The sequence below is a fragment of the Pseudomonas inefficax genome, from assembly GCF_900277125.1.
Lineage (GTDB): Bacteria > Pseudomonadota > Gammaproteobacteria > Pseudomonadales > Pseudomonadaceae > Aquipseudomonas > Aquipseudomonas inefficax.
The window spans coordinates 56,827-112,875 of the sequence record NZ_OPYN01000221.1 but is presented as its reverse complement, the minus strand read 5'-3'; the positions used below and the strand labels follow the sequence as shown (position 1 = coordinate 112,875).

General features: G+C 62.8%; 51 protein-coding genes, 1 other RNA gene and 1 pseudogene (2 of these 53 cut by a window edge). 29 read left to right on the top strand and 24 right to left on the bottom strand.

Translation table 11 applies throughout. The annotated features are described in order from the left end of the window. The 3 genes from JV551A3_RS27655 to JV551A3_RS27645 form a co-directional block, all read left to right on the top strand. Positions 1-677, top strand: partial view of an acyl-CoA dehydrogenase family protein gene (locus JV551A3_RS27655; protein ID WP_133975623.1) — the end only. 976 nt of this gene lie to the left of the window's left edge; only the last 677 of its 1,653 coding nucleotides appear in the window; its start codon lies beyond the left edge, outside the window; the stop codon is at positions 675-677. 215 nt (positions 678-892) lie between these two features. Beyond that, on the top strand, positions 893-2,356 hold the full coding sequence (amn, locus tag JV551A3_RS27650; protein WP_112253604.1) for an AMP nucleosidase: 1,464 nt from the start codon (positions 893-895) through the stop codon (positions 2,354-2,356). 6 nt (positions 2,357-2,362) lie between these two features. Next, on the top strand, positions 2,363-3,001 hold the full coding sequence (locus tag JV551A3_RS27645; RefSeq protein ID WP_133975621.1) for a pseudouridine synthase: 639 nt from the start codon (positions 2,363-2,365) through the stop codon (positions 2,999-3,001). 134 nt (positions 3,002-3,135) lie between these two features. Here JV551A3_RS27645 and JV551A3_RS27640 read toward each other — a convergent pair whose 3' ends face one another. Next, positions 3,136-3,339: a DUF2788 domain-containing protein gene (locus JV551A3_RS27640; RefSeq protein ID WP_013974331.1), complete on the bottom strand. Its 204-nt coding sequence runs from the start codon at positions 3,337-3,339 to the stop codon at positions 3,136-3,138. A gap of 54 nt (positions 3,340-3,393) precedes the next feature. Beyond that, a complete protein-coding gene (locus tag JV551A3_RS27635; protein ID WP_003249795.1) occupies positions 3,394-3,870 on the bottom strand; it encodes an Lrp/AsnC family transcriptional regulator in 477 nt (158 codons plus the stop codon). Positions 3,871-4,264: 394 nt separating this feature from the next. Here JV551A3_RS27635 and JV551A3_RS27630 point away from each other — a divergent pair, with 394 nt between their 5' ends. Next, positions 4,265-5,050 carry a DUF6515 family protein gene (locus JV551A3_RS27630; RefSeq protein ID WP_133975619.1) on the top strand — a complete coding sequence of 262 codons (786 nt, stop codon included), beginning with the start codon at positions 4,265-4,267 and terminating at the stop codon, positions 5,048-5,050. Positions 5,051-5,213: 163 nt separating this feature from the next. On the opposite strand, the gene JV551A3_RS27625 is transcribed toward JV551A3_RS27630, so the two are convergent. Beyond that, entirely contained in the window at positions 5,214-6,086 is an 873-nt protein-coding gene (locus JV551A3_RS27625; protein WP_133975617.1) for a cation diffusion facilitator family transporter, read from the bottom strand. A gap of 22 nt (positions 6,087-6,108) precedes the next feature. Continuing rightward, entirely contained in the window at positions 6,109-6,528 is a 420-nt protein-coding gene (locus tag JV551A3_RS27620; RefSeq protein WP_133975615.1) for a polyribonucleotide nucleotidyltransferase, read from the bottom strand. Between the two features lie 117 nt (positions 6,529-6,645). On the opposite strand from JV551A3_RS27620, the gene hrpB reads away from it, so the two are divergent. Further along, a complete protein-coding gene (gene hrpB / locus JV551A3_RS27615; protein WP_133975613.1) occupies positions 6,646-9,174 on the top strand; it encodes an ATP-dependent helicase HrpB in 2,529 nt (842 codons plus the stop codon). Positions 9,175-9,210: 36 nt separating this feature from the next. Here the strand turns inward: hrpB and JV551A3_RS27610 are convergent, their stop codons facing one another. Continuing rightward, entirely contained in the window at positions 9,211-9,867 is a 657-nt protein-coding gene (locus JV551A3_RS27610) for a YciC family protein (protein WP_133975611.1), read from the bottom strand. Positions 9,868-10,033: 166 nt separating this feature from the next. On the opposite strand from JV551A3_RS27610, the gene JV551A3_RS27605 reads away from it, so the two are divergent. From JV551A3_RS27605 to JV551A3_RS27595, 3 genes are all read left to right on the top strand, one after another. Beyond that, positions 10,034-10,792: a DUF2076 domain-containing protein gene (locus JV551A3_RS27605; RefSeq protein WP_133975609.1), complete on the top strand. Its 759-nt coding sequence runs from the start codon at positions 10,034-10,036 to the stop codon at positions 10,790-10,792. A gap of 164 nt (positions 10,793-10,956) precedes the next feature. After that, entirely contained in the window at positions 10,957-11,436 is a 480-nt protein-coding gene (locus tag JV551A3_RS27600; protein ID WP_004576858.1) for a LabA-like NYN domain-containing protein, read from the top strand. Positions 11,437-11,444: 8 nt separating this feature from the next. Continuing rightward, positions 11,445-12,050, top strand: coding sequence for a 3'-5' exonuclease (locus JV551A3_RS27595; RefSeq protein WP_133975607.1), 606 nt, complete (start codon positions 11,445-11,447; stop codon positions 12,048-12,050). On the opposite strand, the gene JV551A3_RS27590 is transcribed toward JV551A3_RS27595, so the two are convergent. Further along, positions 12,047-12,496 carry an Lrp/AsnC family transcriptional regulator gene (locus JV551A3_RS27590; protein ID WP_133975605.1) on the bottom strand — a complete coding sequence of 150 codons (450 nt, stop codon included), beginning with the start codon at positions 12,494-12,496 and terminating at the stop codon, positions 12,047-12,049. The two genes, JV551A3_RS27595 and JV551A3_RS27590, sit on opposite strands and share 4 nt — an antisense overlap. Before the next feature lie 154 nt (positions 12,497-12,650). Here JV551A3_RS27590 and yedA point away from each other — a divergent pair, with 154 nt between their 5' ends. Together yedA and JV551A3_RS27580 are read left to right on the top strand one after the other, a co-directional pair. Then, entirely contained in the window at positions 12,651-13,571 is a 921-nt protein-coding gene (gene yedA / locus JV551A3_RS27585) for a drug/metabolite exporter YedA (protein ID WP_133975603.1), read from the top strand. 55 nt (positions 13,572-13,626) lie between these two features. Next, positions 13,627-14,958: a DEAD/DEAH box helicase gene (locus tag JV551A3_RS27580; protein WP_133975601.1), complete on the top strand. Its 1,332-nt coding sequence runs from the start codon at positions 13,627-13,629 to the stop codon at positions 14,956-14,958. 117 nt (positions 14,959-15,075) lie between these two features. Here the strand turns inward: JV551A3_RS27580 and JV551A3_RS27575 are convergent, their stop codons facing one another. The 3 genes from JV551A3_RS27575 to pmrG all read right to left on the bottom strand — a co-directional run bounded on the left by JV551A3_RS27575 (position 15,076) and on the right by pmrG (position 18,249). Beyond that, complete coding sequence (locus tag JV551A3_RS27575) at positions 15,076-16,317, bottom strand: TIGR03862 family flavoprotein (protein WP_133975598.1); 1,242 nt, start codon at positions 16,315-16,317, stop codon at positions 15,076-15,078. Positions 16,318-16,464: 147 nt separating this feature from the next. Next, entirely contained in the window at positions 16,465-17,379 is a 915-nt protein-coding gene (locus JV551A3_RS27570) for a histone deacetylase family protein (protein WP_061303542.1), read from the bottom strand. A gap of 183 nt (positions 17,380-17,562) precedes the next feature. Then, entirely contained in the window at positions 17,563-18,249 is a 687-nt protein-coding gene (gene pmrG / locus JV551A3_RS27565; RefSeq protein ID WP_133975596.1) for a lipopolysaccharide core heptose(II)-phosphate phosphatase PmrG, read from the bottom strand. A 178-nt stretch (positions 18,250-18,427) separates the two neighbouring features. Between pmrG and JV551A3_RS27560 the strand changes: the two genes are divergently transcribed. The 4 genes from JV551A3_RS27560 (at position 18,428) to JV551A3_RS27545 (ending at position 21,725) form a co-directional block, all read left to right on the top strand. Then, entirely contained in the window at positions 18,428-18,997 is a 570-nt protein-coding gene (locus tag JV551A3_RS27560) for a GNAT family N-acetyltransferase (protein ID WP_133975594.1), read from the top strand. Between the two features lie 96 nt (positions 18,998-19,093). Continuing rightward, positions 19,094-19,963 carry an acyl-CoA thioesterase II gene (gene tesB, locus JV551A3_RS27555; RefSeq protein ID WP_133975592.1) on the top strand — a complete coding sequence of 290 codons (870 nt, stop codon included), beginning with the start codon at positions 19,094-19,096 and terminating at the stop codon, positions 19,961-19,963. Further along, positions 19,960-20,550, top strand: coding sequence for an HAD family hydrolase (locus JV551A3_RS27550; protein ID WP_133975590.1), 591 nt, complete (start codon positions 19,960-19,962; stop codon positions 20,548-20,550). The genes tesB and JV551A3_RS27550 overlap by 4 nt, the downstream gene beginning before the upstream one ends. A 164-nt stretch (positions 20,551-20,714) precedes the next feature. Then, positions 20,715-21,725: a zinc-dependent alcohol dehydrogenase family protein gene (locus tag JV551A3_RS27545; protein ID WP_133975589.1), complete on the top strand. Its 1,011-nt coding sequence runs from the start codon at positions 20,715-20,717 to the stop codon at positions 21,723-21,725. Positions 21,726-21,875: 150 nt separating this feature from the next. On the opposite strand, the gene JV551A3_RS27540 is transcribed toward JV551A3_RS27545, so the two are convergent. Further along, positions 21,876-22,583 (bottom strand): FadR/GntR family transcriptional regulator, encoded by a 708-nt coding sequence (locus tag JV551A3_RS27540; protein WP_133975586.1) that lies wholly within the window; start codon positions 22,581-22,583, stop codon positions 21,876-21,878. A gap of 261 nt (positions 22,584-22,844) precedes the next feature. Between JV551A3_RS27540 and JV551A3_RS27535 the strand changes: the two genes are divergently transcribed. The 4 genes from JV551A3_RS27535 (at position 22,845) to JV551A3_RS27520 (ending at position 28,562) form a co-directional block, all read left to right on the top strand. Continuing rightward, complete coding sequence (locus JV551A3_RS27535) at positions 22,845-24,197, top strand: MFS transporter (protein ID WP_133975584.1); 1,353 nt, start codon at positions 22,845-22,847, stop codon at positions 24,195-24,197. A gap of 19 nt (positions 24,198-24,216) precedes the next feature. Then, complete coding sequence (gene gudD / locus JV551A3_RS27530) at positions 24,217-25,563, top strand: glucarate dehydratase (protein ID WP_133975582.1); 1,347 nt, start codon at positions 24,217-24,219, stop codon at positions 25,561-25,563. Between the two features lie 420 nt (positions 25,564-25,983). Then, positions 25,984-27,375 (top strand): GABA permease, encoded by a 1,392-nt coding sequence (gene gabP / locus JV551A3_RS27525; RefSeq protein WP_112253584.1) that lies wholly within the window; start codon positions 25,984-25,986, stop codon positions 27,373-27,375. 143 nt (positions 27,376-27,518) lie between these two features. Continuing rightward, on the top strand, positions 27,519-28,562 hold the full coding sequence (locus JV551A3_RS27520) for a PDDEXK nuclease domain-containing protein (protein WP_133975580.1): 1,044 nt from the start codon (positions 27,519-27,521) through the stop codon (positions 28,560-28,562). Positions 28,563-28,569: 7 nt separating this feature from the next. Here JV551A3_RS27520 and JV551A3_RS27515 read toward each other — a convergent pair whose 3' ends face one another. Then, complete coding sequence (locus JV551A3_RS27515; RefSeq protein WP_133975578.1) at positions 28,570-29,439, bottom strand: LysR family transcriptional regulator; 870 nt, start codon at positions 29,437-29,439, stop codon at positions 28,570-28,572. Between the two features lie 440 nt (positions 29,440-29,879). Between JV551A3_RS27515 and JV551A3_RS27510 the strand changes: the two genes are divergently transcribed. Next, on the top strand, positions 29,880-31,418 hold the full coding sequence (locus JV551A3_RS27510; RefSeq protein WP_133975576.1) for an MFS transporter: 1,539 nt from the start codon (positions 29,880-29,882) through the stop codon (positions 31,416-31,418). 67 nt (positions 31,419-31,485) lie between these two features. On the opposite strand, the pseudogene JV551A3_RS27505 reads toward JV551A3_RS27510, so the two are convergent. Next, positions 31,486-31,611 (bottom strand): annotated as a pseudogene (locus JV551A3_RS27505) (WYL domain-containing protein); the annotation flags it as partial. A gap of 326 nt (positions 31,612-31,937) precedes the next feature. Here JV551A3_RS27505 and JV551A3_RS27500 point away from each other — a divergent pair. Next, on the top strand, positions 31,938-32,498 hold the full coding sequence (locus tag JV551A3_RS27500) for a hypothetical protein (RefSeq protein ID WP_133975574.1): 561 nt from the start codon (positions 31,938-31,940) through the stop codon (positions 32,496-32,498). Positions 32,499-32,634: 136 nt separating this feature from the next. Here the strand turns inward: JV551A3_RS27500 and JV551A3_RS27495 are convergent, their stop codons facing one another. From JV551A3_RS27495 to JV551A3_RS27450, 9 genes are all read right to left on the bottom strand, one after another. Beyond that, positions 32,635-32,841, bottom strand: a complete 207-nt coding sequence (locus tag JV551A3_RS27495; RefSeq protein ID WP_133975572.1) for a co-regulatory protein PtrA N-terminal domain-containing protein — start codon at positions 32,839-32,841, stop codon at positions 32,635-32,637. Positions 32,842-33,103: 262 nt separating this feature from the next. Next, the gene (locus JV551A3_RS27490; protein ID WP_133975570.1) at positions 33,104-33,382 is read right to left on the bottom strand and encodes a DUF2790 domain-containing protein; all 279 of its coding nucleotides are present in this window, start codon (positions 33,380-33,382) and stop codon (positions 33,104-33,106) included. Between the two features lie 585 nt (positions 33,383-33,967). Then, entirely contained in the window at positions 33,968-34,231 is a 264-nt protein-coding gene (locus JV551A3_RS27480; RefSeq protein WP_112253576.1) for a DUF3077 domain-containing protein, read from the bottom strand. Positions 34,232-34,254: 23 nt separating this feature from the next. Continuing rightward, positions 34,255-34,497 carry a hypothetical protein gene (locus tag JV551A3_RS27475; RefSeq protein ID WP_133975566.1) on the bottom strand — a complete coding sequence of 81 codons (243 nt, stop codon included), beginning with the start codon at positions 34,495-34,497 and terminating at the stop codon, positions 34,255-34,257. Between the two features lie 363 nt (positions 34,498-34,860). Continuing rightward, positions 34,861-35,252: a transfer-messenger RNA gene (gene ssrA, locus JV551A3_RS27470) on the bottom strand. Positions 35,253-35,351: 99 nt separating this feature from the next. Continuing rightward, positions 35,352-35,648: a hypothetical protein gene (locus JV551A3_RS27465; RefSeq protein WP_112249986.1), complete on the bottom strand. Its 297-nt coding sequence runs from the start codon at positions 35,646-35,648 to the stop codon at positions 35,352-35,354. 214 nt (positions 35,649-35,862) lie between these two features. Beyond that, on the bottom strand, positions 35,863-38,673 hold the full coding sequence (locus JV551A3_RS27460; RefSeq protein ID WP_133975564.1) for an FAD-binding and (Fe-S)-binding domain-containing protein: 2,811 nt from the start codon (positions 38,671-38,673) through the stop codon (positions 35,863-35,865). A 75-nt stretch (positions 38,674-38,748) separates the two neighbouring features. After that, positions 38,749-39,894 carry an FMN-dependent L-lactate dehydrogenase LldD gene (gene lldD, locus JV551A3_RS27455; RefSeq protein ID WP_133975562.1) on the bottom strand — a complete coding sequence of 382 codons (1,146 nt, stop codon included), beginning with the start codon at positions 39,892-39,894 and terminating at the stop codon, positions 38,749-38,751. A 63-nt stretch (positions 39,895-39,957) separates the two neighbouring features. Then, positions 39,958-41,628: a lactate permease LctP family transporter gene (locus tag JV551A3_RS27450; RefSeq protein WP_015271872.1), complete on the bottom strand. Its 1,671-nt coding sequence runs from the start codon at positions 41,626-41,628 to the stop codon at positions 39,958-39,960. Positions 41,629-41,884: 256 nt separating this feature from the next. On the opposite strand from JV551A3_RS27450, the gene JV551A3_RS27445 reads away from it, so the two are divergent. Next, entirely contained in the window at positions 41,885-42,652 is a 768-nt protein-coding gene (locus JV551A3_RS27445; RefSeq protein ID WP_013974301.1) for an FCD domain-containing protein, read from the top strand. 135 nt (positions 42,653-42,787) lie between these two features. On the opposite strand, the gene smpB is transcribed toward JV551A3_RS27445, so the two are convergent. Beyond that, positions 42,788-43,270, bottom strand: a complete 483-nt coding sequence (gene smpB, locus JV551A3_RS27440; protein WP_013974300.1) for an SsrA-binding protein SmpB — start codon at positions 43,268-43,270, stop codon at positions 42,788-42,790. 163 nt (positions 43,271-43,433) lie between these two features. Here smpB and JV551A3_RS27435 point away from each other — a divergent pair, with 163 nt between their 5' ends. Continuing rightward, complete coding sequence (locus tag JV551A3_RS27435; RefSeq protein ID WP_112249991.1) at positions 43,434-43,868, top strand: type II toxin-antitoxin system RatA family toxin; 435 nt, start codon at positions 43,434-43,436, stop codon at positions 43,866-43,868. Between the two features lie 61 nt (positions 43,869-43,929). On the opposite strand, the gene JV551A3_RS27430 is transcribed toward JV551A3_RS27435, so the two are convergent. After that, positions 43,930-44,463, bottom strand: a complete 534-nt coding sequence (locus JV551A3_RS27430; protein WP_112249993.1) for an outer membrane protein assembly factor BamE — start codon at positions 44,461-44,463, stop codon at positions 43,930-43,932. A gap of 97 nt (positions 44,464-44,560) precedes the next feature. Here JV551A3_RS27430 and fur point away from each other — a divergent pair, with 97 nt between their 5' ends. Continuing rightward, positions 44,561-44,965 (top strand): ferric iron uptake transcriptional regulator, encoded by a 405-nt coding sequence (fur, locus tag JV551A3_RS27425; protein ID WP_015271870.1) that lies wholly within the window; start codon positions 44,561-44,563, stop codon positions 44,963-44,965. A 171-nt stretch (positions 44,966-45,136) separates the two neighbouring features. Here the strand turns inward: fur and recN are convergent, their stop codons facing one another. After that, a complete protein-coding gene (gene recN / locus JV551A3_RS27420; protein WP_112249995.1) occupies positions 45,137-46,810 on the bottom strand; it encodes a DNA repair protein RecN in 1,674 nt (557 codons plus the stop codon). Between the two features lie 189 nt (positions 46,811-46,999). Here recN and grpE point away from each other — a divergent pair, with 189 nt between their 5' ends. From grpE to carB, 6 genes are all read left to right on the top strand, one after another. Continuing rightward, positions 47,000-47,557, top strand: a complete 558-nt coding sequence (grpE, locus tag JV551A3_RS27415; protein ID WP_112249997.1) for a nucleotide exchange factor GrpE — start codon at positions 47,000-47,002, stop codon at positions 47,555-47,557. A gap of 101 nt (positions 47,558-47,658) precedes the next feature. Next, on the top strand, positions 47,659-49,584 hold the full coding sequence (gene dnaK, locus JV551A3_RS27410; RefSeq protein WP_085625700.1) for a molecular chaperone DnaK: 1,926 nt from the start codon (positions 47,659-47,661) through the stop codon (positions 49,582-49,584). A gap of 196 nt (positions 49,585-49,780) precedes the next feature. After that, positions 49,781-50,905 carry a molecular chaperone DnaJ gene (gene dnaJ / locus JV551A3_RS27405; RefSeq protein WP_112250000.1) on the top strand — a complete coding sequence of 375 codons (1,125 nt, stop codon included), beginning with the start codon at positions 49,781-49,783 and terminating at the stop codon, positions 50,903-50,905. A gap of 13 nt (positions 50,906-50,918) precedes the next feature. Beyond that, the gene (gene dapB, locus JV551A3_RS27400; RefSeq protein WP_112250001.1) at positions 50,919-51,725 is read left to right on the top strand and encodes a 4-hydroxy-tetrahydrodipicolinate reductase; all 807 of its coding nucleotides are present in this window, start codon (positions 50,919-50,921) and stop codon (positions 51,723-51,725) included. A gap of 327 nt (positions 51,726-52,052) precedes the next feature. Continuing rightward, on the top strand, positions 52,053-53,189 hold the full coding sequence (gene carA, locus JV551A3_RS27395; protein ID WP_133975560.1) for a glutamine-hydrolyzing carbamoyl-phosphate synthase small subunit: 1,137 nt from the start codon (positions 52,053-52,055) through the stop codon (positions 53,187-53,189). Between the two features lie 105 nt (positions 53,190-53,294). Continuing rightward, positions 53,295-56,049 carry the 5' portion of a carbamoyl-phosphate synthase large subunit gene (gene carB / locus JV551A3_RS27390; RefSeq protein WP_112250004.1) on the top strand. It continues 467 nt past the right edge of the window, so the window shows 2,755 of its 3,222 coding nt (coding positions 1-2,755); the start codon lies at positions 53,295-53,297; its stop codon lies beyond the right edge, outside the window.

The window sequence follows — 56,049 nt, the reverse complement described above, 5'->3', positions numbered from 1 at the left end:
GCGCGCACCGCAAGGTTGGCGGGCGGCTGCTGAGCGAGCAGCCGTTGATGCAGAACGTGCTGGCCGACCTGGCGTTGGAAAGCGAGGCCGCGTTGGCCCTGAGCCTGCGCATGGGGCAGGCGCTGGAGCAGCTGGAAGACCCGCAGCAGGCGCATTTCGCCCGGCTGGTCACGGCGGTGGGCAAGTACTGGATCTGCAAGCGCGCGCCGGCGATGATCAACGAAGCCGCCGAGTGCCTGGGCGGGGCCGGTTATGTGGAGGACAGTATCCTGCCACGGTTGTACCGCGAAGCGCCGGTCAACTCGACCTGGGAAGGCTCGGGCAATGTGCAGTGCCTGGACGTGCTGCGGGCCTTGTCCAAGGAGCCGGGCGTGCTCGATGCGCTGTTCGCCGAGCTGGGCGATGGGCACGGTGACCCGCGCCTGGCGGCGCACATCGGCAACCTCAAGGGGGCGTTTGCCGACACTGGCGACATGCAGTACCGCGCGCGGCAGCTGACCGAGGATATTGCCCTGGCGCTGCAGGCCAAGTTGTTGCTGGAGGCGGGCAATGCGGTGGTCAGTGATGCGTTTATCGACAGCCGCTTGACTGGGGGCGGGCGCGTGTACGGAGCGTTGCCGCGGGGTGTGGATGTGGAGGCATTGGTGGCCAGGGCGACGCCAGCACAGGACCTGTAGGAGCGGCCTTGTGTCGCGATAGGGCTGCGAAGCAGCCCCAGGGGATCAGCGCAGATGCACAAATTGCCGGGGCTGCTTTGCAGCCCTATCGCGACACAAGGCCGCTCCTACAGGGACCAGCGCTGGCCTGCTGATTAACACCGATCAATGGGGGTGTATTTAGCCAAGAAGGCAGGCAAGATGGTTCACATGCATGTCCAGACAGGAAGCACAGTGTGAGCCAAGCTTTTGTAGTCGTTGATACCCCCGAACAGGCCGTCGACCGTCTGGCGGCCCTGCATGACCAGGCCACCGGGGCCCTTAGCCAGGCCCTCAAGCGTTACCTGAAGGACCGTACCGAACCGGGCGTCGAAGAGCGCGACCTGTTCCGCTACCCGGCGCTGCGCCTGACCTACTACAGCCACGGCGAAGTCGCCGCCACCACGCGGGCCTACGCCAAGGTCCAGGTGGCCGGTACCTACAGCGTCACCATCACCCAGCCGGCTGCTTTCCGTGGCTACCTGCTGGAACAACTGCGCCCGCTGATGCACGACTACACCGTCACGGTAGAGGTCGGCGTCAGCGAACAGAACATCCCTTACCCCTACGTGGTCGACCAGGGCGACGAGCTGGCCGGCAGCGGCATCACCGCCGCGCAGCTGGCGCGGGTGTTCCCCAGCACCGACCTTTCGGCTGCCACCGACAACATCGCCGACGGCCTGTATGACTGGGACAGTACCGAAACCCTGCCGCTGGCGTTGTTCGATGCCGCGCGGGTCGACTTCTCGCTGCGCCGCCTGGTGCACTACACCGGCAGCGACTGGCGTCATGTGCAGCCGTGGATCCTGCTGACCAACTATCATCGCTATGTCGACCAGTTCATCAGCCACGGCCTCGACCAGTTGCGTGACGACCCGCGCTTCGTGCGTATGGTGCTGCCGGGCAACGTGGTGATCGAAAAGGGCATGGACCACGGTGAAACCCAGGCCCTGGTGGCCAGCGTGGTCTGGCACCGCTACCAGATGCCGGCATATCACCTGATCGCCGCCGACGGCGACGGCGTCACGCTGGTCAACATCGGCGTCGGCCCGTCCAATGCCAAGAACATCACCGACCATCTGGCCGTGCTGCGCCCGCATTGCTGGCTGATGATCGGCCACTGCGGCGGCCTGCGGCAGTCGCAGACCATCGGCGACTATGTGCTGGCTCATGCCTACATGCGCCGTGACGGCATTCTCGACCGGGTGGTGCCGCCGAATATTCCGATTCCAGCCTTGGCCGAAGTGCAGCTGGCCTTGCAGGAAGCCGCCGCGCAGGTCACCGGCGAGCGTGGCGAACAGCTGAAGAAGCGCCTGCGCACCGGCACCGTGCTGACCTACGACGACCGCAACTGGGAGCTGCGCTGGGCTCAGGAGCGGCCGTTGATCAACCTGTCGCGTGCCGTGGCGGTGGACATGGAAAGCGGTACCATCGCCGCCCAGGGTTACCGCTTGCGCGTACCGTACGGCACCTTGCTGTGTGTTTCCGACAAGCCGTTGCACAGCGAGATCAAGCTGCCGGGTTCGGCCAACGCCTTCTATAACCGGGCGGTCAGCCAGCACCTGAAGATCGGCATTGCCGCCCTCGACCTGCTGCGCACCGAGCTCAACTCGCTGCACTCGCGTAAACTGCGCAGTTTCGATGAGCCGCCGTTCCGCTGAGGATCCATGTCACTGCCACCCCGTTCCAAGCCGCGCCGCCCCCAGGCGCGGCCTGCCACCGGCCCGCGTCGCCAGCCCAAGGCGCCACCGGCCGAGCCGCGTCTGATCCTGTTCAACAAACCGTTCGACGTGCTGACCCAGTTCAGCGACGGCGACGGGCGCGCGACGCTCAAGGACTACATCGACATCCCCGGCGTGTACCCGGCCGGGCGGCTGGACCGCGACAGTGAAGGCCTGTTGCTGCTGACCAATGATGGCGGCCTGCAGGCGCGCATTGCCGACCCGAAGCACAAGCTGGCCAAGACTTACTGGGTTCAGGTGGAGGGGGAGCCGAGCGAGGAGCAGTTGCAGCGCTTGCGCGATGGTGTGGAACTGAACGATGGGCCCACCTTGCCGGCCGAAGCGCGGCACCTGGACGAGCCGACGCTGTGGCCGCGCAACCCGCCGGTGCGTTTTCGCAAGAGCGTGCCGACCAGCTGGCTGGAGCTGGTGATTCGCGAAGGGCGTAACCGCCAGGTGCGGCGGATGACGGCGGCGGTGGGGTTGCCGACCTTGCGCCTGGTGCGGGTACGGATTGGCGACTGGGCGCTGGATGAGTTGGAGCAGGGCTGCTGGCGTGAAGTCCCGGCGAAGTTGCAGCGCTAGGGGGGCCGCTTTGCGGCCCATCGCGACTCAAGGCCGCTCCTACAGGCACAGCGCAAACTCAGCATCGCGCGATCCCTGTAGGAGCGGCCTTGTGTCGCGAAAGGAGCGCAAAGCGCTCCCGGCGTTCCAAAGCCCTAAACCCCTTCGAGAAACCCCACCACCACACTCTTGATGATGAAGGCCAGCACCCCCAGCCCCAGCACGAAGAACAGGATCAGCGTCCCGAACCGCCCGGCCTTGGACTTTTTCGCCAGGTCCCAGACGATGAAACCCATGAAACCGATCAACACGGTGACCAGGATGATCATCATCCACTCTTCGAATACGGCGGGATCCATCGGTGTTCTCCAGGCGGGTTGAGCGGCCGATTATACGCCTGCTGGCGCAGGCAATTAACGCAGGTGGGTCAAGGGCAGCTCGGTGCTGGCCAGCACCTGGTTCAGCACGAAGCTCGAACGTACGCTGGTGACGCCTTCAATGCGAGTCAGGCTGCCTAGCAGCAGTTTCTGGTAGTGGTCCATGTCGGGCACCACCACCTTCAGCTGGTAGTCGGCATCCATGCCGGTGACCAGGCTGCATTCGAGCACCTGTGGCAGGTTGCGGATGGCCGCCTCGAAGGTTTCGAAACGCTCCGGTGTGTGGCGGTCCATGCCGATCAGCACATAGGCAGTCAGGCTCAGGCCCAGCTTCTTGCGGTCGAGCAGGGCCACCTGGCGCGAGATGTAGCCATCGTCCTCCAGCTGCTTGACCCGACGCGAGCATGGCGAAGGCGACAGGCCGATGCGTTCGGCCAGTTCCTGGTTGGAAATGCGCGCATCGCGCTGCAATTCGGCAAGGATGCTCAGGTCGTAGCGGTCAAGCTTGCTCATGGTTTATGCCTTTTCTGTTCAGATTGCTGCGAATTATCAATCCAGGGTGAAAAATTGCGCAAGTGCTATTTATCCGAGCAATCTTCGCAATCATCTGCCGCAACCTGTCCGGTATCTTTATCCACAGAATCACTGCCCGGACATCAGTCCACGGCGACGCGCCCTAGGCGGGCGGTCGCGGCCAGCCATCCAACAGGATCTGCAGGCCCCCGGGCTACACGCCTTCCAGAAGACGGTGTGAGGTGAGCCGGCGCCACAAGTGCCGAGCACGGACGACAATTCCTGAAGGGAGGCCCAGCGGCCTCCCTTTTTTCATGGCTGGAAATTTAATTGGCCTGGGTTACGGGCGCGGTAGACTGGCTGTGGTTGCCTTATTTCTACCGAGAGGAACAGCATGAAGTCGCGCATCTGGCAGTTGGCAGGTGTTGGTGTGTTGGGGTTGAGCATCAGCCTCGGGGCCTTGGCCGAAGTGCCGGTCGAGGGGGCGTCTGGCCGCTCGCTCAATTCGCGTGACGAAGTGCAGCAGACCCAGCCGCCACGTCAGGGCTATTACCAGGACATTCCCCGCCGCCATGGTGATAACCGCTATTGGGAAGCCGGTGGCCCGGGGCAACGGCCTGGCGGTGACTGGCAGGGGCGCCCGGATGGTCATGGCAATGGTTGGGGGCCGGGGCCGCAGTATCGCCCGGGGCACACCATCGATCATTTCCCGGACCGTTACTGGAAAGTGCCTTATCGTGGCGATGACTACTTCTACTCCGGTGGTTACTGGTATCGCCCCCATGGTGGCCGTTATGTCGTGGTGACCCCGCCCCAAGGCGTGGGGGTCGACTACCTGCCGCCTTATGCGCGGGAAGTCTGGCTGGGCGGGGCGCTGTTCTTCCTGGTGGCCGATACCTACTACCAGTACTTGGCGGACAGCCGCGAATACGTGGTGGTCAACCCGCCGGTTGCCACGCCGGCACCTGTCGGCGGCGGGTATGATGTGGTGGCCTATCCGATGCATGGGCAAGGGCAGGAGCAGCAGGATCAGGACCGTTACCAGTGCCATCGCTGGGCGATGAGCCAGTCAGGGTTCGACCCGGCAACGGCAACTTATGCACCACCTGCCAATGTGGCCGATAACTACCGGCGGGCCCTGGGCGCCTGTTTCAGCGGCCGGGGCTACAGCATCAACTGAAGCGGGACGTGTCCCGGCGATGGAACTGTGCCTCATCCATTGATTGAAGCCGGGTCAGAGCCCTGTGGGAGCGGGTTTACCCGCGAAGAATGCAACGCGGTGCATGGCACCGGCTGTGCCGGTGTTCGCGGGTAAACCCGCTCCCACAATTACGCTCACTGATTCACACCGGGTCGGCATGCACCATCACATCCGCCTGTGGATAACGATGACGGATCACCTTCGATGCCTCTACGCACAACCCGTGCGCTTCATGCAGCGGCAACTGCCCCGGCATCTCCAGATGCAACTGCACGAACCACTGGTTGCCCGACACTCGTGTACGCAGGTCGTGCACGCCTTTGACCCCGGGAATGGCCAGCACCAGCGCAGCCATGTCCTCGCCAACATCGCCGGGCAGTTCCTGGTCCATGAGGATGGCCGTACTCTCCCGGGCGATCTGCAGCGCGCTCCAGAGGATATAGACGGCGATGCCCAGGCCGAACAGGGCATCCAGCTGCGGCCAGCCAAAGCGTGCCAGCAGCAGGGCCAGCAGGATGCTGCCGTTGAGCAGCAGGTCCGAGCGGTAGTGCAGGGAGTCGGCCCGCACCGCCGTGGAGCCGGTCAGTCGGATGACCCTGTGTTGCAGTGCCAGCAGGGCAAGGGTCAGCACCAGCGACAGCAGCATTACCCCGATACCGACAGCGGTATCGCCCATGGGTTGCGGGGTGTGCAGGCGTTCAACCGCCTGCACCCCGATCAGCACCGCACTGACCCCGATGAACAGCGCCTGCGCCATACCGGCCAGGGCTTCGGCCTTGCCATGGCCGAAACGGTGGTCGTTGTCGGCCGGGCGCAGGGCATAGTGCACGGCTAGCAGGTTGAGGAACGAGGCAACGGCATCCAGTGCCGAGTCGGTCAGCCCGGCCAGCAGGCTGACCGAGCCGCTCAACCACCAGGCCAGCGCTTTGCTCAGGACCAGTATGCTGGCCACTGCCAGCGATGCGCGAGTGGCCAGGCGTAGCAGGCGCTGGTGTTCAGCCGGGGTGGTCATCATCCGTGGGCGGTGTCCTTGTGCTTCAGGCTGCAGGCACCAGGCCCAGGCTGGCCAGCTGCTCGATGCTGCCGCGTTGCTGGATCAGCCGTGGGTCGTTCAGCGGCAGGCGCTGACCCAGTTCGCTTTCCAGAATGGCCTGCAACTTGGTGTTGTCGACCTTGCCATCGGGGCTCACGGCTTCGCGCAGTTTGACCGGGTCGACCTGGGCGGAGCGCCCGCCTGGGTAATAGATGGCGCCGGTGGCGAAGTCGATGCCGAAGGCGATCAACCCGGGGATTACGTAGAACAGGATGCCGATGGCATCCATTGCGGCAACCACAGGGTCTATCTTGCCACCGATCTGGCCACGACGTTCCGGGTACAGAATGGTGCCGCAGGCCGTCAGTTGGGTCAGCAAGGTGACGATGAGGGCGCCACCGATGACGCGGGATGGGATGCGCATGTGAAAACTCCGAAAAGGTATTCAGCAGGGCAAGCGAAACGCCTGCACCTGAAGCTAAGACCATGATAAGGCAGCTTGGGTTCGCCGTTATACTCGCGGGACTGTTCGAGGACCACCATGATTTCATTACCGATCGATGCTGTCTTGCCCGCCCTGCGCCAGGCCCTGGAAAACCGTGACGAAGCGGTGTTAGAGGCGCCACCTGGCGCCGGCAAAACCACCCGCGTGCCGCTGGCGCTGCTCGACGAGCCCTGGCTGGCTGGGCAGAGCATTCTCATGCTCGAGCCCCGGCGCCTGGCTGCTCGCGCGGCTGCTGAACGGCTGGCCAGCGAGCTGGGCGAAAAGGTCGGCGAAACCGTGGGCTATCGCATCCGGCTGGACAGCAAGGTCGGGCCGAAAACACGCATCGAGGTGGTGACAGAAGGCATCCTCACCCGCCGCCTGCAGGCCGACCCGGCGCTGGAGGGTGTGGGGCTGGTGATCTTCGACGAATTTCACGAGCGCAGCCTCGATGCCGACCTGGCTTTGGCATTGAGCCTGAATGGTCGGGAACTGCTGCGGGACGATCCGCCACTGAAGGTTTTGCTGATGTCCGCGACCCTGGAGGGCGAGCGCCTTTCGCGGCTGCTGAATGATGCCCCGGTGGTCAGCAGTGAAGGCCGCATGCACCCCGTCGACATCCGTTGGGGGCGGCCTTTCCAGCCGGGCGAGTTCATCGAGCCACGGGTAGTGGACAGCGTGCTGCAGGCACTGGCTGACCAGACCGGCAGTGTGCTGGTGTTCCTGCCGGGTCAGGCCGAGATCCGCCGGGTGCACCAGAGCCTGCAGGAAGCGTTGGGCGAGCGCCCCGAGGTCCTGCTCTGCCCGTTGCATGGCGAGCTCGATCTCGACGCCCAGCGTGCGGCCATCGACCCTGCGCCCGAGGGCCTGCGCAAGGTGGTGCTGGCCACAAACATAGCCGAGACCAGCCTGACCATCGACGGCGTGCGCGTGGTAATCGATGCAGGCCTGGCCCGGGTACCGCGCTTCGACCCTGGCAGCGGCATGACCCGCCTGGACACCCAACGCATCTCCCGCGCCAGCGCCACCCAGCGCGCCGGCCGTGCCGGCCGCCTGGAACCCGGTGTGTGTTACCGGCTGTGGTCCGAGGCCCAGCATGACCAACTGGCCGCCCACGGCAGCGCCGAGATCATGCAGGCCGACCTGGCCGGCCTGGCCCTGCAACTGGCGCGCTGGGGTGTGACGCCCGAGCAGTTGCGCTGGCTCGACCAGCCCCCCACGGCCGCCTTCGCCCAGGCCCAGGACCTGCTGGCGCGGCTCAATGCCTTCAAGCCTGGCTGCCGTGACAACCTCAGCGAACACGGTCAGGCCATGGCCGAGTTGCCGGCGCATCCGCGTATCGCGCATCTGCTCTTGCGCGGTCAGGACCTGGGCCTGGCACAGATGGCCTGCGATGTGGCTGCGCTGCTGGGTGAGCGGGATATCCAGCGCGGCGGCGGTGCTGATTTGCACAGCCGCCTGGCGCTGGTCAGTGGCGAGAGCAAGGCCGCCCGTGGCAGCCACGGCGGTGTGCAGCGTGCGCGCCAACTGGCCCGCCAGTACCGTGGCCTGCTGCGTGGCAAACCCCGCGCGCCGGTTGCAGACCCTGATCACCCGCGCTGGCTGGGCGCGCTGCTGGCGCTGGCCTACCCCGACCGCGTCGCCCAGCAGCGCCGCGAGGGCGGTGCGGAATATCGGCTGGCCAACGGCCGTGCGGCGCTGTTTGCCGAAGTCGACGCACTGATGAAGTGCCCGTGGCTGGTGATCGCCGACCTGGGCAGCCGCCAGGGCCAGCGCGAAGAACGTATCTATCTGGCCGCCGAGTTCGATCCGGCGCTGCTCGAGGGCGTGCTGGCCGAACAGGTCGAGCGGGTCGATATCCTCGATTGGGACGAGCGCGAGCAGGTGTTGCGCGCCGAACGCCAGGTCAAGGTCGGCGAGCTGGTGCTCAGCCGCGAACCGCTGCCCGGCCTGGATGACGAAGCGCGGGCTCGCGCGCTGCTTGGCCTGGTCCGGCGCAAAGGCCTGAACCTGCTGAGCTGGACTCCCGAGCTTCGGCAATGGCAGGCGCGCGTGGCCTTGCTGCGTCAGCTGGACCTGGCCAAGGACGGCCACAGCGAATGGCCCGACCTTGCAGACGAGACCTTGCTCGCCAGCCTGGAAGTCTGGCTGCAGCCTTACCTGGGCAAGGTGTCGCGCCTCAGCCATTTCGCCGCACTGGACTTGCCGTCGATGCTGCGCAACCTGTTGCCCTGGCCGCTGCCGCAACGCCTGGAAGAGCAAGCCCCTGCGCACCTGACGGTACCGTCCGGCTCGAACATCCGCCTGGACTATAGCGAAAACCCGCCAATCCTCGCGGTGCGCCTGCAAGAGCTGTTCGGCCTGGCCGACACCCCACGCATTGCCAACGGCCGCCAGCAGGTCAAGCTGCACCTGCTGTCCCCGGCACGCCGCCCGGTGCAGGTGACCCAGGACCTGGCCAACTTCTGGCGTACGACCTATGCCGAGGTTAAGAAAGATTTGAAGGGGCGTTATCCGAAGCACTATTGGCCGGATGACCCGCTGGTGGCCGAGGCAACGGCACGGGCCAAGCCTCGAGGGACCTGATAACAGTGAGTTCCGGTCAAGCGGTGAGCCTGGGCATTACGCCCCGGCTTCGCCTTCCAGCAACATGAACAGGCGGTACAGCACCACGGTGCTGAACAGCTGCAGGAAGCCGCTGAGGCTGTCCATGGCCAGCTCCATGCCTGGCGATGGCTCGGGGAAGGCCATCAGCAGCAGCCCGTCGATCAGCCAGATCGGCGCCAGCACACCTACCACGCAGATCATGATGCGCATGAAGTGCCCGGTGGTCATGCTTGCACTGTCGCGCATCGACTGCACCACCGGCCGGCCGCGCAGTACCAGCAGGTACTCGGCGAATACCAGGTTGATCATGATCCACACGCCCGGGAAGATGAACAGCGCCAGGCCGGCCATGATCAGCAGCGAGCTGATCAGGATCAGCAGGGCCAGCTGTGGCCACAATTGCAGGGCACGTGCGAACAGGTCGCGCTTGGCGATTTCCTGGCCGTTGCTGCGGGTGTCGAGGTACAGGATCAGCGCGGCGCTGTACAGCGGGTAGAACAGCAGGCTGATCAGCATGCCGTAGGCCGGCGATGCCTGGTCACCCAATTGCCGATACAGCAGCTGGGTGAGCAAGGCTTCCAGCACCACCAGCGGCAGGCATAGCTGGAGGATGTTCGGCAGGTGGCGGCGGAAGAAATACAGGGAGTCGCGCAGGACGCTCAGCGGATTCATCAGTCAACATCGCATGGCAGTAAAAACAGGGGCATAACTTTAGCCCAAAGCAGGCTGGGGGCTGTCACTTGCTGAAAAAAGTTTCACGCCGCCGGTGATTGAATCCCACGCCTGTACGCCCCATCTTTGACGCTGTCCGTTGTCCCGCTACCCACGAGGTCGCCCCATGAATACTGAAGAACAAACCCTGATCGACGGCCTGTTCGGCCGCCTCAAGCAAGCCGAGGACCCGAGCCAGCCACGCGATGCGCAGGCCCAGGCATGCATCGAGGAACACGTGCGTCAGCAACCGGCGGCGCCTTATTACATGGCCCAGGCGATTCTGGTGCAGGAGGCGGCGATCAAGCGCCTCGACGAGCAGAACAAGCAACTGGAAGCCGAGCTGAAGCAGGCCCGTGCCCAGGCCGAGGCCGCCCGTGCCAGCAGCAGTTCGTCGAGCAATGGTGGTGCTGGATTCCTGTCCAGCATCTTCGGTTCGTCTGGGCGCAATGCGGCCCCGGCCGTGCAGCCGCAGCGTCCCGCTGCAGCCCCCGTGGCATCGGGCGGTGGCTGGCGTGAGCCGTCGGCGCCGGGCTTTTCCCAGCCACAAGCGCAGCAGCCTGGCTTTGGCGCTGCGCCGGCACGCGGTGGTGCCAGCAGCTTCCTCGGCGGTGCGATGCAGACTGCGGCCGGTGTGGCGGGTGGTGTGTTGCTGGCGCAGGGTATCAGCAGTCTGTTCAACCACAACTCGCAGCCGGAGGAGGTGGTCGAGGTGATCAAGGAAGAGCCGGCACCGGCCAGCGACAGCGGTGGCTGGAACGACTCGGGGGCGCAGCAGCAGGTGGCTGACAACGGCGGTTGGGGCAGCGACCAGGGTGGTTATGCCGACAGCGATTATGGCAGCGATGACGGTGGGTTCTTCTCGGACGACGATTCGTACGTCTGACAGGTCTGGCATACTGCTGGTAATTTTGGGGGGCGCTTTGCGCCCCTTTCGCGACACAAGGCCGCTCCTACAAGGGTACGCGAATCCCTGTAGAAGCGGCCTTGTGTCGCGAAAGGGCTGCAAAGCAGCCCCCCAGCATTCCAGGCCGACCAAGGGGTTCCAAGGTGAAAAAGATCGCGCTGTTCGCCGATGTGCAGAACCTCTACTACACCGTGCGCCAGGCCCACGGCTGCCATTTCAACTACACCGCCCTGTGGGCCGATGTCAGCCGCGAAGGCCAGATCGTCGAGGCCGTGGCTTATGCCATCGACCGTGGCGACAGCAAGCAGCAACAGTTCCAGCAGATCCTGCGCAACCTAGGTTTCGATGTGCGCCTCAAACCCTTCATCCAGCGCAGCGATGGCTCGGCCAAAGGTGACTGGGATGTGGGTATCACCTTGGATGTTATCGACGCCGCCAGCCGCGTGGACCAAGTGGTACTGGCTTCCGGGGATGGCGATTTCGACCTGCTGCTGGAGCGGGTGATACAGCGCCATGGCACCGAGGCAGTGGTGTATGGTGTGCCCGGGCTTACCGCACTGTCGCTGATCCGTGCCGCCACCCGTTATGTACCCATCGAGGGTGCGCTGTTGCTCAAACACTGAGACTTTTCATGGAACGTATCGCTGTCATCGACTTTGAAACCACCGGCATCAGCCCCGGCGCCGGCTGCCGCGCCACCGAGGTGGCGGTGGTGATGCTGGAGGGCGGGCGCATCGTCGAGCGTTACCAGAGCCTGATGAACGCCGGTGTGCCGGTACCGGCCTTCGTCGCCGGGCTCACCGGCATCACCACGGCCATGCTGCGCAGTGCGCCGCCGGTGGACAAGGTGATGAACGAAGTGGCCGAGTTCGTCGGTAATACCCCGCTTTTGGCACACAATGCCGCCTTCGACCAGAAGTTCTGGGACTACGAACTGAGCCGCATCGGCCGTAACCGCAGCCAGGCCTTCGCCTGTTCCCTACTGCTGTCACGGCGCCTGTTGCCGGCGGCGCCGAACCACAAGCTGGGCACCCTGACCCGCTGGGCCGGGCTGCCGGATACCGGTACCGCGCACCGAGCCATGGCCGATGCCGAAATGGCCGCCAACCTGCTGCAGCACTTGGCTGGCGTGCTGCGCCAGGGCCACGGTGTACAGCAGCTTTCGCACGACCTGCTCTGCCGCCTGCAGAAAACCCCGGCCGCCAAGGTTCGCGAAGCCCTGGCCAGGTACTGTTAGGGTTTCTTCTCCAGTTGCGTCAGCGGCACCCGCCGCTCCACAGCGCTGGAAAGAATGATCGATGTCTTGCTGAAGCCGAACTGCGCTACCCGGTTGATCAACTCTTCCAGTTCGGGCATCGAACCCACCGCTGCCTGCATGATGACGCAGGGGTCGCCTGTTACCCTGTGGCATTCGGTCAATTGGGGGATCTGGGTCAACGCTTCGTAGGCCTGCTGGTTGCCGTGGCTGGCCAGGCGCAGTTCGATCACACACTGTATCGGCAGGCCGATCTTGCTCATGTCGACCTTGGCCTGGTAGCCGGTGATTACTCCGCTGGCCTCGAGCTTGGCCACCCGCTCTGCCACCGCCGGCGCCGACAGGTTCACCTGGCGTGCCAGTTGCGCGAAGGTAGCGCGGCCATTGTCGAGCAGGGCGGCGAGCAGCATGCGGTCGTACTTGTCCATGGGTTATTCCCGTCTTGTTTCGATTCGATTGAAAAGCATCCGAATAACCATGCAATGCAAAGTGTTCGGGTGATTTAAAGTTGTTTTGTAACTTAAGTTTACCCGGTGGCCTTTCTAAACTAAGCCACCCGTAAACGGATTTCGAGTGTTTCCCATGCCTGCCTCCCGTCGCTTCCCGTTGTTGCTCATTGGCGCTTTCCTGGCCTTGTACCTGGTCTGGGGCTCCACCTACCTGTTCATTCGCATAGGCGTCGAAAGTTGGCCGCCGATGCTTATGGCCGGGGTGCGTTTCCTGATTGCCGGGGGCCTGCTGTATGGCTTCTTGCGCTGGCGCGGTGTGCCGGCACCGACCTGGCCGCAGTGGCGGGCGGCGGGTGCGATCGGTTTTCTGCTGCTCAGCTGTGGCAACGGTGGCGTGACCGTGGCCGAGCATGCGGGTGTGGCCTCGGGCGTGGCGGCGTTGGCGGTGGCGACGGTACCGCTGTTCACCTTGCTGTTCGGCCTGCTGTTCGGGCACCGCAATTCGAAGCTGGAGTGGGCAGGGATCGCCCTGGGGCTGGTGGGTATCGGCCTGCTGAACCTGGGCTCCAACCTGCAGGCAAGCCCGATTGGTGCTGCGCTGATCATTTTTGCGGCAGCGTCGTGGGCATTCGGCTCGGTGTGGAGCAAGACCTTGCCGCTGCCCCAGGGGCCCATGGCCAGCGCCGCGGAAATGCTCGTTGGTGGCGCCGTGCTGTTGCTCGGCAGCGTGCTGTCTGGCGAGCGCATGACGCAGGTGCCGACTGCTGCCGGCTGGGGTGCACTGGCCTACCTGGTGTTCTTCGGTTCTATCCTGGCGTTCAGTGCCTACATGTACTTGCTCAAGCACGTGCGCCCGGCAGCTGCCACCAGCTATGCCTACGTCAACCCGGCCGTGGCCGTGCTGCTGGGCATCGTCTTTGCCGGTGAGCAGATTGGTGCCGAAGAGTGTGTGGCGATGGCTGTGATCATCGGCGCGGTGGTGCTGATCGGCCTGCCGCAGTGGCGCAAGGCACCTGAGCCGGCGCAGCCGTTGAAAGGCGAAATCTGCAAGTAGACAGGGGCGATGCGGTAAACTTGCCGCCTTCGCTGAACCCCCTGACGGTATTGCCATGAATTTCGCCAAACTCGGCCTGATCGAACCGTTGCTGCGCACCCTGCAGCAACTGGACTACACCACCCCGACGCCGGTGCAGGCCAAGGCCATCCCCGCCGTGCTGGCCGGCCGCGACCTGATGGCCGCGGCCCAGACCGGCACCGGCAAAACAGCGGGTTTTGCCCTGCCTGTGCTGCAGCGCCTGGCGCTGGAAGGCGAGAAGGTGGCCAGCAACTCGATCCGCGCACTGGTGCTGGTGCCCACTCGTGAGCTGGCCGAGCAGGTGCACAACAACGTGCGCGAGTACGCCGAGAACCTGCCGTTGAGTACCTATGCGGTGTATGGCGGAGTCAGCATCAACCCGCAGATGATGCGCCTGCGCCGTGGTGTCGACCTGCTGGTGGCCACCCCAGGGCGCTTGCTCGACCTGTTCCGGCAGAACGCCGTGAAGTTCAACCAGGTGCAGACCCTGGTGCTGGACGAAGCCGACCGCATGCTCGACCTGGGCTTTGCCGAAGAGCTGCAGTCCGTGTACGCGGCGCTGCCACGCAAGCGCCAGACGTTGCTGTTCTCTGCCACTTTCTCCGACCAGATTCGCATGCTGGCGGGGCTGGCCCTGAATGACCCGCTGAGCATCGAAGTCAGCCCGCGCAATGCCACGGCCAGCAGCGTCAAGCAGTGGCTGGTGCCTGTGGATAAAAAGCGCAAGGTCGACCTGTTCTGCCACCTGCTGCGCAAGCAACGCTGGAAGCAGGTACTGGTGTTCGCCAAGACTCGCAATGGCGTCGATCAACTGGTGGAACGCTTGCTGGCCGAGGGTGTGAATGCCGACGGTATCCATGGTGACCGCCCGCAAGCTACCCGCCAGCGCGCGCTGGACAGCTTCAAGGCCCGCGAAATCCAGGTGCTGGTGGCGACCGATGTGGCGGCTCGCGGCCTGGATATCGATGACTTGCCGCTGGTGGTCAACCTTGACCTGCCGATCGTTGCCGAGGATTACGTGCACCGCATCGGGCGTACCGGGCGGGCGGGCAACAAGGGTGAGGCGATCTCGCTGGTGTGTGCCGATGAAGTGCAGCTGCTGGCGGCGATCGAAGTGCTGACCCGGCAGACCCTGCCGCGTCATGAAGAGCCGGACTTCATCCCTGACCACCGGGTGCCGATGACCGACGCCAGTGGCCAGGTGATCAAGAAACCGAAAAAGCCCAAGAAGCCGAAGGAAAACAGCGCCAAGCGCGGGTTGGGGCGCTGGATGGACAGCGCTGAAGCAGGCAGTGCGGAGCCGGCGGTGAAGGCGGTGCGCAAGGTGCCGAGCTTCAATGGTGGGCCGCGCAAGCGTAAGCCGTAGATTCGCGGCCTACACGGTCCCTGTGGGAGCGGGTTCACCCGCGAACACGGGCGAAGCCCGTGCCATACACCGCGTCGCATGTTTCGCGGGTGAACCCGCTCCCACAGGGGAGCGGTGTCAACCTCGGGATTTGAGCCAGCTTGCTGCCGCCCGCCCGGCGCGCAACCCGCTGGCAAAGCACGCGGTCAGCAAATACCCCCCGGTAGGCGCCTCCCAGTCCAGCATCTCGCCAGCACAGAACACCCCCGGCATGCCCTTTAGCATCAAGCCCTCATCCAGCCCCTCGAAACGCACCCCTCCCGCGCTGCTTATCGCCTCGTCCAGTGGCCGTGTGCGCACCAGCGTTATCGGCAAGGCCTTGATCGCCTTCGCCAAGGCATCAGGGTCGGCAAAGGTCGCCTGATCGGTCAGCTCGCGCAACAGCGCCGCCTTGACCCCATCGATACCCAGCTGGCTGTGCAGGTGCTTGGCCATGGAGCGCGAACCCCGTGGCTTGGCCAGCGCCCGGGCAATCTTGTCCACAGGCTTGTCCGGCAACAGGTCTAACAGCAACACCCCATGGCCCTCACGGTTGATGGCCTCGCGCACCGGAGCTGACCATGCATACACCAGGCTGCTTTCCACACCCTGCGCGGTCAGGATGAACTCACCCTTGCGCGGCGCGCTGCCGGGAATGCTGAGGGCAATGTTCTTCAACGGCGCACCGGCGAACTTGTCTTTGAGCAGCGCGCTCCAGCCTGCCACTTCAAAACCGCAGTTGCTGGGCTGCAATGGCGAGATATCCACAGCTCGTTCGGCCAGCAGCGGCTGCCAGCTGCCGTCAGAGCCCAGTCGCGCCCAGCTGCCGCCACCCAGCGCCAGCACCACCACGGCGGCCTTCACCAGCCGCTCGCCTTGTGGATAAGCAATCCGCAATGCTCCTTCGGCATTCCAGCCCAACCAGCGGTGACGGGTGTGGATAACTACGCCGCTGTCGCGCAGGCGCTTGAGCCAGGCGCGCAGCAGTGGCGCGGCTTTCATGTCGGTGGGAAATACCCGGTCTGAGGTGCCGACGAAGGTTTCGATGCCCAGCCCGTGAATCCACTGGCGCAAGGCGTCGGCATCGAAGTCTTGCAGCAGCGCAGCGATTTCGCCCTGGCGCTCGGCATACCGGCTGACGAACGCCGGGTAGGGCTCGGAATGGGTGATGTTCATGCCACCGACACCCGCCAGCAGGAACTTGCGGCCTACCGAAGGCATTGCATCGAACACCTCGACCGCTAGGCCCGCCTGGGCCAGTGCTTCGGCGGCCATCAGGCCGGCTGGGCCGCCGCCGATGACGACAGCGAGAGGAGGGGAGGCGTGGCTCAGATCAGGCATGGTGGGCAGCGGCTGTGGAAAAGAAGCGCATTCTAGCGCAGCGCGGCCTGTGGAAGCACTGATCAAAAAATGATCACTACTCTGCAGGCCTTGTTTGTAAAGGGCTGCAGCGCCTTTCCCGCAGGTTATCCACAAGCGGTTCCACAGTCATTGTGAACAACCGATGACGCGCGCCGCGCTGTGATGAAGGATGCCATGGCGCCTGGCCAGCGCTGCGCGATCCTTGCTGTAGCCACCGCCAATCACACCCACCACCGGGATGTCGCGGCCCAGGCAGTGGCGCAGCACTGCTTCGTCACGGGCGGCAACGCCTGCATCGGTTAGTTGCAGATAGCCCAGGGCGTCATCCTTGTGCACATCGACCCCGGCGTCATACAGCACCAGGTCCGGTCGATAGAGTGGCAGCAGGTAGTTGAGAGCGTCGTCCACCACCTTCAGGTAGGCCATGTCGCCCATACCGCGGGGCAGGGGGATGTCCCAATCGCTTTGTGCCTTGCGCGCCGGGAAGTTCTGTTCGCAATGCAGCGACACGGTGATGGCGTCTGGCGTGTCGTGCAGTATGCGCGCGGTGCCGTCACCCTGATGCACATCGCAGTCGAAGATCAGCACCCGGTGTACCCGGCCAGCTTCCAGCAGGTAGTGGCTGATCACGGCCAGGTCGTTGAAGATGCAAAAGCCGGCAGGGTGGTCGTAATGGGCGTGGTGGGTGCCGCCTGCAAGGTGGCAGGCAATGCCGTGCTGCAGCGCCATCTCGGCGCTCAGCAGCGAGCCACCTACGGCGCGCACGGTACGCCGGGCCAGGGCTTCGCTCCAGGGCAGGCCGAGGCGGCGCTGGTCCTCGCGCGACAGGTCGCCATTCATGTAGCGCTCGATGTAGCTGCGGTCGTGGGCCAGGGCAAGGATGTCGTTGGGGCATATGTCCGGGCGCAGCAGGGCCTGGTCGGTGGTGAGCCCGCTGTCGATCAAGTGGTCGTGCAGCAGGCGGAACTTGTCCATGGGGAAGCGGTGTTCGGCAGGGAACTCCGGGCTGTAGTCTTCGTGGTAGATCAGCGGCAACGGCATGGGTGAGGTCGCAATCGGGGCCAGTGCTGATCTTGCCATGAGCTTGCTGGCCGATCACGTGTAGGAGCAGCCTTGTGCTGCGAAAGGGCCGTCATGGAGGACAATTTTCTGTGGCGGTTATGGACTCTTCGCAGCACAAGGCTGCTCCTACAGGGAATAGTGACAGCCTGGACGATTGACGTGTTATTTCGCGATGCTGGCCAGCACCCGCTGCCAGTCCGGTTCGTTCAGGCGACCGAGAATGCGCGCCTTGCCATTGCCATCCACCGAAACGAACAGCGCACTGGCATAGCCGCTCTCACGCTCGCCACCCACAACATGCTGCTGGCGGGCGAAGTGATCGATGCAGCCGTTGTGAGTCACCAGCACCAGGTTGTGTCCGGGGCGTTTATGCGCCAGCGCTTCACTGGCGAACTGCTTGTCGCATCCCTCCAGCCAGTCCCCGCTGGCCACCGCCTGGCCAAGGATAAAATGCGCGGTTTGCCGAGTACGCAGTTTCGGGCTGCTGAGCATGTCGGCGTTGTCCAGGCCCAACCGGTGCAACCCCTGGCCAACGCGCCCGGCAGCCTGGCTGCCGGCCACGGTGATGCCGGTGGGGTCGTCCAGGCACGGGCCGGGGGCGCTGTCGCAGCGCTCGGCGTGGCGGATCATCACGATCACCGCACCGTCGGCCCAGTCCTGCAGCAGGCCGCTGTCACTCAATTGTCGATCGTTGCCAAGCTCCACGATGTGCGTCCTCGTCGCAAGCCAGGTGCTCAACGCCGCCACGACCATGCACAGGCCAAGGGCGGCACCGAGGGCTTTGCGGGTCAGGCGTCGCTTGCGCCGGGCGTGGATGGCAGGGTGCCCCAAGGTGTTGCTCGATAACATGTGTTGCTCCGTTGGCGTGGTCGCGGCCGGCGCGACGGTGTTGCTGGCATCCTGCCAACTGTCCTGTCGGGGGGCGGTGAAGGGCGTGTGAAAATTGCATTCGGGCGCGCCGGCTGGGTGAAACCGGCACCCGCGCCTACGCTGTAAACTGCAACACGGTAAAACCGGAGCACACCCGATGACCCCAATCCTGCAACTGGAAAGCGCGCGGCTGGTTCTGCGCCAATGGCACGACGACGACCTGCGCGAGTTCGCCGCCCTGTGTGCCGACCCGCAGGTGATGCGCTACTTCCCGGCGCCGCTGACCCGCCTGGAGGCAGCCGCGCTGATCGGCCGTGTGCGCGGGCATTTCAATGAGTACGGCTTTGGTTTGTGGGCCCTGGAGCGCAAGGACAGCGGTGCCTTCATCGGCATGACCGGGTTGCTGCACGTAGGGTTCGATGCCGATTTCACACCGGCGGTGGAGATCGGCTGGCGCCTGGCACGCCGTCACTGGGGCCTGGGTTTCGCCAGCGAGGCGGCGTGGACCTGCCTGCGCTGTGCTTTCGCCCAATTGCGCCTGGAGGAGGTGGTGTCGTTCACTAGCGAGAGCAACCTGCCGTCGCAAAAGGTCATGCAGGCCATCGGTATGCAGCAGGACCTGAATGGCAGTTTCGAACACCCCCGCCTGCCCGTGGGCCATCCGCTGCGCCCGCATGTGCTGTACCGCATCGACCGCGCTCACTGGGAGCGTACCCTGCGCGCCTGAATGCATGGCCATGCCCGGCGCGAATGACAAACCCTGTATCATTTGCCTTCATAAGAGTGCTGTAGAGACCTGTTTGCCTTGCTAGGAGAACCCCCGATGAGTCATGTGTTGGACGACCTGGTCGACCTGTTGAGCCTCGAGTCCATCGAGGAGAACCTGTTCCGTGGACGCAGCCAGGACCTGGGCTTTCGCCAGCTGTACGGCGGGCAGGTACTGGGCCAGTCGTTGTCGGCGGCCAGCCAGACGGTCGAGGATGCACGCCATGTGCATTCGTTGCACGGCTACTTCCTGCGCCCTGGCGATGCCAGCCTGCCGGTAGTGTATTCGGTGGACCGCGTGCGCGATGGCGGCAGCTTCAGCACCCGGCGGGTGACGGCGATTCAGAAGGGCCAGCCGATCTTCACCTGTAGCGCCTCGTTCCAGTACGACGAGGAAGGTTTCGGGCACCAGGCGCAGATGCCCGAGGTGGTCGGCCCGGAGAACCTGCCAACTGAAGTCGAGCTGGCCAGGGCCATGGCCGACCGGTTGCCCGAGCGCATTCGCGACAAGGTGTTGTGCGCCAAGCCGATCGAGATACGCCCGGTCACCGAACGCGACCCGTTCAACCCCAAGCCTGGCGACCCGGTGAAGTACGCCTGGTTCCGCGCCGACGGCAGCCTGCCCGATATCCCCGCCCTGCACAAATACATGCTGGCCTACGCCTCGGACTTTGGCCTGCTGACCACTTCGTTGCTGCCCCATGGCAAATCGGTGTGGCAACGTGACATGCAGATCGCCAGCCTCGACCATTCGCTGTGGTTCCATGGCAACCTGCGTGCCGATGAGTGGCTGCTGTACGCCACCGACAGCCCTTGGGCAGGCAATGCCCGCGGCTTCTGCCGCGGCAGCATCTTCAACCAGGCCGGGCAACTGGTGGCCTCGTCGTGCCAGGAAGGCCTGATTCGTCACCGCAAGGACTGGGCATGAGCCTGGGCGAACTGCGCAACTGGGTGTTCGACATGGACGGCACCCTGACCGTGGCCGTGCACGATTTTGCCGCTATCCGGGTGGCGCTGGATATCCCTGCCGAGCACGACATCCTCACCCACCTGGCAGCCTTGCCAGCGGATGAAGCGGCGGCCAAGCATGCCTGGCTGCTGGAGCATGAGCGTGACCTGGCAATTGCCTCCACAGCGGCCGCCGGGGCGGTGGAGCTGGTGCGCGAACTGGCCGAGCGTGGTTGCCGGCTGGGCATTTTGACCCGCAATGCCCGCGAGCTGGCGCATGTGACGCTGGAGGCCATCGGCCTGGCGGACTGCTTTCCGGTGGAGCACATTCTCGGGCGTGACGAAGCGGCGCCCAAGCCAAGCCCGGATGGGCTGTTGAAAATAGCCAATGCCTGGGGTGTGGCACCAGGTGAGCTGGTGATGGTGGGGGATTACCGGTTTGACCTGGACTGTGGGCGGGCCGCAGGGGCGCGCACGGTGCTGGTGAACCTGCCGGACAATCCGTGGCCGGAGCTGGTGGATTGGCATGCGGCCGATTGCCGGGCATTGAAGGTGATGCTGGGCTGAATTTTTGTGTCGCCTGTGCGGGCCTCTTCGCGGGTAAACCCGCTCCCACAGGGACCGCACCGAGCTCAAGACCAGCGCTCAACCTGTGGGAGCGGGTTCACCCGCGAAGAGGCCGGACCTGTCTATGCTGAACCCCAATCTATTCCCTGAACGGAGACCCACCCATGACCAACAAGGCCATCTACGTACAACCCGGCGGCGGCTACGACAAGGTCGAGGTCGGCACCTGCGAAGCCTCTGCACCCGAGGCCGGCGAGATCACCGTGCGCCTGCACGCCAGCTCTCTCAACTACCACGATTTCGCCGTGGTCAGCGGCATGTGGGGCCCGAGCGAGCGGCGCATCCCCATGGCCGATGGCGCTGGCGAGGTGGTCGCGGTGGGTAGCGGCGTCACCGAGTTCCAGGTCGGCGACAATGTGGTCAGCACTTTCTTCCCCGACTGGCTCGACGGGCAGGCCAATGTGGAAGGCTTCGCCAGGGTCCCCGGCGACGGTATCGATGGTTACGCCCGTGAACAGGTCACCGCTCGCGCCAGCGCCTTCACCCTGGCGCCCAAGGGCTTCAGCCATGCTGAAGCTGCCACGCTGACCACGGCCGGTCTCACTGCCTGGCGTGCGTTGATGAGCGACGACCACCTCAAGCCTGGCGATACAGTGCTGGTGCAGGGCACTGGCGGTGTGTCGATCTTCGCGCTGCAGTTTGCCAAGCTGGCCGGCGCGACGGTGATCGCCACCTCTTCCAGCGACGCCAAGCTGGAGCGCCTGAAGGCCTTGGGTGCCGATCACCTGATCAACTACAAGAGCACCCCGGCTTGGGGTGAGAAAGTGCGCGAGCTGACTGGCAACCGCGGTGTCGACCATGTGATCGAAGTAGGTGGCCCGGCGACGCTGGAGCAATCGATGATTGCCGCGCGCATTGGTGGGCATGTGTCGTTGATCGGCATCCTCACCGGCGTGGCCGGGCAGTTGCCGCTGGTGCAGGCGCTGGTGCGGCAGATTCGCCTGCAGGGCGTGCTGGTTGGCAGCCGTGCCCAGCAACAGGCGATGGTGCGGGCGATCGATGCCAATGGCCTGCGGCCAGTGGTAGACAAGCATTTCGAGTTGGAGCAGATCGTCGACGCATTCCGTTATCAGGAGAGCAACCGGCATTTCGGCAAGATCTGCCTGACCTGGTAACCAGGGCCCGACGCGGTTCTCTTTGTAGGAGCGGCCTTGTGTCGCGAAAGGGCTGCGAAGCGGCCCCAGCAATTTTTGCATAATCGCTGAAATCCTGGGGCCGCTCTGCGGCCCTTTCGCGACACAAGGCCGCTCCTACAGGGGATCGTGTCAGGCCTGTTCGGGCAGTAGCCGGTCGCGGCTATTGGACAGGTGCAGGCACATCGCTGCCCGCGCCGCGTCCGGGTCCTGCCGGCGGATGGCATTGAGGATCGCCTCATGCTCGAGGTTGGCCAGGTATGCCTGCCGCGCCAGCTTCGCCCCGCTACGTTCGGCCAAGGCCATGCGGTTGCGCGGGATCAGGCCGCTGCCCAGCTGCAACAGCATTTCAGTGAAGTACAGGTTGCCAGTGGCCTCGGCAATCAGCAGGTGAAAGCGCCGGTCGGCCTCGATACAGCTGTCGCCAGCGGCGGCCAAGTCCTGGTAGTCATCCAGCGCCTGGCGCATGCGCGTCAGGTGCCCCTCCTCGCGGCGTAGCGCAGCCAGGGCGGCGGCCTGGCCTTCCAGGCCGATGCGCAGCTCCAGCAGGTCGCGCACATTGGCTGCGCTTTCCGCAGCGATGCGCAGGCCGGGCTGGGCCTGGCGCTCCATCACGAACGTACCGATACCGTGGCGTGGCTCAACCAGCCCCGAGGCCTGCAGTTTGGACAAGGCCTCGCGAACCACGGTGCGGCTGACCCCATGCTCGCGCACCAGGCTGTTCTCCGAGGGCAACTTGTCGCCTGGTTTGAAGGTACCCAACAGGATCTGTTGCGTCAGGCTGGAGACCAGGTCATGGGCGCGGCTGTGGCCGCGTTTGTGGGCTTGCTCGGTGGCCATGGCGGTGTCCGATTATTGTTGTACTTGTACGACAAGTTAAACGATAAAAATATTTTTTGCCGATTTTTCCGATGCTCAAACCCGCCATTAGCCTGTTGGTTTTTGCAAGATAGGAGCATATAGGCATTATAGTGGCTTGTATTTTGCGATTTTTCCGATCTTGCCTATCTTGTCGTACAACTAGGCTGCGCATATGCTCCTTCCCACTGCCATGTCAGACAACCTCGACCCGCACAAAAACAATTAGTGGGAGATCCGCAAGTGAACGATACCCTCGCTCCGTCTGCCCGAAATGAAGGCGACGCCCTGGCCAGCGCCGTGGCCAAGGTCAAGCGCCACGTCCTGCCGCTGTTCGTCATCATGTTCATTGTCAATTATCTGGACCGCGTCAACATCGGCTTCGTCCGCCCGCACCTGGAAAGCGACCTGGGCATCAGCGCCGCGGCCTATGGCTTTGGCGCCGGCCTGTTCTTCATCGGCTACGCGTTGTTCGAGGTGCCCTCGAACATGCTGCTGCAGAAGGTCGGTGCACGGCTGTGGCTGACCCGCATCATGTTCACCTGGGGGCTGGTGGCCACGGCCATGGCCTTCGTGCAGAACGAAACCCAGTTCTACGTGCTGCGCTTTCTGCTGGGCGTTGCCGAAGCGGGCTTCTTCCCCGGGGTGATCTACTACTTCACCCGCTGGCTGCCGGCTGCCGAGCGTGGCAAGGCGATTGCCATCTTCCTCAGTGGTTCGGCATTGGCGTCGCTGATTTCCGGGCCGTTGGCCGGTGCACTTATGCAGATTCAGGGCCTGGGGCTGCATGGCTGGCAGTGGATGCTGTTCATCGAAGGCATGGCCTCGGTGACGCTGTGCTTCTTCGTGTTCTTCTGGCTCGACTCCAGGCCGCAGGACGCCAAGTGGCTGAGCCAGGCCGAGCAGGATGCACTGGTGGCCGCCATCGATCGCGAGCAGCTTGAGCGCGAAGCGGTCGGCGCGGTCAGGCCATCGGCCTGGAGCCTGCTCAAGGACCGCCAGATCCTGCTGTTCTGCCTGATTTACTTCTGCATTCAGCTGACCATCTATGCCGCCACGTTCTGGCTGCCGAGCATCATCAAGCGCATGGGTGACCTGAGCGACCTGCAGGTCGGCTTCTTCAATTCGATCCCGTGGCTGATTTCGATTCTGGCCATGTATGCCTTCGCCGCCGGTTCGGCGCGCTGGAAGTTCCAGCAGGCCTGGGTGGCAGGTGCGCTGGTAATCGCAGCCATCGGCATGTTCATGTCCACCACGGGTGGGCCTGTGTTCGCCTTTGTCGCGGTGTGCTTCGCGGCCATCGGTTTCAAGTCGGCGTCGTCACTGTTCTGGCCGATCCCGCAGGGCTACCTGGATGCCCGCATCGCCGCTGCGGTGATCGCGTTGATCAACTCGGTCGGCAACCTCGGCGGCTTCGTCGCCCCCACCACCTTCGGCCTGCTGGAGCAGCAGACCGGCTCGATCCAGGGCGGCCTGTACGGTCTGGCGGTGACTTCGGTGCTGGCGGCCATTGCCATCTTCTTCGTACGCACTCGCCCAAAGTGTGTCCCTTCCGATGATCTCAAGGCCCCTTCGGCCCTGGGTCAGAGCCATTGATGACTGCGAGACAACAACCATGAACATGCAGACCCTTCACACCAGCACCCCCGTGGTCACCGACCTGCGCGTGATCCCCGTCGCCGGGCACGACAGCATGCTGCTCAACCTCAGTGGTGCCCATGGCCCGTTCTTTACCCGCAACGTGGTGGTGCTGCGTGACAGCGCCGGCAATACCGGGTTGGGTGAGGTGCCCGGCGGCGAGAAGATCCGCCAGACCCTGGAAGACGCCCGCAGCCTGGTAGTCGGCCAGCCGATCGGCCATTACCAGCGTGTGCTCAATGCCATGCGCCAGACCTTCGCCAACCGTGATTCGGCTGGTCGTGGCCTGCAGACCTTCGACCTGCGCATCACCGTGCATGCGGTGACGGCCATCGAATCGGCGCTGCTCGACCTGCTCGGCCAGCATCTTGATGTGCCGATGGCCGCACTGCTGGGCGAAGGGCAGCAGCGCGAAGCAGTGAAGATGCTCGGTTACCTGTTCTACATCGGCGACCGCCAGCAGACCGACCTGGCCTACCGCAACGAAGCCGATGCCGAGGACGACTGGTTCCGCCTGCGCCACGAAAAAGCCCTGACCTCGGACGCGGTGGTGCGCCTGGCCGAGGCCGCCAAGGCGCGCTATGGCTTCAGCGACTTCAAGCTCAAGGGCGGGGTGTTGCGCGGCGAGGAGGAGATGGAAGCGGTAACGGCGCTGGCCGAACGTTTCCCCGAAGCACGCATCACCCTCGACCCGAATGGTGCCTGGTCATTGAAGGAGGCCATTGCCCTGTGCCGCGACAAGCACGATGTGCTGGCCTACGCCGAAGACCCGTGCGGTGCCGAGAACGGCTACTCGGGCCGTGAGGTGATGGCCGAGTTCCGTCGCGCCACCGGCCTGCCCACCGCCACCAACATGATCGCCACCGACTGGCGGCAGATGGGCCATGCGATCCAGTTGCAGTCGGTGGACATTCCGCTGGCCGACCCGCACTTCTGGACATTGCAGGGTTCAGTCCGGGTGGCGCAGATGTGCAACGACTGGGGGCTGACCTGGGGTTCGCATTCCAACAACCACTTCGATATCTCGCTGGCGATGTTCACCCAGGTGGCAGCTGCGGCGCCGGGTGAAATCACTGCGATCGATACCCACTGGATCTGGCAGGACGGCCAGTACCTGACCCGCGAACCGCTGCGCATCGTCGACGGGCATGTGCACGTGCCGGCACGGCCGGGGCTGGGGGTGGAACTGGATGAAGACCAATTGGCCAAGGCCCATGAGTGCTACCGCAACATGGGGTTGGGCGCGCGGGACGACAGCGTGGCGATGCAGTTCCTGATTCCGGGGTGGAGCTTCGATAACAAGCGGCCTTGCCTGGTGCGTTAAGGCTGCTGGCCTCTTCGCGGGCTTGCCCGCTCCCACAGGTACACCACAGGTCCTGAGGGTTGTGCGGTACCTGTGGGAGCGGGCGAGCCCGCGAAAGGGCCGTTACAGCCACAACACACCCAAATGAAAAACAAAAGCTCCAGACGGCCCGGTGACGCGATTGGGCATGCCATTCGCGACATCCGGCGTTAATGGAAACGCCCTGTCGTGATCGAACAGTTCCGGGGCGTTCTCGTGTAATTTCCCGCAGCCCTGGGGGGCTTAAATGAAGCCCGACCCGCATTGACATGTTGCTCTGTGACGCGTGCCAAATATCAACAACAGAGCGCGAGTAACGTGTCGACTTATTGATTTCAAAGGAGATATTTTCGCCTACGCCTGCCCGTCCATCCTTGTGTCAGCAAAAAGAGAACAACATCAATGAACACCGTGGGATCTGATGGCAACCTTGCACAAGGTTTCAAGCCACGTCATGTAACGATGCTGTCCATCGCCGGCATCATCGGCGCCGGACTTTTCGTCGGCTCTGGCCACGCCATCGCGGCAGCCGGGCCAGCTACCATAATTTCCTATTTCGTGGCCGGGACCCTGGTGGTACTGGTCATGCGCATGCTCGGCGAAATGGCCGTTGCACACCCGGACACCGGATCGTTTTCCACCTACGCCGAGCAGGCCATCGGCCGCTGGGCCGGCTACACCATCGGCTGGCTGTACTGGTGGTTCTGGGTACTGGTAATCCCGATCGAAGCATTGGCCGCCGGGCATGTTCTGAACGCCTGGTTCCCGCAGGTGGACAGCTGGATATTCGCCTTGGCTTCGGTGCTGCTGTTGGCCGGTACCAACCTGTTCAGCGTGGCCAAGTACGGTGAGTTCGAGTTCTGGTTCGCCATCCTCAAGGTCACGGCAATTCTCGGTTTCATCGGCCTGGGTTTCGCTGCGCTGATGGGCTGGCTGCCCAATCGCGAGGTCAGCGGCCTGAGCGGCCTGATGGCCGAGCACGGCGGCTTCGCGCCGAAGGGCTGGTCGGCCGTGGTCGGTGCGTTCATCACCGTGATGTTCAGCTTCATCGGCACCGAAGCGGTGACCATCGCAGCTTCCGAATCCAGCGACCCGTCGCGCAACATCGCCAAGGCCACTCGCTCGGTGATCTGGCGCATCAGCACCTTCTACATCCTGTCGATCTTCGTGATCATTTCGGTGGTGCCGTGGAACGACCCGCAGCTGGCGGTGGTGGGCTCCTACCAGCGTGCGCTGGAGATCATGAACATCCCCAACGCTGCCTTCATGGTCGACCTGGTGGTGCTGGTGGCAGTGACCAGCTGCATGAACTCTTCGATCTACATCGCCTCGCGGATGATGTACTCGCTGGCCAAGCGCGGTGATGCGCCGGCCATGCTCAACAAGACCTCCAAGGTGGGTGTACCGCGTGCTGCGGTGTTCGGCAGCACACTGATCGGCGCGGCCATTGCCATCCTCAACTACTTCGCGCCGAAGGGCGTATTCGAGTTCCTGCTGGCCAGCTCCGGCGCCATTGCCTTGCTGGTGTACATGGTCATCGCCATTTCGCAGCTGCGCATGCGCCGCCGCCTGGAGCGGGAAAACACCGAGCTGAAGTTCCGCATGTGGCTGTTCCCGTACCTGACCTGGGCGGTGATCCTGTTCATTGGCGGGGCATTGGCGGTAATGATGTACACGCCTGAACACCGGGCAGAAGTGAGCTCGACATTGGGCCTGGCGATCGTGATTTCCTTCCTGGGGATCGTGACCACGCGGGGCAACGCGCAACCGGTGGGGGTGCGTTCGATGGGGTGATTGAGTTCACCTGGCGGTAGGGCAAAGGGCACCAGTGGATGGTGCCCTTTGTTTTTTTGAAACACTTGTTCGGTGTCGTTGACGCTCGAACGGCGACTCACCGGGCGTAGACTCCCTTTCGAATTCATAAAGGGAGTCGATGCATGAGCGCTGAACAACAAGACCCACAAGCGCCGCCGGCCCTTCCTTTGGTAAAGGATGACCGTTTTGAGGAAGTGTTGGCGTTGATTCAAGGCGCCAGGCAGCGGGTGGCGCAGGCGGTCAATACTCAGTTGATCGATTTGTACTGGCAGGTGGGAGCCTACATTAGTCGAAAGCTGGAGAGGGCTGAATGGGGGGATTCGGTGGTAAGCCAGCTGGCTGCTCACCTTGCTCAGACGCAGCCGGGTCTACGTGGTTTTACCAGGCCTAACCTGTTTCGTATGCGTCAATTCTACGAGGCGTATCGCCACGATGAAAAAGTCTCAGCACTGCTGAGACAATTGCCGTGGACTCATAATTTGACGATCCTCAGCCAGAGCAAGCTTCCCCAGGAGCGCGAGTTCTACCTGCGCATGGCAGTACAGGAAAAGTGGTCAAGCCGAGAGTTGGAAAGGCAATTCAAGGCCTCGCTTTTTGAGCGCAGCGTCGCAAGCCCGGCGAGGGCTTCGGCAGCACTGCGGCAGGACTACCCGGCAGCCATGGAGGTTTTCCGAGATGCCTACATGGTTGAGTTCCTCGGCCTGCCTAGGGATCATGCCGAAGCAGACCTGCATGGCGCATTGATAGACCGGCTAAAAGAGTTCCTGAGCGAACTGGGCCGGGATTTCTGCTTCGTCGGCTCTCAATATCCACTTCAGGTTGGCGGCCGGGACTTCGCACTGGACTTGCTGTTCTTCCACCGCGGCCTCAACTGCCTGGTGGTGATCGAACTGAAGGTCGGTCGCTTCGAACCTGAGTATCTGGGCAAGCTCGATTTTTATCTGGAGGCGCTGGATCGCAATGAGCGTAAGCCTCATGAAAACCCTGCCATCGGCGTGTTGCTATGTGCCAGCAGGGACGACGAGGTGGTCGAGTACGCACTTAATCGCAGTTTGTCTCCAGCGCTGATTGCGGAGTATCAAACGCGCTTGCCGGACAAGGCACTGCTGCAAGCCAAGCTGCATGAGTTCTATGCCTTGGGCGCTGCTGAGGAACAGGGCGCATGAGCACCCATCAAATGCCGCACTTCACGCTTTCCACATAACGCATCACCGCCGGCGCTTTCTCGAAGCGCCGGTGGATCAGGCTAAGCCACGAGCTGGCCTGGCAGTCGACAATACGCCGGTAGTTCACCTGCGGCAGGCTGATGCGTTGCACCACCGATTCCGGCACTACTGCGATGCCTTGGCCGAGTGACACCAGGGTGATCACCGCCACCAGGCTACCCGGCTGTGGGCCGAGCCTCGGGACGAAGCCACCTTGTGCGGCCACCTCCAGCGTGCCGGAGATCTGTTCGGGCAGGATGAAGGTTTCATTGGCCAGGCGCGAGGCCGGGATCTGTGGCACTTCATTGATCCGCGAGCTTGCGGGCAGGGCGAGGACGAAACCTTCCTGGTGCAAGGCGATGGCTTCGAGTTCTTCCGGCAGCTTCATCGGCGAGCGCACATAGGCAAGGTCGAGCAGGCCATCGCGGACCATGCCGGGCAGTTCGGCCATCGGCAGTTCGCGAATGTTCAGGCGCACGCCGGGGCAGGTTTCGCTGTAGCGGCTGACCTGCTGCTGGAGCATGCCCGAGTACGCGGCCGAGGCCACATAGCCGAGTTCGATACGCCCGCTTTCGCCACGGGCGGCCCGTTGCGCGCCCAGTTGTGCAGCATCGAACTGGCGTACGGCATGTTCGGCCTCGATAAACAGGGCCTGGCCGGCGGCGGTGAGGTTGACCTCACGCTGGTTGCGCTCGAACAGGCGTACGCCCAGTTCGCGCTCCATATCCTGGATCTGCCGGCTGAGGGTGGGCGGGGCAATGCCCAGTTGCTCGGCGGCGCGGGTGAAGTGACCGTGGCGGGCGACGCAGAGAAAGTAGCGGAAATGGCGGATTTCCATGGGTGTTACCTGCAGGGTAATGACGCGGGTCGCCGGGGCTAACAAAGCTCGGGGTCGGCGGCGTTATGGTGACGTCAACACTACAAGGCTGGTGGCTTGGCGGCAAAGACTGCCTGGGATTGCAGGGGACCGCTTTGCGGTCCATCGCAGGCAAGCCAGCTCCCACAGGTGCTGCACAACCTTCGAAAGCGATGCCGTACTTGTGGGAGCCAACACTACAAGGCTGGTGGCTTGGCGGCAAAGGCTGCCTGGGGATTGCAGGGGGCCGCTTCGTGGTCCATCGCAGGCAAGCCAGCTCCCACAGGTGCTGCACAACCTTCGAGAGCGATCCCGTACTTGTGGGAGCTGGCTTGCCTGCGATGGGCTGCAAAGTAGCCCTGGCGATCTTGCAGTTAAACGGCACTCTCCAAGCCAACCAGCTCAGCTTCTGGAGCCTCACCATGCCCTCTGCGCGTTTCACCCTGCTCACCGCTTCCCTGGTCTGCGCCCTGATCATCCTCGACACCAACATCGTCGCGGTCAGCCTGCCCAGCATCGCCCGCGACCTGTCCGGCTCGTTCGCCGATATCGAATGGGTGGTCAGCGCCTACCTGCTGGCCTTCGCCGCCTGCCTGCTGCCTGCCGGCAGCCTGGCCGACCGCTTCGGCCGGCGGCGCATGCTGCTGCTCGGCCTGGCCCTGTTCGGCATCGCCTCGCTGGCCTGTGGCGCGGCGCCAAGCCTGCTGTTCCTCGACCTGGCCAGGGCCGCCAAGGGCGTTGGTGCGGCGTTGCTGCTGACCTCGGCCCTGGCCGCGATCGGCAACCGCTTTCACCAACCCCAGGAACGCATGCGCGCCTGGGCGTTCTGGGGCGCCTGCATGGGCGCCACCATTACCTTTGCGCCGTTGCTGGGCGGGCTGATCGCCAGCACCCTTGGTTGGCGCTGGATCTTCTACATCAACCTGCCGCTGGTGGCAGTGCTTGCAGTGATGGTGCTGCGCAGTGTCGAAGAGTCCCGTGACAGCGCTGCGGCCCGGCTCGACCCATGGGGCAGCCTGACTTTCGCCGGCAGCCTGGGTTACCTGATCTGGGCGATGATCGATGCCAACCAGGTAGGCTGGGGCGGTGCGCAAACTTTGGGGCGGCTGGTGATCAGCGCCTTCCTGTTCGGCCTGTTCGTCATGGTCGAGCGCAGCCAGGAACGACCGATGATCGACCTGCGACTGATACGTAGCGGGCGTTTCGTCGGCGCCTTGCTGGGCATGTTCGCCTACGCAGCCTGCGCCCAGGTGATGATGACCCTGCTGCCGCTGTACCTGCAGAACGGCCTGCAATTGTCGGCCTTGGCCGCAGGGGCTGGCATGCTGCCGTTTGCCGTGGCCATGCTGCTGACGCCACGCCTGGGCATGCGTCTGGCTGCGCACTTGAGCCCGGCGCAGGTGTTCGCACTTGGCCTGGTATTGGTCGGGGTGGGTAACCTGCTATGTGCCTGGGCCACGCAGCAGGGCGGTTACGGTGCATTCGCCCTGGCCAGCCTGGTGCTGGGCGCTGGCGCCGGGCTGCTGAATGGCGACACGCAGAAGAACATCATGGCTTGCGTACCGCGTGAGCGTACCGGCATGGCTTCGGGGTTGAGTACAACCACGCGGTTCGGGGCGATCGTGCTGGCCATCGCTGGGCTGGGTGGTGTGCTGGCTGCGCGTAGTGAGCAGTTGCTGCATGAGTCCGTGGCTGCCGTGGCGCCTGGGCAATCGGGCCAGGTTGCCGCAATGGCTGCGCGGGTTGCCGCTGGTGATTTGCAGGCGGCATTGGCGTTGTTTGAGCCCGGGTTGCGAGAAGCGGTGGCACCCTTGGCCCGCCAAGCGTTCATCGGGGGCTTCGAAGCCGTGTTGCAAGTCGCTGGTGTGGCGGCGCTGTTGTTCGCGATGCTGGTCGGCGTGTTGCTGAGCCGACCGCTGCCAGCCCTGCCGGAGGCTTTGCTGGCTGAAGGGAAATCATGACGCGTGCGCAGGAGCACCACGATACAGTGACTAGGGGCATCAAGCCCCTGGTTGCGGCATTCGACAATCAGTCATTCAACAGCCATGGCTTCAGTTCCTTGAGGTTGCTCACCACCAGCTGCTGCGCCTCGGGCAGTACTGCAAGGTTGCGGTGGTCGATCTGGTAGCGCTGCAATACGTACTTCAGCAGTGCCCATGGGATATGGAAAATCGGGAGCTACGCTCGGCACAGCGTGCCGACAAAGCGCACATCGCGCAGCTGCAAAGCAAGCTGGTGCTTTTGCAGAACCAGGTCTGCGCAGAAGAGTGGAAAGGGGAGGCATGAACACACTGGAACGGATCAAAGGCTGCGCTACTGACCTGGGTAGCTGAGATGCCTATAAAAAGTAGACCAATCCGTCAAGATACTGGCCCAGAGATTTTGAAACTTTATGTTGCAGATGGTAATAAGCATCATTAAGATTTGAAATCCAGGACGCAGGGAGAGCATTGTCCATATAAAAAGAAGGTCAAAAAAGAATGCTGAAAATGCTCCTCGTGTATGTTCACCTGCTCGCCACTTGTATTGCCCTCGGTAGGGTCTTGCTTGCCGATCACAAGCTTTGGAGTTGGCGCAAGGAAGCGCTGGATCAGGCAAAGCATGAGTACCTGGAAGAAACCAGGAAAATTGCCACCCTCGCGTTACTGGCTCTTTGGGGCAGTGGCCTGCTGTTGATACTTCAGGGATATCTTCTCGAAGGCGCGGCGTATTTGCTCAACCAGAAGCTCTGGGCCAAGGTTGCGGTTGTTGCGCTGCTGACATTGAACGGTGGTCTGTTACATCGCATCGGCTTCCCGTTGTTGCAGAAAGCCCCTTTCGTATTTTTACCGGGTTCCGACCGTGGTCGCCTTGCACTATTGGGGGCTTTCTCCATGAGTGGTTGGCTGTTCGCCGCTTTTCTGGGGGTGGCCCGAGCCTGGAACCATGTCATGCCATGCATGCATGTTATGGCAGTGTTCACGGCATTCGCTTTGCTGGCTTGTATCGTGGCGCTTGTGGTCGCCTGCGCGGCAGGTAGCATGGAAACTACGGCTTCATAGAGGCTGTGACGCAACTCAAGCGTCAATAGCACGAAACTTCCCGCAGTGCAGGAACCAGTCAGCGTTTTACTCTGACCTGCACCCTGTTGGCCGGAAAGCGCCTGCGATCCGACCAGGTGGAGGACGTTCCAACCGATCAGCCTTTGGCGTCATTGGCCGGCTTGGTTTTGCTTGCAGCTACAGCTGCTTCTGTTTTCTGTTTCTCTGCGAGCTGGAAGGCCTGCATCGAGGCCTTTCGGGCTGACTCCATGCGTGCGAAGGTCCGATCACCACCGCCGGAGGCCATCGCCAAAGAAGAAGCGGTAAGAGCGGCGGCAACGAAGAGAACTTTCATGTTTTTCATTTGCGTATCCTCAATTGAAACTTTTTAACTGCTCAGCATGATACTCAGCACGACTAGGTTGGAGTTTGCTGTTGTTGATGGTGGCTGGAGTTCGGTTACTTATATGTGTTGGTGCTCTGCAAAAGGCAATAGAGGTTGTCTCGAATGACTTTTGATCATTCGATCATGTCCATTTCAGGTAACGGAAATATCATCTGCACCGGGTGCCCATGAATTTCGACTTGCGTTTATGGCGAGGCTTGTAACTTTGACTTTGCTCGGATCAGGCCACGCTAGCAGGAGCGGCGGGGCTTCCACCCCATTCGAGGAAGCGGATTTTATGAATTTCGCCCTTGCTGTCTTCATACACAACGGTCACCGGCACCACGCCGGTCTTGGCTGATGTATCGGTGCGTTGCAATACCCGTTTCACATCGATGTTCATACCATAATGGTATTCGACAGCAGGAACATGCGCGCCGGAGTCTTGCAGGCTGCTATGGTCAAAGACACTTGGTGCGAGACTGGAAATCAACGCACTTACAATTGTGGCCATGCTCATAAGGCTGTACCTCTACTGAAGTTCGCTCGACAAGGACCTAATCTGACACGCCGGAAAAGTGAAGTTCACTTCACCAAGACGAACGCGCTTGGTTGAAACGCCTGTAGTGGCAAAAAACTCCCAGCAATTCCCCGTGCCTGACACATTTTGACCATTCGTCCTTTGCCCCCCGTATCTGTTGGTTCAAGTCCGTTTTTGAGGTTGGCCGAGCACGGGAGAGGGTAGTGTGGTGTTCAGCGCATCATGCCGAGTTCGGCATCCGGCAAGCCGGGTTTTCATGGGGCTGCACACAACTCAGTGATTTGGCGGGGTCCTGTGGGAGCGGGTTTGCCCGCGAACACCGGCGCAGCCGGTGCCATACACCGCGTTGCCTTCTTCGCGGGCTTGCCCGCTCCCACAGGTACTTGCGCTGGCTTTGAGTTTACACGGTACCTGTGGGAGCGGCCGTGGCCGCGAACACCGGCGTAGCCGGTGCCATGCAGCGCGTTGGATTCTTCGCGGGTAAACCCGCTCCCACAGGGTAATGAGCAAACTCTTTTTGTGAGCTCGGTGCTCCGCGCGACAGCGCAACTCACGGTATGGTGGCTAACGCATCATGCCCAGCTCGGCGTCATCCAGCAGTGCTTTACCTAAGGCGCAAAGGTAATGTGCGGCCCAAATCAGTTTCGGCTTGTCTTCCATCAGGCCGTCGATGGTCAGGTCCCGGGCATAGCCCATCAGTTCCGAAGCTTGCTCGCGGGCGTTCTGGCAGGGGATGCCGGGCTCGATGCGGAACAGCGGGTGCGTCTGGTTTTCACCCTGGTAGAAGATGGTTTTACCGACGGTGCATTTAGTGTCTTCGGTGGTCATTGATCGATCTCCCTGGTGGTGAATCAGTGCACGGCTTGCGGGTCCGCTGGCTTGTGTATGTGTGCCAGCGCTGACTCGAGAAGTTTGCGCAGGGCTTCAAGCTCGTGCATCGACGCCATGATCAACAATGACGTCGGCGATCGCGGCTGCATCAGCATTGCCTGCTGGGCTACGGCTTCGGCACAGAGCGCGTAGTCCGAGGCCAGCATGATGGTGTCTTCGAGGGAAAGGAGATGGTGGGGCGGGTCGGGTACTATCTTCAACATGATTGCTTCCATTTCAGGGCCGTCACCCTCTGCTGTCAAACAGAAGGGTGGCAGCTGTACGCGGGTTGACAGACCGGCGGAAACAACAAGTTCCGGCGCACGCAAGCGTGCCCGCACGTACAGCCGCCATAACGACGAGCCGTTTGTTGTTTACCGTCGCGACCTGTCAAAGTCATGCCGTTGATGAGCAACGACCCGACGAGACTAAAACTCTGAAAAAACGACCGCAACGGAAAACAGGCGCTGGGAGTATCTTTGGGAAACGCCCTACACGAAAGGGGCAAAATCTGATTTTCTGAGCTTGCACACCCCAAAATTCAGACACAAAAAAAGACGCCCGAGGGCGTCTTCTTCTTTGGGATTTGGTGGAGCCGGGGGGATTTGAACCCCCGTCCGCCAGTACTCCGCTGTCGGTACTACATGCTTAGCCGTGTCTACTGAGTTAATCCGCAGCCGCCCGACGGGCAGGGTGCTTTGGACGAGTTGGGTAAGTTTTAGTCGCTTTGCCCCCAACGTGCTACACGACGATCCTGTTCTGTATGACAATCATTTCGGGTTTACAGGCATCCCCTGATGATTGCTGGAGCCGAAGCTACCAGGAGAGCGGGCTCAGCTGCTTACGCAGCGAGAGCGTAGCCCTCGTAGTTTTCGTCATTGGCAACTATAGAAAGTTGCAACAGTGGATTTACGAGTTCTGTTACCAACTCGGCATGCACCTAGAGTTTCGCTACCGGCGTCGAATCCTAATCGGCCCCACACTAGCTCTTGGCTAACGCACCTTACGGCACGTGATGCGGAGTATACGCCATTGTGCGGGCGACGTCGACTGCCGGCCCGGTCGCCCGCTTTTGGGCTCACGCGCCGCTACCGCCACCGCTGGTGCCGCTGCCTTTTTCGGTTTTTTCCAGGCGCTCCAGCACTTTGCTGGTGATGGCGATGCATTCCTTGGTGTCGCCCGATGCCTGGGCTGCCTTGGCTTTGTCGACTTGCTCGGTGATGGCTTTGTCCAGGCCTTCGGAGGTGGCGCCGGCGGTGGCCATGCTGTCGTCGATCTTTTGCAGGTTGGTGGTGCACAGGTCTTCGGCGGCAAACACCGGGGAAGCCAGCAGAGTCGCGGCCGCGAACAGGGCCGAAAGCGCGGTACCTTTCATGGGAGTCTCCTTCTGGGCCTCTGGAAGGTGGGCCTGTAAGGGTGGACTGTGGGGGATTGGCGGGGGTTCAATCGGGATGGTGAAGGGGGGGAATGATGGAGGGGATGGCACCGGCTTTGCCGGTGTTCGCGGGTGAACCCGCTCCCACATGAAATTGGGTTAGCTCGGGGTATGCGCTGAACAGGAGGGAGCGGGCATGCCCGCTCCCACAGGGTCAGATGCTGCGGGGGCGGGTGACGCGGTCGACCAGGTAGACCAGGCCGTGATAGTCGATGCCGCTGTGGCTGCTCAGGCCGATCTCGCACGTGCGGCTGGTGGAGATGCCTTCGCTGCAATACTGCACCGCATCCTTCAGGCTACGCAGCGAGTGGGCGTTGAGTTCGGGGGTGGTGAAGCCTTTGTCGCCGGCGAAGCCGCAACAATGGATGCCTTCCGGGATAACCACCTGCTTGCTGCAGCGCCGCGCCAGGTCTATCAGCGCCTGGCTTTCGCCCAGGTGCTGGGTGCTGCAGGTCACGTGCACGGCAACCGGCTCGTCTTGGGGAGTGAACTCCAGTCGATCGACCAGGTGGGTGCGGATGAAGCGCACCGGGTCGTACAGGTCCAGCCGCGTGTCGCTCAGGTCCTGTACCAGGCGCAGGGTGCAGGGGCTGGTGTCGCAGTAGATTGGGTCGAGGCCGCCGCGGCTGGCATGCAACAGCGCGGCGATCAGTTCCTGGCGCTTGTGTTCGGCCTGCTCGGGGTAGCCCTTGGAGGCGAACGGCTGGCCACAGCACAGGCTGTCGGCATTGTCAGGGAAGACCACCTGATAGCCGGCCTTTTCCAGCAGGGCACGGGTTTTGTCCAGCAACGAGCTCTGCTCGCGGTCGGCATAGGCCGGGCCCATCACCCGCGAGACGCAGGCGGCCAGGTACACCACGCGCGGGCGGGCATCGTTGCTGGCCGGGCCGAAGTCCAGTGGGCGCAAGGGTTGTGGCATCGCCGGGGTCCACTGCGGCAAGCGGCCTTTGCTGGCTTTGTTCAGCGAGGCGCTCAGGCGGCCCAGGCGTGGGGCGCCGAGCAGCTTGCGTGCGGTGTTGGCGGCGGTCAGGGTCAGGCGCGCGCCACCCAGGGCGGTGTGGAAGTGTTCGGCCAGCCAGTCGGCGGTCTTTTCGTGCTCGGCAGCCTGGCTGCGCAGTTTTTTCACCAGTTCGCCGGTGTTGATGCCGACCGGGCAGCGCTGAGCGCACAGGCCGGTCGCGGCGCAGGTGTCGATGCCTTGGTACTGGTAGGTCTGGCGCAGTTGGCGGGTATCGATGCCGGCGCGCTGCTTGGCCTGGATGTCACGCCACATGACGATGCGCTGGCGCGGGCTGAGGGTCAGCCCTTTGGACGGACACACTGGTTCGCAGAAGCCGCATTCGATGCACTTGTCGACGATCTCGTCGGCAGCGGGCAGCGGCTTGAGGTTTTTCAAGTGGATGTCCGGGTCTTCGCTCAGCACCACGTCTGGGTTAAGAATGCCGTTGGGGTCGAGCAGGCGCTTGAGCTTCCACATCAGCTGGTAGGCGTCATGGCCCCACTCCAGCTCCACGAACGGCGCCATGTTGCGCCCGGTGCCGTGTTCCGCCTTTAGCGAACCGCCGAACTCCACTGCCACCAGTTGCGCCACATCGTCCATGAAGGCCTGGTAGCGGGCGACTTCCTCGGCGCTGTTGAAGCCCTGGGTGAAGACAAAATGCAGGTTGCCTTCCAGGGCGTGGCCGAAAATGATCGCTTCGTCGTAGCGGTGCTTGTCGAACAGCTGGATCAGGCGGTTGACGCCTTCTGCCAGTTGCTCGACGGGGAAGGTGACGTCTTCGATGATGACTGTGGTGCCGGTCTGGCGCACGGCGCCGACGGCGGGGAAGGTGTCCTTGCGGATTTTCCACAGCTGGTTGTACACGGCCGGGTCTTCGCTGAAGTCCACCTGCTGCTCAAGTGGGAAGTCGGCGATCGAAGCCATCACTTGTTGCAGCTGTTCATGCAGCAGGCTCTGGCTGGCGGCGCGGGACTCGATCAGCAGGGCGCAGGCATTGTCCGACAGGCCTTTTACCCACAGCGGCATGCCGGGCATGTTCTGCACCGAGCGCAGGCTGCGGCGGTCGAGCAGCTCCACGGCCGAGACCGGCTGGCGCTTGAGCACGGTCACCGCACGGCAGCAGCTTTCCACGCTGGGGAACACCAGCAGCGCGCTGGCCTTGTGCGGGTGGTCGGGCACCGTGTCGTAGGTGACGGCACTGATGAAACCCAGGGTGCCTTCGGAACCGACCAGCAGGTGCTGAAGGATATCCAGGGGTTGGTCGTAATCCACCAGCGCATTCAGCGACAGGCCGGTAGTGTTCTTCAGCCGGTATTTGTGCCGGATGCGCTCGGCCAGGGCGGTGTTGGCGCGTGTTTCACGGCCCAGGCTGGCCAACGACTCCAACAGGTCGGCATGGCTGGCTTCAAAAGCGGCAACGCTGGCCGGGTCTTCGCTGTCCAGGCGGGTGCCATCGGCCAGCACCAGGCGCAGGCCGGCCAGGGTGTGGTAGGTGTTTTGCGCGGTACCGCAGCACATGCCGCTGGCATTGTTGGCGACGATGCCGCCGATCTTGCAAGCATTGATCGACGCCGGGTCGGGGCCGATCTTGCGCCCGAAGGGGGCCAGCCAGGCATTGGCCTGGGCGCCTATGACGCCGGGCTGCAGGCGGATCTGCTCGCCTTGGCCGCGGATTTCGCGGCCGTTCCAGTTATCGCCCAGCACGATCAGTACCGAGTCGCTGATGGCCTGGCCGGACAGGCTGGTACCGGCGGCGCGGAAGGTGACCGGCACCCGCTCGCGCTGGGCCAGTTTGATCAGGCCGACCACTTCGTCCTCGGACTCGACGCGTACCACCAGCTTGGGGACCAGCCGGTAGAAACTGGCGTCGGTGCCAAAGGCCAGGGTGGAGGTCGGGTCGTCGAAGCGGCGTTCGGCGGGGATCAGGCGCTCGGCATCACGCAGGAATGCGGCGGGCAGGCTCATGCAGTCTCCTCGCGGGGCTGTGGCGTCTGTGCGCCACATGCCCCGGGTCAATCAGGCGGTCGTTCTTGCGGGCGCTCAGGCGCCCAGTTCGCGTACCAGCGAGTCGCGGGTGATTTCGCTGATCGACTTGGCGCCGGTCAGCACCATCGCTACGCGCATTTCCTTCTCGAACAGCTCCAGCAGGTTCTTCACCCCGGCCTGGCCGTGCACGGCAAGGGCGTAGAGGAAGGCGCGGCCGATCAGTACGGTATCGGCGCCCAGGGCGATCATGCGCACCACATCGAGGCCGCTGCGGATGCCGGAGTCGGCAAGGATCTTCAGCTCCCCTTTGACCGCGTCGGCAATCGCCGGCAGGGCGCGGGCGCTGGACAGCACGCCGTCGAGCTGGCGGCCGCCGTGGTTGGACACGACGATGCCGTCGGCGCCAAAGCGGACAGCATCGCGGGCGTCATCGGCATCAAGGATGCCCTTGATGATCATCGGGCCGTCCCAGAAGTCGCGAATCCATTCCAGGTCTTTCCAGGAAATCGACGGGTCGAAGTTGTTGGCCAGCCAGCCGATGTAGTCGGCAAGGCCCGTGGGGTTGCCACGGTAGGTGGAAATGTTGCCCAGGTCGTGTGGGCGCCCCATAACGCCGACATCCCACGCCCACTCGGGGTGGGTCATGGCTTGCAGCACGCGGCGCAGCGGGCCGTTCTTGCCGCTCATGCCGGAGTGGGCGTCGCGGTAGCGGGCGCCGGGTGTCGGCATGTCGACGGTGAACACCAGGGTCTTGACCCCGGCGGCCTTGGCCCGCTCCAGGGCGTTGCGCATGAAGCCGCGGTCCTTGAGCACGTACAGCTGGAACCACATTGGCCGGTTGATCGCCGGTGCGACTTCTTCGATCGGGCACACCGACACCGTCGACATGGTGAACGGAATGCCGTGGGCCGCCGCCGCGCGCGCTGCCTGCACTTCGCCACGGCGGGCGTACATGCCGGTGAGGCCGACCGGGGCCAGGGCCACCGGCATGCTCAGGGTTTCGTCGAACAGCTTGGTCTCGAGGCTGAGCTCGGACATGTTCTTCAGCACGCGCTGACGCAGGGCAATGCTGGCCAGGTCCGAGACGTTGTGGCGCAGGGTGTGCTCGGCGTAGGCGCCGCCATCGGCATAGTGAAACAGGAAGGGAGGCAGCTTGCGTTGGGCCGCGGCGCGATAGTCGGTAGAGGCAGAAATGATCATGGATTCTCGCAGCGTTGCTTGTGGGGATTGCCGGGCGCGCCATGGCGCCCGGCCCCTTTCACTTTAGTGATGAACCAGCATGCCGGTCAGCCAGTAGGCCTGGATCAGGGTGATCAGGCCGACGATGGTGGCGAAGAACAGGCTGTGCTTGACGGTGAAGCGGAACAGGTCGGATTCCTTGCCGACCAGGCCGGTGGCGGCGCAGGCCACGGCGATCGACTGCGGCGAGATCATCTTGCCGGTCACGCCGCCGCTGGTGTTGGCTGCTACCAGCAGGGTGTCGTTGACCCCGATCTGGTGCGCGGTAGTGGCCTGCAGCGAGCTGAACAGGGCGTTGGACGAGGTGTCGGAACCGGTCAGGAACACACCCAGCCAGCCGAGGAACGGCGAGAAGAACGGGAACGCGGCACCGGTACCGGCCAGCACCAGGGCCATGGTCGAGGACATGCCCGAGTAGTTGGTGACGAAGGCGAAGGCCAGCACCATGCCGATCGACAGGATCGGCCAGCGCAGTTCCCAGAAGGTTTCCTTGAAAGTGGTCAGACCAGTTTTGAAGTTGATCTTCAGCACGGCCATGGAGATCAGTGCCGAGAGGAAGATCGCGGTGCCGGTGGCAGAGATCGGGTCGAGCTTGAACACCGCTGGCATGGCGGTTGGCGCAGCGACGATCGGCGCGGTCTTGATTACCAGTTGGTCGAGGTGCGGGATGGCGAAGTTGAACACGAAGTTGTACATCGCGCCGCCTGGGGCGAAGGCCGCCTTGAACGGCTTCAGGGTCCAGATGGTGACCAGCACGGTGAGGATCAGGAACGGCGACCAGGCCTTGAAGATCTCGCCAAAGCTGTAGGGGCTTGGCTGGCTGCCGCTTGGCTGAACCACGGCAGCGCCGACGCTGCCTTTGGCTTCGGCGAACGAACGTTTTGGCTGCCAGACTTTCAGGAACAGGGTCAGGGCGATCAGGCTGGCCAGGGCCGAGGTGATGTCCGGCAGCTCCGGGCCGATGAAGTTCGAGGTGAAGTACTGGGTAACGGCGAAGCTCAGGCCGGCGACCAGGGCGGCAGGCCAGGTTTCTTTCACGCCACGCAGGCCGTCCATCATGAACACCAGCCAGAACGGCACGAACAGCGACAGCAGCGGCAGTTGGCGACCGGTCATGGCGCCGATGTGGAAGGCGTCAATGCCGGTGACCTGGCCGGCCACGATGATCGGGATGCCCAGGGCGCCGAAGGCCACTGGCGCGGTGTTGGCGATAAGGCACAGGCCGGCGGCGTACAGCGGGTTGAAGCCCAGGCCCACCAGCAGCGCGGCAGTGATTGCCACCGGTGCGCCGAAGCCCGCCGCACCTTCCAGGAAGGCACCGAAGCAGAAGCCGATCAGCAGCACTTGCAGGCGCTGGTCGTCGGTAATCGACAGTACCGAGCTGCGGATCACTTCGAACTGGCCGCTCTTGACCGTGAGTTTGTACAGGAACACCGCGGCAACGATGATCCAGGCAATCGGCCAGAGGCCGTACAGGAAGCCATAACCCGCGGCGGCGAATGCCATGTCGACAGGCATCTGGAAGGCGAAGATCGCCACCAGGATCGACAATGCGAGGGTGATGCTGCCGGCCACGTGGCCTTTGAGGCGGAACACGGCGAGGGCAAGGAAGAAGAAGACGATGGGAATGACCGCCGCCAGTGCGGACAGGCCAAGACTACCAAGCGGGCTATAGATTTGTTGCCAGGTTTGCATATGGGGTGGCCCCTAATTGTTGTTGGTCAGGCACTGGCATTGGATAATTGGTAAGACCAATTTACAATGGCTGGGCGCTAGGTTAAAAGCGTCTTCGTGGGTGTGTCAATTTGTCCCGTGCAAAACTTTGGTCGCGTGCCGATGAGCGGGCGCCTGATGAGCTGGGAAAATCGTCGCCTGATGGGTGTTTGCGTGACCTGGATCGGCGAGAATAGGCGCCCCCCTGAAATTGCCGGGGGTTTGTGGAGAGCATGTGATGGTTTTTGATCAGGTCCGCCAACGGCGCCTGTCCGACGACATCGTCGATCGGTTGGAAGGGATGATTCTGGAAGGCACGCTGACCTCGGGGCAGCGGCTGCCGGCCGAGCGCGTCCTTGCCGAGCAGTTCGGCGTGTCCCGCCCGTCACTGCGTGAGGCGATCCAGAAGCTGGTGGCCAAGGGGCTGTTGGTCAGCCGCCAGGGTGGGGGCAATTTTGTTGCAGAGTCTCTGGGGTCCACTTTCAGCGACCCGTTGCTGCAGCTGCTAGAGCACAGTGCCGAGGCGCAGCGTGACTTGCTCGAGTTTCGCCATACCCTGGAGGCGTCCTGCGCCTACTACGCGGCCCAGCGCGCCACCCAGCCGGACCGCGCGCGGCTCAAGGCGGCCTTCGATGCGCTGCAGGACTGCTATGCCAGGGCTGACGAAGTGACCCGGGCGGAGGAGGGCGCGGCCGATGCGCGCTTCCACCTGGCGATTGCCGAGGCCAGCCATAATGCCGTGCTGCTGCACACCATTCGGGGCTTGTTCGACCTGCTCAAGCGCAACGTGGTAACCAACATTGGCGGCATGTACCAGCAACGGACCGAGACCCGGGACATGCTGATCAGCCAGCACCGGGAGCTGTACCTGGCGATAGTCGAGGGCCGGGCAGAGGATGCTCGGGAAGTTTCCAGCCGGCACATTCTGTATGTGCAGGAGGTGCTGGAAGAGGCGCACGAAGAAGCGCAGCGAGTGGCGCGGGCGGAGCGGCGTAGCGGGCGTTGAGATTTGTGCTGGCAGTGCTGGCCTCTTCGCGGGTAAACCCGCTCCCACAGAGATTGCACCGGATCTGAACTCAGTGTTAATCCTGTGGGAGCGGGTTTACCCGCGAAGAGGCCAGAACAGGCAAAAGAAGAGCTATTACTCTTCCTTGCCCTTGTTCCGCACAGCCCGCTGCAGCTCGCGGTTGGAATCACGCTCGCGCATGGTGTCGCGCTTGTCGAATTCCTTCTTGCCCTTGCCCAGTGCGATTTCGCACTTGATCAGGTGCTTGCTCCAGTACAGCGCCAGGGCCACGCAGGTGTAGCCCTTTTGCGCCACGGCCGCTTCCAGGCGCTCAAGCTCGCGCTTGTTCAGCAGCAGCTTGCGGGTGCGGATGGGGTCGGCGATGACGTGGGTGCTGGCCGTGGTCAGCGGGGTGATGTGGCTGCCGAACAGCCAGGCCTCACCGTCCTTCAGCAGCACGTAGCTGTCAGTCAGGTGAGCCTTGCCGGCTCGCAGGCTTTTTACTTCCCAGCCGGACAGGACCAGCCCGGCCTCGAACTTGTGTTCGATGAAGTAATCGTGTCGCGCTTTCTTGTTCTGCGCGATGGTCCCGGTCGGATGTTTTTTTTGCTTAGCCATAGGGGCGGCATTATAGGCAAGTCGGCGCGTCGTCCGCTATGGGATTTCGGTGTGCTTGAGCCACTGCAATGAATACCGGACAATACCGACGCTGTCATAGCTACAGAAAATGTTTTCGGCGCGCTGCGAAGCAACGCCACCCAGCCCTGGAAGTGACGCCTGGATGACTACCCATATTCAACGCTCCGCCCTGCTGCCATACCCCGCCCAGGCGCTGTATGACCTGGTCAATGATGTCGCCAGCTACCCGGAATTTCTGCCTTGGTGCTCCGATTCCACGGTGTTGGAAGCCAGCGACACGCACATGCGCGCCAAGCTCGAAGTGGCCAAGGGTGGCATGAGCCAGCACTTCGTCACGCGCAACGTGCTGGTGCCGGGGCAGTCCATCGAGATGAACCTGGAAGAGGGGCCGTTCACCCAGCTGCATGGTTTGTGGGTGTTCAAACCGTTGGGTGACAAGGCCTGCAAAATCAGCCTGGACCTGTCGTTCGACTATGCTGGCCCGCTGGTGCGCGCCACTCTGGGCCCGCTGTTCAACCAGGCGGCGAACACGCTGGTGGATGCGTTCTGCCAGCGCGCCAAGCAGCTGAATACCTGACTGAAAAAGCGGCAACAAAAAGCCCGGACCAGGTCCGGGCTTTTTTGTATCTGCTCGCCGCTTATTGAGGCGAGGTTTCCAGCGGAGCCGGAGTCGGGACCGGGGTGGTCTCGATGGTGTCGATCTCGCGCTGGATGGATTCTTCCACCGAGCCTGGCTTGGCCGGTTTTTCTTCAGGCTGCACGGTTGGCTGCTCTGGCTGGTTGGCCGGGCTGACCGTGGTGTCGCTGCTGCCACCGAGGATTTCCTGGTCGCGGCTGACGCCTGGCATGAAGTCGCCAGACAGGCTGACCAACTGGTCGCTTTCGTTGAAGAACACGCTCATGCGTTCTTGCTGGCGTTTGCCGCCGCCTGGCTGCAGGCTGTACAGGTAATCCCAACGGTTGGTGTTGAAGGTGTCCTGGATCAGCGGGTTACCCATGATAAACCTTACTTGCCGGCGGGTCATTCCGGGGCGCAATTGGTCTATCATGTCTTGCGTAACGACATTGCCCTGCTGGATGTCGATTTTGTAAACCCCGGGAAACGAGCAACCGGCGAGTGCGAGCAGTCCCGCGAGGGCGAGGCTGTTTAGCAAGAGCTTGGTGTTTTGCATCGGTGGGCGACTTCCACTATCTTGGCTGGACAACGTAAACCCCGATCATACCCGTATTAAGAGAAGCTGCGAAGCAGCATCGGCGAGAAAGCTGACCATGGTTGAAAATAGCGAATTGCGCAAAGCCGGTCTCAAGGTGACCCTGCCTCGAGTCAAGATCCTTCAGATGCTCGACTCCACCGAGCAGCGTCACATGAGCGCCGAGGATGTCTACAAGGCGCTGATGGAGGCTGGCGAGGACGTGGGCCTGGCCACCGTCTATCGCGTACTGACCCAGTTCGAAGCGGCGGGTCTGGTGGTTCGCCACAACTTCGACGGCGGTCATGCGGTGTTCGAACTGGCCGATGGCGGTCACCACGACCATATGGTCAACGTGGAGACCAGTGAAGTCATCGAGTTCATGGATGCCGAAATCGAGAAGCGCCAGCGCGAAATCGTGGCCGAGCATGGCTACGAGCTGGTGGACCACAATCTGGTCCTGTACGTGCGTAAAAAGAAGTAACGATTTAATCGTTATGGATGGCAAAGGCGACCTTCGGGTCGCCTTTGTGCTTTCTGGGGCTGGGAGGTGTGTCGTTTGTTTCGGCCTCTTCGCGGGTAAGCCCGCTCCCACAGGTACTGCGAATATCCTGTGGGAGCGGGTTTACCGCGAATGGCCCTGAAAAATGAGGGCTCAGGCCTTGCCGCTCACTACCATCTTGCGCGCATGCGCCAGGGATTCCTTGGTCAGGTCGATGCCGCCCAGCATCCGCGCCACTTCCTCCACCCGCTCGCGTTTGCCCAGGCTGGCCACGGCGGTGTGGGTAGTGTCGCTATTGCGCACCTTGTGCACGAACAGATGATGATGCCCTTGCGCCGCCACCTGCGGCAGGTGGGTTACCGTCAGCACCTGGCCGCGCTCGCCCAGGCGGCGTAGCAGTTGGCCGACGATTTCGGCAGTAGGCCCGCCGATACCGACATCGACTTCGTCGAATACCAGGGTGGGAATGCGCGAGGTCTGCGCGGTAATCACCTGGATCGCCAGGCTGATGCGCGACAGTTCACCACCCGAAGCGACCTTGGCCAGGCCTTTGAGCGGTTGACCGGGGTTGGCGCTGACCAGTAGCTCGATCTGCTCCAGGCCATGCGGGGACAGGTCTGCGCTTTCGTTGGGGGTGAGCGCGATGCAGAAGCGCCCGCCGGGCATGCCCAGGCGCTGGATTTCCTGTTCGACGGCCACCGCCAGCTGCTGCGCGGCCTGCTGGCGCAGGGCACTGAGCTCGCGGGCCTTCTCCTGGTAATGCTGGGCGAAGGCAGCCAGCTCTTCACCCAGCTGCTCGATCGACTCGTCACTGGCGTTCAGGCTTTCCAGCTCTTCCATCAACTGCTGCTGCAGGTGGGGCAGTTCGGCCGGGTGCACACGGTGCTTGCGCGCCAGCGTATAGATAGTGTCGAGGCGTTCTTCCAGCGCCTGCAGGCGCATGGGGTCGGCGTCGAAGTTGTCGAGGAAACGGTTGAGCTCGCCCACGGCTTCCTCGACCTGGATCTGCGCACTTGCGATCAGGTTGGCCGCTTCGCCCAATGCCTTCGGCGAGTTGGTGGCGGCGCCCAGGCGGTTGAGGCTGGAGGTGAGGGCGCTGAGCACGTTGCCCGAATCGCTTTCGCTGCACTGGTCGATGACCTGGCGGCAGATGGCGAACAGCGCTTCGGCGCTGGTCAGGTTCTTGTGTTCCTGCTCCAGCTGCTCCAGCTCGTGTTCGCCCAGGCCGAGGTTGTCCAGCTCCTCCAGCTGATAGCTCAGCAGCTGATGGCGAGCACGTTGCTCGTCACCGGAGTTGGACAGGCGTTCCAGTTCCAGGCGGGTCTGGTTCCAGCGCTTGGCGGCCAGCTGCACCTGGCGAGCCAGGTCGACGGCACCGGCATACTCGTCAAGCAGGCGGCGGTGGGTGTCGGTCTTGAGCAGCGACTGGTGCTCATGCTGGCTGTGAATGTCAATCAGCAGCTCGCCGAGCGCCTTGAGGTCGCCAAGCGGGCAGGGCGTGCCATTGATGTAGCCGCGGCTGCGGCCTTCGGCGGTGATCACCCGGCGCAGGATGCACGGGCCGTCGTTGTCCAGGTCGCGCTCGGCCAGCCAGGTATGCGCTTCGGGGATGTCCACCAGGTCGAAGGTGGCGAGGATGTCTGCCTTGTCCGTACCAGGGCGCACCACGCCGCTGTCGGCCCGGTCACCCAGGGCCAGGCCGAGGGCGTCGAGCATGATCGATTTGCCGGCGCCGGTCTCGCCGGTGATGACGGACATGCCACGGGCGATCTCGAGGTCGAGGTGCTCGACGATGGCGTAGTTGTGAATGGACAGGTGCACCAGCATGGGGCCGCTCCCGAAAGTCAGGTCTGGTTATTTATACAGTACTTTTTTCAGGCCTGCCAATGCCCCTCGGCAGATTCTGTTCGGTGCGGAAAGCACCTTGCCCCTTGAAGCTGGTTTTTCCGGCCCCATATAGCCGACATCCAAGGCGAGCCTGGCTCGCAGTCCAGAAAATTGCGCAGGAGAGACCCCATGGCTGACGAGCAGCTGAACGAAAAAGACCTTAACGTTGAAGAAACCGGTGCAGAAACCACTGCTGACGCCCGTGTTCTGGAACTCGAGGAACAGCTGGCCGCCGCCAAGGACCAGTCGCTGCGCGCCGTTGCCGACTTGCAGAACGTGCGCCGTCGCGCCGAGCAGGATGTCGAGAAAGCCCACAAGTTCGCCCTGGAGAAGTTCTCCAGCGACCTGCTGCCGGTGATCGACAGCCTGGAACTGGCCCTGGCCCATTCGAGTGCCGAAGACGAGCACGTCAAGCAGATCCGCGAAGGTGTCGAGCTGACCCTGAAGATGTTCCAGGACACCCTCAAGCGCTACAACCTCGAAGCGGTCGACCCGCATGGCCAGCCGTTCAACCCTGAGCACCATCAGGCCATGGCCATGCAGGAAAACGCCGAAGTAGAGCCGAACAGCGTACTGAACGTGTTCCAGAAGGGCTACCTGCTCAATGGCCGCCTGCTGCGCCCCGCCATGGTGGTGGTCAGCAAGGCGCCGAGCGCGCCACAACCCTCGATCAATGAGAAGGCTTGAAATCCTCCGGGGCATCCCCATCTAGGTGTCAAGCGTTCAAGTATTACCGCAGTTGGCCAAAGTAGTCGCTGCTACCAAATTCAAGTTTCGGGAGAGTTAACATGGGCAAAATCATCGGTATCGACCTGGGGACCACCAACTCGTGCGTCTCCGTTCTGGAAAACGGTAACGTCAAGGTCATCGAAAACGCCGAAGGCGCGCGTACTACCCCTTCGATCGTGGCCTACGCCAACGACGGCGAAATCCTGGTCGGTCAGTCGGCCAAGCGCCAGGCTGTCACCAACCCGCACAACACCCTGTTCGCAGTGAAGCGCCTGATCGGCCGCCGCTTCGAAGAAGACGTCGTGCAGAAAGACATCAAGCTGGTGCCATACAAGATCGTCAAGGCCGGGAACGGCGACGCCTGGGTACAGGCCAGCGGCAAGGACATGGCGCCGCCGCAGATCAGCGCCGAAGTGCTGAAGAAAATGAAGAAAACCGCCGAAGACTACCTCGGCGAGCCAGTTACCGAAGCGGTCATCACCGTTCCGGCCTACTTCAACGACAGCCAGCGTCAGGCCACCAAGGATGCCGGTCGCATCGCTGGCCTGGACGTAAAGCGCATCATCAACGAGCCGACTGCCGCTGCACTGGCTTACGGCATGGACAAGGCCAAGGGCGACCACACTGTCATCGTTTATGACCTGGGTGGCGGTACCTTCGACGTTTCGGTCATCGAAATCGCCGAAGTCGACGGTGAGCACCAGTTCGAAGTACTGGCTACCAACGGCGACACCTTCCTGGGTGGCGAAGACTTCGACATGCGCCTGATCGACTACCTCGTCGACGAGTTCAAGAAAGAGTCCGGCATGGACCTGAAGAACGATCCGCTGGCACTGCAGCGTCTGAAAGAAGCCGCTGAAAAGGCCAAGATCGAACTGTCCTCCGCTCAGTCGACCGACGTGAACCTGCCGTACATCACTGCAGACGCTACCGGTCCGAAGCACCTGAACGTGAAGATTTCCCGCGCCAAGCTGGAGTCGCTGGTCGAAGACCTGGTTGCCCGTACCATCGAGCCTTGCCGCATCGCTCTGAAGGACGCCGGCATCGATGCCAGCAAGATCGACGACGTGATCCTGGTCGGTGGCCAGACCCGTATGCCGCTGGTGCAGAAAGCCGTTGCCGATTTCTTCGGTAAAGAAGCGCGCAAGGACGTCAACCCGGACGAAGCCGTGGCCATGGGTGCTGCCATCCAGGGTGCGGTACTGGCTGGTGACGTGAAAGACGTACTGCTGCTGGACGTCAGCCCGCTGACCCTGGGTATCGAAACCATGGGTGGCGTGATGACTTCGCTGATCGAGAAGAACACCACCATCCCGACCAAGAAGTCGCAGGTGTTCTCGACTGCCGACGACAACCAGGGTGCCGTGACCATTCACGTGCTGCAGGGTGAGCGCAAGCAGGCTGCCCAGAACAAGTCGCTGGGCAAGTTCGACCTGGCTGACATTCCGCCGGCTCCACGTGGCGTGCCGCAGATCGAAGTAACCTTCGACATCGACGCCAACGGCATCCTGCATGTCAGCGCCAAGGACAAGGCCACCGGCAAGTCGCAGTCGATCGTGATCAAGGCCAACTCCGGCCTGTCGGACGAAGAGATCGAGCGCATGGTGCGTGACGCCGAGGCCAACGCCGAGGAAGACCGCAAGTTCGAAGAACTGGCCGCTGCCCGTAACCAGGGTGATGCGCTGGTTCACTCGACCCGCAAGATGGTCGCTGACGCTGGTGACAAGGTTACCGCTGAAGAGAAAACTGCCATCGAGGCTGCCGTTGTTGCCCTGGAAGCCGCTGTCAAAGGCGACGACAAGGCTGCCATCGATGCCAAGGTCGAAGAGCTGTCCAAGGTCTCGGCACCGGTTGCCCAGAAGATGTACGCCGAGCAGTCGGCCGAACAGCCTCAGGGTGGCGCGCAGCAGGCCGAGCCGGAAGCCAAGCACGATGACGTGGTTGACGCCGAGTTCGAAGAAGTGAAAGACAACAACAAGCAGTAATCCCTGCATGTTGTCGGCCAGTTCACCGTCGTTTGGCGGTGAGCTGGTAGGATGTCACCGCGCGGGGGCTTGCTCCCGCGTTGGCGTATCTGGAATTCGAGAATTTTTACAGCATCTGTCAGTCGCCCTGTGGGCAAAAGGCAGGTGCTGATGGCGCGGCGCAGATGCCAGACGCCCAACAAGGTGCAAATGACCTATGTCCAAGCGTGATTATTATGAGGTTCTGGGTGTCGAGCGCGGCGCCAGCGAAGCTGACCTCAAGAAGGCTTACCGCCGCCTGGCGATGAAGTACCACCCGGACCGCAACCCGGGCGACAAAGAGTCGGAAGACAAGTTCAAGGAGGCCAACGAGGCCTACGAAGTGCTGTCCGATGCCAGCAAGCGTGCTGCGTTCGACCAGTACGGTCATGCCGGCGTGGACCCGAGCATGGGTGGCGGTGGTGCCGGTTTCGGCGGTGCCAACTTCTCCGACATCTTCGGCGATGTGTTCAGCGACTTCTTCGGTGGCGGTCGCGGTGGCGGCCGTGGCGGTGCCCAACGCGGCAGCGACCTGCGCTACACCCTCGAGCTGAACCTGGAAGAGGCGGTGCGCGGCACCACGGTCAGCATTCGCGTGCCAACGCTGGTCAACTGCCAGCCATGCGACGGCTCAGGTGCCAAGAAGGGCTCGACCCCGTCCACCTGCCCGACTTGCGGTGGTATCGGCCAGGTGCGCATGCAGCAGGGCTTCTTCTCGGTACAGCAAACCTGCCCGCGCTGCCACGGCCAGGGCAAGATCATTACCGACCCCTGCACCTCGTGCCACGGCGAAGGCCGTGTCGAGGAGTACAAGACGCTGTCGGTCAAGGTGCCGGCGGGTGTCGATACCGGCGACCGCATTCGCCTGTCGGGCGAGGGCGAGGCGGGGACCCATGGTGGCCCGACTGGCGACCTGTATGTGGTGATCAACGTGCGCGAGCACGAGATCTTCCAGCGTGATGGCAAGCACCTGTACTGCGAAGTACCGATCAGCTACACCGACGCCGCCCTGGGTGGCGAGCTGGAAGTGCCGACCCTCGATGGTCGGGTGAAGCTGAAGATCCCGGAAGGCACCCAGACCGGCAAGCAGTTCCGCCTGCGCGGCAAGGGTGTTGCCCCGGTGCGCGGTGGTGGTGCGGGTGACCTGCTGTGCCGTGTGGCGGTGGAAACTCCGGTCAATCTCAGCCGTCGTCAGCGCGAGTTGCTCGAAGAGCTGCGTGATTCGCTGGAAGGCGATAGCTCCCACTCGCCCAAGGCCAGTGGCTGGTTCGATGGCGTGAAGCGCTTCTTCGGCGATCTCTGACAAGGAAATGGCTATGCGACGTATTGCAGTGATGGGCGCGGCAGGGCGAATGGGCAAGACCCTCGTCGAAGCCGTGCAGCAACAGGCACCTCAGGCAGGCCTGACGGCAGCGATCGACCGCCCGGACAGCACGCTGGTGGGGGCTGATGCCGGTGAGCTGGCAGCCCTGGGCCGTATTGGTGTGCCGATTTCCGACGACCTGGCCAAGGTGGTCGACGAGTTCGACGTGCTGATCGACTTCACCCACCCTTCGGTGACCCTGAAGAACCTGGCATTCTGCCGCAAGGCGGGCAAGGCCATGGTCATCGGCACAACCGGCTTCACTCCGGAAGAGAAGCAGCAACTGGCCGAAGCCGGCAAGGAAATCCCGATCGTCTTCGCTGCCAACTTCAGCGTCGGCGTCAACCTGTGCCTGAAGCTGCTGGATACCGCGGCGCGCGTGCTGGGTGACGATGTGGATATCGAAATCCTCGAAGCGCACCACCGGCACAAGGTCGATGCGCCGTCGGGCACCGCGCTGCGCATGGGTGAAGTGGTTGCCCAGGCGCTGGGCCGTAACCTGCAGGAAGTGGCCGTGTACGGCCGTGAAGGGCAGACCGGTGCGCGTGAACGCCAGACCATTGGCTTCGCCACCGTGCGTGCCGGTGATGTGGTGGGTGACCATACCGTGCTGTTCGCCGCCGAAGGCGAGCGCGTCGAGATTACCCACAAGGCTTCCAGCCGCATGACCTTCGCCAAGGGCGCCGTGCGTGCGGCGCTGTGGCTGGACGGGCGCGAGCCTGGGTTGTATGACATGCAGGATGTGCTCGAACTGCGCTGATCCGTTGGAGCGGTGCTGGCTTCTTCGCGGGTGAACCCGCTCCCACAGGAATTATGCAGGGCTCAGGCTTTGCGCGGTCCCTGTGGGAGCGGGTTTACCCGCGAAGAGGCCGCCGCCAATGTCAGCCTGTCGCATTCATGTGTTTTAGAGACACATCTACGGTAGACCGAAAACGCACTTTTCTGTAAGCTACAGCTTTAGTGTGTCCACTAAAAGCGCGCAGCGAATTGAATTCAGCACATGAAAGCGGGGTGACGTGTCCATACGTCACTCCGCTTTTTTGCAACCTGCGATCGCCCTTTCATGCTTGATTTACGGGAGGTCTTCTTGACAAAGCCAGCCATACTCGCCCTTGCCGACGGCAGTATTTTCCGCGGTGAAGCTATCGGTGCCGACGGTCAGACCGTTGGTGAGGTGGTATTCAACACCGCTATGACCGGCTACCAGGAAATCCTTACAGACCCTTCCTACGCGCAGCAAATCGTTACCCTGACCTACCCGCACATCGGCAACACCGGTACCACTCCGGAAGATGCCGAGTCGAACCGTGTCTGGTCCGCTGGCCTGGTCATCCGTGACCTGCCGCTGCTGGCCAGCAACTGGCGTAACACCCAGTCGCTGCCTGAGTACCTCAAGGCCAACAACGTCGTCGCCATCGCCGGCATCGACACCCGTCGCCTGACCCGAATCCTGCGTGAAAAGGGCGCTCAGAACGGTTGCATCCTCGCCGGTGACAACATCAGCGAAGAAGCTGCCATCGCCGCTGCTCGCGCCTTCCCGGGCCTGAAGGGCATGGACCTGGCCAAGGTCGTTTCCACCAAGGAACGCTACGAGTGGCGCTCCAGTGTGTGGGAGCTGAAGACCGACAGCCACCCGACCATCGAAGCCGCTGACCTGCCTTACCACGTGGTCGCCTTCGACTACGGTGTCAAGCTGAACATCCTGCGCATGCTGGTTGCCCGTGGCTGCCGCGTGACCGTTGTACCAGCCCAGACCCCGGCCAGCGAAGTACTGGCACTCAACCCGGACGGCGTGTTCCTGTCCAACGGCCCTGGTGACCCCGAGCCGTGCGACTACGCCATCCAGGCGATCAAGGAAATCCTCGAGACCGAGATCCCGGTATTCGGCATCTGCCTCGGCCACCAGCTGCTGGCCCTGGCTTCCGGCGCCAAGACCGTGAAAATGGGCCACGGCCACCACGGTGCCAACCACCCGGTCCAGGACCTGGACACCGGCGTGGTCATGATCACCAGCCAGAACCACGGCTTTGCCGTTGACGAGGCCACCCTGCCGGGCAACGTCCGCGCCATCCACAAGTCGCTGTTCGACGGCACCCTGCAGGGTATCGAGCGTACCGACAAGAGCGCGTTCAGCTTCCAGGGCCACCCTGAAGCGAGCCCAGGCCCGACTGACGTCGCGCCACTGTTCGATCGTTTCACCGATGCCATGGCCAAGCGCCGCTGAGCATCCTGCTTCAAGGCCCCGGGCCGGCTTGCGCCGCGCCCGGAAGCGCCTGACCCAGATTGTTCAAAGCGGCTTGCCGACTGACCCCGGATTTGAGTGACAACCATGCCAAAACGTACAGATATCAAAAGCATCCTGATTCTCGGCGCTGGCCCGATCGTGATCGGCCAGGCCTGCGAATTCGACTACTCCGGCGCCCAGGCCTGTAAAGCCCTGCGCGAGGAAGGTTTCCGCGTCATCCTGGTGAACTCCAACCCGGCCACCATCATGACCGACCCGGCCATGGCCGACGCCACCTACATCGAGCCGATCAAGTGGCAGTCGGTGGCCAAGATCATCGAGAAAGAGCGCCCGGACGCCGTCCTGCCGACCATGGGTGGCCAGACCGCACTGAACTGCGCCCTGGACCTCGAGCGCCACGGCGTTCTGGAAAAGTTCGGCGTAGAGATGATCGGTGCCAACGCCGACACCATCGACAAGGCTGAAGACCGTTCGCGCTTCGACAAGGCCATGAAGGATATCGGCCTGGAGTGCCCGCGCTCCGGTATCGCCCACAGCATGGAAGAGGCCTATGCGGTCCTCGAGAAGCTCGGCTTCCCGTGCATCATCCGCCCGTCGTTCACCATGGGCGGCACTGGCGGTGGTATCGCCTACAACCGTGAAGAATTCGAAGAAATCTGCACCCGTGGTCTGGACCTGTCGCCGACCAAGGAACTGCTGATCGACGAATCGCTGATCGGTTGGAAAGAATACGAGATGGAAGTGGTCCGCGACAAAAAGGACAACTGCATCATCGTCTGCTCGATCGAGAACTTCGACCCGATGGGCGTGCACACCGGTGACTCGATCACTGTTGCCCCGGCGCAGACCCTCACCGACAAGGAATACCAGATCATGCGCAACGCCTCGCTGGCGGTGCTGCGTGAAATCGGTGTGGAAACCGGCGGTTCCAACGTGCAGTTCGGTATCTGCCCGAACACCGGTCGCATGGTCGTGATCGAGATGAACCCGCGTGTTTCGCGTTCCTCGGCGCTGGCTTCCAAGGCTACCGGCTTCCCGATCGCCAAGATCGCCGCCAAGCTGGCCATCGGTTACACCCTCGACGAACTGCAGAACGACATCACCGGCGGTCGTACCCCGGCATCCTTCGAGCCGTCGATCGACTACGTCGTCACCAAGCTGCCACGCTTCGCCTTCGAGAAATTCCCGAAAGCCGACGCCCGCCTGACCACCCAGATGAAATCCGTGGGTGAAGTCATGGCCATCGGCCGTACCTTCCAGGAGTCCCTGCAGAAAGCCCTGCGCGGCCTGGAAGTAGGCGCGTGCGGTCTCGACCCGAAAGTCGACCTGGCCAGCCCGGAAGCTTCCAGCATCCTCAAGCGCGAGCTTACCGTGCCAGGTGCCGAGCGTATCTGGTACGTCGCCGACGCCATGCGTTCGGGCATGACCTGCGAAGAAATCTTCAATCTGACCGGCATCGACATGTGGTTCCTGGTGCAGATGGAAGACCTGATCAAGGAAGAAGAGAAGGTCAAGACCCTGGCCCTGTCGTCGATTGACAAGGACTACATGCTGCGCCTCAAGCGCAAGGGCTTCTCTGACCAGCGCCTGGCCAAGCTGCTGGGTATCACCGACAAGAACCTGCGTCGTCACCGCCACAAGCTGGAAGTGTTCCCGGTGTACAAGCGCGTCGATACCTGCGCTGCCGAATTCGCCACCGACACCGCCTACCTGTACTCCACCTATGAGGAAGAGTGCGAGGCCAACCCGTCGACCCGCGACAAGATCATGATCCTGGGTGGCGGCCCTAACCGTATCGGCCAGGGTATCGAGTTCGACTACTGCTGCGTACACGCCGCACTGGCGCTGCGTGAAGACGGTTACGAGACCATCATGGTCAACTGCAACCCGGAAACCGTCTCCACCGACTACGACACCTCCGACCGCCTGTACTTCGAGCCGCTGACCCTGGAAGACGTGCTGGAAGTGTGCCGCGTCGAGAAGCCGAAAGGCGTGATCGTCCACTACGGCGGCCAGACCCCGCTGAAGCTGGCCCGTGCCCTGGAAGAAGCCGGCGTACCGATCATCGGTACCAGCCCGGACGCCATCGACCGCGCCGAAGACCGCGAGCGCTTCCAGCAGATGGTGCAGCGCCTGAACCTGCTGCAGCCGCCAAACGCTACCGTGCGCAGCGAAGAAGAAGCCATCAGCGCTGCTGGCGGTATCGGCTACCCGCTGGTCGTGCGTCCGTCCTACGTACTGGGCGGTCGTGCCATGGAAATCGTCTACGAGCTGGACGAGCTCAAGCGCTACCTGCGCGAAGCCGTACAGGTGTCCAACGACAGCCCGGTACTGCTCGACCACTTCCTCAACTGCGCCATCGAGATGGACGTGGATGCGGTGTGCGACGGCACCGACGTGGTAATCGGCGCGATCATGCAGCACATCGAGCAGGCCGGCGTTCACTCCGGTGACTCGGCGTGCTCGCTGCCACCTTACTCGCTGAGCAAGGAAGTACAGGACGAAGTCCGCGTACAGGTCAAGAAAATGGCCCTGGAGCTGGGCGTGGTCGGCCTGATGAACGTGCAGCTGGCCTTGCAGGGCGACAAGATCTACGTGATCGAAGTCAACCCGCGCGCTTCGCGTACCGTGCCATTCGTGTCCAAGTGCATCGGCACTTCCCTGGCGATGATCGCGGCCCGCGTCATGGCTGGCAAAACCCTGAAAGAGCTGGGCTTCACTCAGGAAATCATCCCGAACTTCTACAGCGTCAAGGAAGCCGTCTTCCCGTTCGCCAAGTTCCCTGGGGTTGACCCGATCCTCGGCCCTGAGATGAAATCCACCGGTGAAGTCATGGGTG

What these genes read in the sequence shown, in the direction of transcription:
- JV551A3_RS27545 (WP_133975589.1), top strand. Translation starts at nt 20,715, where the DNA reads ATGACCAACAAGGCCATCTACGTACAACCCGGCGGCGGCTACGACAAG.
- JV551A3_RS27460 (WP_133975564.1), bottom strand. Translation starts at nt 38,673, where the DNA reads ATGAGCCTGCCCGCCGCATTCCTGCGTGATGCCGAGCGCCTGATCCCC.
- dnaK (WP_085625700.1), top strand. Translation starts at nt 47,659, where the DNA reads ATGGGCAAAATCATCGGTATCGACCTGGGGACCACCAACTCGTGCGTC.
- hrpB (WP_133975613.1), top strand. Translation starts at nt 6,646, where the DNA reads ATGATTTCATTACCGATCGATGCTGTCTTGCCCGCCCTGCGCCAGGCC.
- grpE (WP_112249997.1), top strand. Translation starts at nt 47,000, where the DNA reads ATGGCTGACGAGCAGCTGAACGAAAAAGACCTTAACGTTGAAGAAACC.
- fur (WP_015271870.1), top strand. Translation starts at nt 44,561, where the DNA reads ATGGTTGAAAATAGCGAATTGCGCAAAGCCGGTCTCAAGGTGACCCTG.
- JV551A3_RS27645 (WP_133975621.1), top strand. Translation starts at nt 2,363, where the DNA reads ATGTCACTGCCACCCCGTTCCAAGCCGCGCCGCCCCCAGGCGCGGCCT.
- JV551A3_RS27490 (WP_133975570.1), bottom strand. Translation starts at nt 33,382, where the DNA reads ATGAGCATGGCCACAATTGTAAGTGCGTTGATTTCCAGTCTCGCACCA.
- JV551A3_RS27540 (WP_133975586.1), bottom strand. Translation starts at nt 22,583, where the DNA reads ATGGCCACCGAGCAAGCCCACAAACGCGGCCACAGCCGCGCCCATGAC.
- JV551A3_RS27510 (WP_133975576.1), top strand. Translation starts at nt 29,880, where the DNA reads ATGCCCTCTGCGCGTTTCACCCTGCTCACCGCTTCCCTGGTCTGCGCC.
- JV551A3_RS27495 (WP_133975572.1), bottom strand. Translation starts at nt 32,841, where the DNA reads ATGAAAAACATGAAAGTTCTCTTCGTTGCCGCCGCTCTTACCGCTTCT.
- JV551A3_RS27630 (WP_133975619.1), top strand. Translation starts at nt 4,265, where the DNA reads ATGAAGTCGCGCATCTGGCAGTTGGCAGGTGTTGGTGTGTTGGGGTTG.
- JV551A3_RS27475 (WP_133975566.1), bottom strand. Translation starts at nt 34,497, where the DNA reads ATGTTGAAGATAGTACCCGACCCGCCCCACCATCTCCTTTCCCTCGAA.
- JV551A3_RS27590 (WP_133975605.1), bottom strand. Translation starts at nt 12,496, where the DNA reads ATGGACAAGTACGACCGCATGCTGCTCGCCGCCCTGCTCGACAATGGC.
- pmrG (WP_133975596.1), bottom strand. Translation starts at nt 18,249, where the DNA reads ATGTTATCGAGCAACACCTTGGGGCACCCTGCCATCCACGCCCGGCGC.
- JV551A3_RS27480 (WP_112253576.1), bottom strand. Translation starts at nt 34,231, where the DNA reads ATGACCACCGAAGACACTAAATGCACCGTCGGTAAAACCATCTTCTAC.
- JV551A3_RS27625 (WP_133975617.1), bottom strand. Translation starts at nt 6,086, where the DNA reads ATGATGACCACCCCGGCTGAACACCAGCGCCTGCTACGCCTGGCCACT.
- dapB (WP_112250001.1), top strand. Translation starts at nt 50,919, where the DNA reads ATGCGACGTATTGCAGTGATGGGCGCGGCAGGGCGAATGGGCAAGACC.
- JV551A3_RS27620 (WP_133975615.1), bottom strand. Translation starts at nt 6,528, where the DNA reads ATGCGCATCCCATCCCGCGTCATCGGTGGCGCCCTCATCGTCACCTTG.
- yedA (WP_133975603.1), top strand. Translation starts at nt 12,651, where the DNA reads ATGCCTGCCTCCCGTCGCTTCCCGTTGTTGCTCATTGGCGCTTTCCTG.
- JV551A3_RS27500 (WP_133975574.1), top strand. Translation starts at nt 31,938, where the DNA reads ATGCTGAAAATGCTCCTCGTGTATGTTCACCTGCTCGCCACTTGTATT.
- JV551A3_RS27580 (WP_133975601.1), top strand. Translation starts at nt 13,627, where the DNA reads ATGAATTTCGCCAAACTCGGCCTGATCGAACCGTTGCTGCGCACCCTG.
- JV551A3_RS27605 (WP_133975609.1), top strand. Translation starts at nt 10,034, where the DNA reads ATGAATACTGAAGAACAAACCCTGATCGACGGCCTGTTCGGCCGCCTC.
- JV551A3_RS27595 (WP_133975607.1), top strand. Translation starts at nt 11,445, where the DNA reads ATGGAACGTATCGCTGTCATCGACTTTGAAACCACCGGCATCAGCCCC.
- JV551A3_RS27450 (WP_015271872.1), bottom strand. Translation starts at nt 41,628, where the DNA reads ATGCAAACCTGGCAACAAATCTATAGCCCGCTTGGTAGTCTTGGCCTG.
- JV551A3_RS27435 (WP_112249991.1), top strand. Translation starts at nt 43,434, where the DNA reads ATGACTACCCATATTCAACGCTCCGCCCTGCTGCCATACCCCGCCCAG.
- JV551A3_RS27635 (WP_003249795.1), bottom strand. Translation starts at nt 3,870, where the DNA reads ATGAGCAAGCTTGACCGCTACGACCTGAGCATCCTTGCCGAATTGCAG.
- tesB (WP_133975592.1), top strand. Translation starts at nt 19,094, where the DNA reads ATGAGTCATGTGTTGGACGACCTGGTCGACCTGTTGAGCCTCGAGTCC.
- JV551A3_RS27430 (WP_112249993.1), bottom strand. Translation starts at nt 44,463, where the DNA reads ATGCAAAACACCAAGCTCTTGCTAAACAGCCTCGCCCTCGCGGGACTG.
- gabP (WP_112253584.1), top strand. Translation starts at nt 25,984, where the DNA reads ATGAACACCGTGGGATCTGATGGCAACCTTGCACAAGGTTTCAAGCCA.
- JV551A3_RS27560 (WP_133975594.1), top strand. Translation starts at nt 18,428, where the DNA reads ATGACCCCAATCCTGCAACTGGAAAGCGCGCGGCTGGTTCTGCGCCAA.
- JV551A3_RS27465 (WP_112249986.1), bottom strand. Translation starts at nt 35,648, where the DNA reads ATGAAAGGTACCGCGCTTTCGGCCCTGTTCGCGGCCGCGACTCTGCTG.
- JV551A3_RS27550 (WP_133975590.1), top strand. Translation starts at nt 19,960, where the DNA reads ATGAGCCTGGGCGAACTGCGCAACTGGGTGTTCGACATGGACGGCACC.
- JV551A3_RS27610 (WP_133975611.1), bottom strand. Translation starts at nt 9,867, where the DNA reads ATGAATCCGCTGAGCGTCCTGCGCGACTCCCTGTATTTCTTCCGCCGC.
- JV551A3_RS27640 (WP_013974331.1), bottom strand. Translation starts at nt 3,339, where the DNA reads ATGGATCCCGCCGTATTCGAAGAGTGGATGATGATCATCCTGGTCACC.
- dnaJ (WP_112250000.1), top strand. Translation starts at nt 49,781, where the DNA reads ATGTCCAAGCGTGATTATTATGAGGTTCTGGGTGTCGAGCGCGGCGCC.
- JV551A3_RS27445 (WP_013974301.1), top strand. Translation starts at nt 41,885, where the DNA reads ATGGTTTTTGATCAGGTCCGCCAACGGCGCCTGTCCGACGACATCGTC.
- JV551A3_RS27515 (WP_133975578.1), bottom strand. Translation starts at nt 29,439, where the DNA reads ATGGAAATCCGCCATTTCCGCTACTTTCTCTGCGTCGCCCGCCACGGT.
- smpB (WP_013974300.1), bottom strand. Translation starts at nt 43,270, where the DNA reads ATGGCTAAGCAAAAAAAACATCCGACCGGGACCATCGCGCAGAACAAG.
- JV551A3_RS27570 (WP_061303542.1), bottom strand. Translation starts at nt 17,379, where the DNA reads ATGCCGTTGCCGCTGATCTACCACGAAGACTACAGCCCGGAGTTCCCT.
- JV551A3_RS27575 (WP_133975598.1), bottom strand. Translation starts at nt 16,317, where the DNA reads ATGCCTGATCTGAGCCACGCCTCCCCTCCTCTCGCTGTCGTCATCGGC.
- recN (WP_112249995.1), bottom strand. Translation starts at nt 46,810, where the DNA reads ATGCTGGTGCACCTGTCCATTCACAACTACGCCATCGTCGAGCACCTC.
- gudD (WP_133975582.1), top strand. Translation starts at nt 24,217, where the DNA reads ATGAACATGCAGACCCTTCACACCAGCACCCCCGTGGTCACCGACCTG.
- lldD (WP_133975562.1), bottom strand. Translation starts at nt 39,894, where the DNA reads ATGATCATTTCTGCCTCTACCGACTATCGCGCCGCGGCCCAACGCAAG.
- JV551A3_RS27520 (WP_133975580.1), top strand. Translation starts at nt 27,519, where the DNA reads ATGAGCGCTGAACAACAAGACCCACAAGCGCCGCCGGCCCTTCCTTTG.